The sequence below is a fragment of the Streptomyces echinatus genome (assembly GCF_014203595.1).
GTDB lineage: Bacteria > Actinomycetota > Actinomycetes > Streptomycetales > Streptomycetaceae > Streptomyces > Streptomyces echinatus.
In genome coordinates this window covers 1-53,432 of record NZ_JACHJK010000028.1, presented here as the reverse complement: position 1 = coordinate 53,432, position 53,432 = coordinate 1, and the positions used below count along the sequence as shown (strand labels likewise).

The 53,432-nt window shown below is 68.2% G+C and carries 51 protein-coding genes and 2 pseudogenes; 25 read left to right on the top strand and 28 right to left on the bottom strand.

Annotated features, from left to right (window positions below; all coding sequences use genetic code 11):
- Positions 1–228: 228 nt before the first annotated feature.
- A complete protein-coding gene (locus FHS34_RS40000; RefSeq protein WP_184975248.1) occupies positions 229–453 on the bottom strand; it encodes a hypothetical protein in 225 nt (74 codons plus the stop codon).
- Between the two features lie 1,189 nt (positions 454–1,642).
- On the opposite strand from FHS34_RS40000, the gene FHS34_RS39995 reads away from it, so the two are divergent.
- The gene (locus FHS34_RS39995) at positions 1,643–1,885 is read left to right on the top strand and encodes a hypothetical protein (protein ID WP_225818045.1); all 243 of its coding nucleotides are present in this window, start codon (positions 1,643–1,645) and stop codon (positions 1,883–1,885) included.
- 5 nt (positions 1,886–1,890) lie between these two features.
- On the opposite strand, the gene FHS34_RS39990 is transcribed toward FHS34_RS39995, so the two are convergent.
- Both FHS34_RS39990 and FHS34_RS39985 read right to left on the bottom strand, forming a co-directional pair.
- A complete protein-coding gene (locus FHS34_RS39990) occupies positions 1,891–2,091 on the bottom strand; it encodes a hypothetical protein (protein WP_184975245.1) in 201 nt (66 codons plus the stop codon).
- A gap of 76 nt (positions 2,092–2,167) precedes the next feature.
- Positions 2,168–2,305: pseudogene (locus FHS34_RS39985) on the bottom strand (LexA family protein); the annotation flags it as partial.
- 99 nt (positions 2,306–2,404) lie between these two features.
- Between FHS34_RS39985 and FHS34_RS39980 the strand changes: the two are divergent.
- Positions 2,405–2,749, top strand: a complete 345-nt coding sequence (locus FHS34_RS39980; RefSeq protein WP_225818046.1) for a DUF6233 domain-containing protein — start codon at positions 2,405–2,407, stop codon at positions 2,747–2,749.
- Between the two features lie 72 nt (positions 2,750–2,821).
- Here the strand turns inward: FHS34_RS39980 and ku are convergent, their stop codons facing one another.
- Positions 2,822–3,730, bottom strand: a complete 909-nt coding sequence (ku, locus tag FHS34_RS39975; RefSeq protein ID WP_184975242.1) for a non-homologous end joining protein Ku — start codon at positions 3,728–3,730, stop codon at positions 2,822–2,824.
- Between the two features lie 411 nt (positions 3,731–4,141).
- On the bottom strand, positions 4,142–4,375 hold the full coding sequence (locus FHS34_RS43175) for a hypothetical protein (protein WP_225817941.1): 234 nt from the start codon (positions 4,373–4,375) through the stop codon (positions 4,142–4,144).
- A gap of 716 nt (positions 4,376–5,091) precedes the next feature.
- Between FHS34_RS43175 and FHS34_RS39965 the strand changes: the two genes are divergently transcribed.
- The 4 genes from FHS34_RS39965 to FHS34_RS39950 all read left to right on the top strand — a co-directional run bounded on the left by FHS34_RS39965 (position 5,092) and on the right by FHS34_RS39950 (position 8,495).
- Positions 5,092–5,517 carry an RICIN domain-containing protein gene (locus FHS34_RS39965; RefSeq protein WP_184975239.1) on the top strand — a complete coding sequence of 142 codons (426 nt, stop codon included), beginning with the start codon at positions 5,092–5,094 and terminating at the stop codon, positions 5,515–5,517.
- Positions 5,518–5,812: 295 nt separating this feature from the next.
- A complete protein-coding gene (locus FHS34_RS39960; RefSeq protein WP_443732469.1) occupies positions 5,813–6,862 on the top strand; it encodes a ParA family protein in 1,050 nt (349 codons plus the stop codon).
- The gene (locus tag FHS34_RS39955; RefSeq protein ID WP_184975234.1) at positions 6,859–8,013 is read left to right on the top strand and encodes a ParB/RepB/Spo0J family partition protein; all 1,155 of its coding nucleotides are present in this window, start codon (positions 6,859–6,861) and stop codon (positions 8,011–8,013) included. Before FHS34_RS39960 ends, FHS34_RS39955 begins: the two co-directional genes overlap by 4 nt.
- Before the next feature lie 212 nt (positions 8,014–8,225).
- A complete protein-coding gene (locus tag FHS34_RS39950) occupies positions 8,226–8,495 on the top strand; it encodes a site-specific integrase (protein WP_221510049.1) in 270 nt (89 codons plus the stop codon).
- Positions 8,496–8,511: 16 nt separating this feature from the next.
- Here the strand turns inward: FHS34_RS39950 and FHS34_RS39945 are convergent, their stop codons facing one another.
- Positions 8,512–9,273, bottom strand: a complete 762-nt coding sequence (locus FHS34_RS39945) for a hypothetical protein (RefSeq protein ID WP_184975230.1) — start codon at positions 9,271–9,273, stop codon at positions 8,512–8,514.
- Positions 9,274–10,538: 1,265 nt separating this feature from the next.
- On the opposite strand from FHS34_RS39945, the gene FHS34_RS39940 reads away from it, so the two are divergent.
- From FHS34_RS39940 to FHS34_RS39915, 7 genes are all read left to right on the top strand, one after another.
- Complete coding sequence (locus FHS34_RS39940) at positions 10,539–10,868, top strand: hypothetical protein (protein WP_308288345.1); 330 nt, start codon at positions 10,539–10,541, stop codon at positions 10,866–10,868.
- Positions 10,869–10,873: 5 nt separating this feature from the next.
- Entirely contained in the window at positions 10,874–13,831 is a 2,958-nt protein-coding gene (locus tag FHS34_RS39935; RefSeq protein ID WP_184975227.1) for a tetratricopeptide repeat protein, read from the top strand.
- Positions 13,832–14,734: 903 nt separating this feature from the next.
- Positions 14,735–14,917: a DUF6233 domain-containing protein gene (locus FHS34_RS42110; protein ID WP_221510048.1), complete on the top strand. Its 183-nt coding sequence runs from the start codon at positions 14,735–14,737 to the stop codon at positions 14,915–14,917.
- A 127-nt stretch (positions 14,918–15,044) separates the two neighbouring features.
- The gene (locus FHS34_RS39930) at positions 15,045–17,120 is read left to right on the top strand and encodes an ATP-binding protein (protein ID WP_221510047.1); all 2,076 of its coding nucleotides are present in this window, start codon (positions 15,045–15,047) and stop codon (positions 17,118–17,120) included.
- 1,300 nt (positions 17,121–18,420) lie between these two features.
- On the top strand, positions 18,421–18,642 hold the full coding sequence (locus FHS34_RS39925; protein WP_184975224.1) for a hypothetical protein: 222 nt from the start codon (positions 18,421–18,423) through the stop codon (positions 18,640–18,642).
- Positions 18,639–18,950: a hypothetical protein gene (locus tag FHS34_RS39920; protein WP_184975221.1), complete on the top strand. Its 312-nt coding sequence runs from the start codon at positions 18,639–18,641 to the stop codon at positions 18,948–18,950. The genes FHS34_RS39925 and FHS34_RS39920 overlap by 4 nt, the downstream gene beginning before the upstream one ends.
- 1,866 nt (positions 18,951–20,816) lie before the next feature.
- Positions 20,817–21,056, top strand: a complete 240-nt coding sequence (locus FHS34_RS39915; protein ID WP_184975218.1) for a hypothetical protein — start codon at positions 20,817–20,819, stop codon at positions 21,054–21,056.
- Between the two features lie 36 nt (positions 21,057–21,092).
- On the opposite strand, the gene FHS34_RS39910 is transcribed toward FHS34_RS39915, so the two are convergent.
- The 3 genes from FHS34_RS39910 to FHS34_RS39900 form a co-directional block, all read right to left on the bottom strand.
- Positions 21,093–21,938 carry a hypothetical protein gene (locus FHS34_RS39910; protein WP_184975215.1) on the bottom strand — a complete coding sequence of 282 codons (846 nt, stop codon included), beginning with the start codon at positions 21,936–21,938 and terminating at the stop codon, positions 21,093–21,095.
- A 284-nt stretch (positions 21,939–22,222) separates the two neighbouring features.
- Positions 22,223–23,212 carry a hypothetical protein gene (locus tag FHS34_RS39905; RefSeq protein ID WP_184975212.1) on the bottom strand — a complete coding sequence of 330 codons (990 nt, stop codon included), beginning with the start codon at positions 23,210–23,212 and terminating at the stop codon, positions 22,223–22,225.
- 208 nt (positions 23,213–23,420) lie between these two features.
- On the bottom strand, positions 23,421–23,966 hold the full coding sequence (locus FHS34_RS39900; RefSeq protein WP_184975209.1) for a DUF6197 family protein: 546 nt from the start codon (positions 23,964–23,966) through the stop codon (positions 23,421–23,423).
- A gap of 152 nt (positions 23,967–24,118) precedes the next feature.
- Between FHS34_RS39900 and FHS34_RS39895 the strand changes: the two genes are divergently transcribed.
- Positions 24,119–24,280, top strand: a complete 162-nt coding sequence (locus FHS34_RS39895) for a hypothetical protein (RefSeq protein WP_184975205.1) — start codon at positions 24,119–24,121, stop codon at positions 24,278–24,280.
- On the opposite strand, the gene FHS34_RS39890 is transcribed toward FHS34_RS39895, so the two are convergent.
- The 13 genes and pseudogenes from FHS34_RS39890 to FHS34_RS39835 all read right to left on the bottom strand — a co-directional run bounded on the left by FHS34_RS39890 (position 24,281) and on the right by FHS34_RS39835 (position 34,498).
- Positions 24,281–24,469, bottom strand: a complete 189-nt coding sequence (locus tag FHS34_RS39890) for a hypothetical protein (RefSeq protein ID WP_184975203.1) — start codon at positions 24,467–24,469, stop codon at positions 24,281–24,283.
- Positions 24,470–24,548: 79 nt separating this feature from the next.
- Positions 24,549–26,696 carry a chromosome segregation protein ParM gene (locus FHS34_RS39885; protein WP_184975199.1) on the bottom strand — a complete coding sequence of 716 codons (2,148 nt, stop codon included), beginning with the start codon at positions 26,694–26,696 and terminating at the stop codon, positions 24,549–24,551.
- A gap of 79 nt (positions 26,697–26,775) precedes the next feature.
- Positions 26,776–27,195 (bottom strand): conjugal transfer protein TraB, encoded by a 420-nt coding sequence (locus FHS34_RS39880; protein WP_184975196.1) that lies wholly within the window; start codon positions 27,193–27,195, stop codon positions 26,776–26,778.
- 20 nt (positions 27,196–27,215) lie between these two features.
- Positions 27,216–28,958 carry an ATP/GTP-binding protein gene (locus tag FHS34_RS39875; RefSeq protein WP_184975257.1) on the bottom strand — a complete coding sequence of 581 codons (1,743 nt, stop codon included), beginning with the start codon at positions 28,956–28,958 and terminating at the stop codon, positions 27,216–27,218.
- A 550-nt stretch (positions 28,959–29,508) separates the two neighbouring features.
- Positions 29,509–29,817 carry a hypothetical protein gene (locus FHS34_RS39870; protein ID WP_184975193.1) on the bottom strand — a complete coding sequence of 103 codons (309 nt, stop codon included), beginning with the start codon at positions 29,815–29,817 and terminating at the stop codon, positions 29,509–29,511.
- Positions 29,814–30,287: a hypothetical protein gene (locus FHS34_RS39865; protein WP_184975190.1), complete on the bottom strand. Its 474-nt coding sequence runs from the start codon at positions 30,285–30,287 to the stop codon at positions 29,814–29,816. Before FHS34_RS39865 ends, FHS34_RS39870 begins: the two co-directional genes overlap by 4 nt.
- Positions 30,288–30,402: 115 nt before the next feature.
- Entirely contained in the window at positions 30,403–32,124 is a 1,722-nt protein-coding gene (locus FHS34_RS39860; RefSeq protein WP_184975188.1) for a DUF2637 domain-containing protein, read from the bottom strand.
- A 103-nt stretch (positions 32,125–32,227) separates the two neighbouring features.
- Positions 32,228–32,417 (bottom strand): annotated as a pseudogene (locus FHS34_RS42105) (DUF5999 family protein).
- Between the two features lie 357 nt (positions 32,418–32,774).
- Positions 32,775–33,272: a hypothetical protein gene (locus FHS34_RS39855; RefSeq protein ID WP_184975185.1), complete on the bottom strand. Its 498-nt coding sequence runs from the start codon at positions 33,270–33,272 to the stop codon at positions 32,775–32,777.
- Between the two features lie 25 nt (positions 33,273–33,297).
- Positions 33,298–33,483, bottom strand: a complete 186-nt coding sequence (locus FHS34_RS39850; protein WP_184975182.1) for a hypothetical protein — start codon at positions 33,481–33,483, stop codon at positions 33,298–33,300.
- Complete coding sequence (locus FHS34_RS39845) at positions 33,476–33,682, bottom strand: hypothetical protein (RefSeq protein WP_184975179.1); 207 nt, start codon at positions 33,680–33,682, stop codon at positions 33,476–33,478. The genes FHS34_RS39850 and FHS34_RS39845 overlap by 8 nt, the downstream gene beginning before the upstream one ends.
- Before the next feature lie 73 nt (positions 33,683–33,755).
- Complete coding sequence (locus FHS34_RS39840) at positions 33,756–34,088, bottom strand: hypothetical protein (protein ID WP_184975176.1); 333 nt, start codon at positions 34,086–34,088, stop codon at positions 33,756–33,758.
- Between the two features lie 158 nt (positions 34,089–34,246).
- The gene (locus tag FHS34_RS39835) at positions 34,247–34,498 is read right to left on the bottom strand and encodes a hypothetical protein (protein ID WP_225817937.1); all 252 of its coding nucleotides are present in this window, start codon (positions 34,496–34,498) and stop codon (positions 34,247–34,249) included.
- A gap of 683 nt (positions 34,499–35,181) precedes the next feature.
- Here FHS34_RS39835 and FHS34_RS39830 point away from each other — a divergent pair.
- The 3 genes from FHS34_RS39830 (at position 35,182) to FHS34_RS39820 (ending at position 37,293) form a co-directional block, all read left to right on the top strand.
- The gene (locus tag FHS34_RS39830) at positions 35,182–35,511 is read left to right on the top strand and encodes a GntR family transcriptional regulator (RefSeq protein ID WP_184975173.1); all 330 of its coding nucleotides are present in this window, start codon (positions 35,182–35,184) and stop codon (positions 35,509–35,511) included.
- A gap of 178 nt (positions 35,512–35,689) precedes the next feature.
- Positions 35,690–36,727, top strand: coding sequence for a P-loop nucleotide/nucleoside kinase family protein (locus tag FHS34_RS39825; RefSeq protein WP_184975170.1), 1,038 nt, complete (start codon positions 35,690–35,692; stop codon positions 36,725–36,727).
- Positions 36,724–37,293, top strand: a complete 570-nt coding sequence (locus tag FHS34_RS39820; protein WP_184975167.1) for a phosphotransferase-like protein — start codon at positions 36,724–36,726, stop codon at positions 37,291–37,293. Before FHS34_RS39825 ends, FHS34_RS39820 begins: the two co-directional genes overlap by 4 nt.
- A gap of 7 nt (positions 37,294–37,300) precedes the next feature.
- On the opposite strand, the gene FHS34_RS39815 is transcribed toward FHS34_RS39820, so the two are convergent.
- Together FHS34_RS39815 and FHS34_RS39810 are read right to left on the bottom strand one after the other, a co-directional pair.
- Entirely contained in the window at positions 37,301–38,140 is an 840-nt protein-coding gene (locus FHS34_RS39815) for an NAD(P)-dependent oxidoreductase (RefSeq protein ID WP_184975164.1), read from the bottom strand.
- 4 nt (positions 38,141–38,144) lie between these two features.
- The gene (locus FHS34_RS39810; RefSeq protein ID WP_184975159.1) at positions 38,145–38,789 is read right to left on the bottom strand and encodes an HAD family hydrolase; all 645 of its coding nucleotides are present in this window, start codon (positions 38,787–38,789) and stop codon (positions 38,145–38,147) included.
- Between the two features lie 158 nt (positions 38,790–38,947).
- On the opposite strand from FHS34_RS39810, the gene FHS34_RS39805 reads away from it, so the two are divergent.
- From FHS34_RS39805 to tpg, 4 genes are all read left to right on the top strand, one after another.
- A complete protein-coding gene (locus FHS34_RS39805; RefSeq protein WP_184975155.1) occupies positions 38,948–39,226 on the top strand; it encodes a helix-turn-helix domain-containing protein in 279 nt (92 codons plus the stop codon).
- 277 nt (positions 39,227–39,503) lie between these two features.
- Complete coding sequence (locus tag FHS34_RS39800; RefSeq protein ID WP_184975152.1) at positions 39,504–40,562, top strand: hypothetical protein; 1,059 nt, start codon at positions 39,504–39,506, stop codon at positions 40,560–40,562.
- 83 nt (positions 40,563–40,645) lie between these two features.
- On the top strand, positions 40,646–42,040 hold the full coding sequence (locus FHS34_RS39795; RefSeq protein WP_225817935.1) for a DnaB-like helicase C-terminal domain-containing protein: 1,395 nt from the start codon (positions 40,646–40,648) through the stop codon (positions 42,038–42,040).
- A 131-nt stretch (positions 42,041–42,171) separates the two neighbouring features.
- Positions 42,172–42,726: a telomere-protecting terminal protein Tpg gene (gene tpg / locus FHS34_RS39790; protein WP_184975143.1), complete on the top strand. Its 555-nt coding sequence runs from the start codon at positions 42,172–42,174 to the stop codon at positions 42,724–42,726.
- 72 nt (positions 42,727–42,798) lie between these two features.
- On the opposite strand, the gene FHS34_RS39785 is transcribed toward tpg, so the two are convergent.
- Positions 42,799–43,128, bottom strand: coding sequence for an ANTAR domain-containing protein (locus tag FHS34_RS39785; protein WP_184975141.1), 330 nt, complete (start codon positions 43,126–43,128; stop codon positions 42,799–42,801).
- A gap of 216 nt (positions 43,129–43,344) precedes the next feature.
- Here FHS34_RS39785 and FHS34_RS39780 point away from each other — a divergent pair, with 216 nt between their 5' ends.
- Positions 43,345–43,701, top strand: coding sequence for an SH3 domain-containing protein (locus FHS34_RS39780; protein WP_184975133.1), 357 nt, complete (start codon positions 43,345–43,347; stop codon positions 43,699–43,701).
- Between the two features lie 60 nt (positions 43,702–43,761).
- Positions 43,762–44,259: a hypothetical protein gene (locus FHS34_RS39775; RefSeq protein ID WP_184975130.1), complete on the top strand. Its 498-nt coding sequence runs from the start codon at positions 43,762–43,764 to the stop codon at positions 44,257–44,259.
- A 454-nt stretch (positions 44,260–44,713) separates the two neighbouring features.
- Here FHS34_RS39775 and FHS34_RS43960 read toward each other — a convergent pair whose 3' ends face one another.
- The 3 genes from FHS34_RS43960 to FHS34_RS39760 form a co-directional block, all read right to left on the bottom strand.
- Positions 44,714–46,936, bottom strand: coding sequence for a S8 family peptidase (locus tag FHS34_RS43960; RefSeq protein ID WP_184975127.1), 2,223 nt, complete (start codon positions 46,934–46,936; stop codon positions 44,714–44,716).
- 21 nt (positions 46,937–46,957) lie between these two features.
- Positions 46,958–48,064, bottom strand: a complete 1,107-nt coding sequence (locus FHS34_RS39765) for an AAA family ATPase (protein ID WP_225817944.1) — start codon at positions 48,062–48,064, stop codon at positions 46,958–46,960.
- An 889-nt stretch (positions 48,065–48,953) separates the two neighbouring features.
- Positions 48,954–49,781, bottom strand: a complete 828-nt coding sequence (locus FHS34_RS39760) for a DUF3800 domain-containing protein (protein WP_184975121.1) — start codon at positions 49,779–49,781, stop codon at positions 48,954–48,956.
- 1,454 nt (positions 49,782–51,235) lie between these two features.
- On the opposite strand from FHS34_RS39760, the gene FHS34_RS39755 reads away from it, so the two are divergent.
- Positions 51,236–52,126 carry a hypothetical protein gene (locus FHS34_RS39755; RefSeq protein ID WP_184975118.1) on the top strand — a complete coding sequence of 297 codons (891 nt, stop codon included), beginning with the start codon at positions 51,236–51,238 and terminating at the stop codon, positions 52,124–52,126.
- A 180-nt stretch (positions 52,127–52,306) separates the two neighbouring features.
- Complete coding sequence (locus tag FHS34_RS43160; protein ID WP_225817933.1) at positions 52,307–52,891, top strand: DUF7178 family protein; 585 nt, start codon at positions 52,307–52,309, stop codon at positions 52,889–52,891.
- Positions 52,892–53,432 lie beyond the last annotated feature (541 nt).

The following is a 53,432-nucleotide window of genomic DNA, read 5'->3' as shown; positions in this document are numbered from 1 at the left end:
CTACGAACGCAAAGCCGAACACTTCATGGCCTTCACCGCGATCGCTGCCACACTCATCTGCTACCGCAGACTCCCCAAATGAAATGGCCTGTAAGGTGCGGCCGCTGGCGAAGTACGCCTCGCGCATGGGCTCGAGCCATGCGCGGTGGATACTGCCAGCGGATTCGGTGATCGGGCCGAGTTTGCGGCCCGGCCGTCCGGGAGGCGGCTGGGAGGGATCGGGCGGCATCATCGGTTGGCGTCGTCCTCTGCTTCAGGGACGGCTGCCGCGCGGTGACCGGAGGCCGGTGCGTGGGCGCGTACCGCGCGGACGATCTGGACGACAGTCAGCCCGAGAACAGGTGCCAGGGAGGCGATGGCGACCGTCTGGCCCAGCCAGGCCATGACCGCACTCCACGCGAGGACGAGTCCGGTCACGGTCACCGTGATGATCAGTATCTGCTTGAGCGGCATGCATGCTCCTTGGGTAGGCAAGCCTTGGGTGTCGGCCGGTACAGGGAGACCCCTCATCCGGAAAGGAGTCTCGTACGTGCCCAGGAAGGGACGGCGGGTGCCGGCCGCCGTCCATCCGGGCTGCTGGCCAACCAGCATGTGAGCCACGGCAGTTGATACACAATGTGATCAAGGAATCGCGGAACAATGAGATCCACATCGCAGGCGCCGTCACCTGGTGCGCTGCGGGCAAAGGAACCGCACAAATACGGCGCGTCCGGGGGGAAGTTCCCGGTTTTCCTTGCATTCGGCGCGCTCAGCCGCGTCAATGGAAACAAGGCATCCACTGGGTGTCGGCCTTCCATCCGGAAGAGCCCGCCCCCGTGCCGAGATTTTCTGGGGGCGTGCTGACTGCTCTCGCCTGGCCGCAGCTGACGGCCAGGCGAGAGCGGAGCCGCCCGCAAGGGCCTTTCGACGGTAGCCCAGCCCACTGACAACGACCGCCCAGCGTGCGCCGGCCACAGCCGCACCACAGAGGCACCCAGGGGCGCACGGGTGCACGGGCGTCGACCACACACGACAACTCCCTGTACCGCCGGCAGCCCTCGCCCACCCGGGGAGGGGGCTGCCGGAGCGAGGGTCTAGGCCACTTCAGCAGGGTGTCCCGGGGGCGGGCACGTGCCAGAACGCGTGGGCGAGAGCGACCAAGGCATCACAGTTCAGCCCCATCATCTCCAGACTCTGCTCCAACGGAACGGTGGCGAACCTGCCGGTCACCGCGAAGCCGGCGTTGCAGACCACCAGGTGGACCCACCCCGGGTGAACAGGCCGACGACCTGCTGCCGGCCGGCCGCTTGCTCTTGCAGAAAGCGCGCGGTCTCGAACATCCACGCTGCAGCGTCGTGCTGCACGAGTCCTCCCGTGTACCTGTTCCATTTCAGGTGCCGCTCCCGCCCCGCTCCGGTACCAGAGGCGCCAACCGCCTCCACCCCTTCAAGCGCCTCAGCGGCCCGAAGCGTGCACCCGGATCACCGGAAAAAGTTACGGTCAGTATCGGAACGGTTGCGTCAAGGTCAATCGTCGACCAAGGCCACCAGTACTGGCCGACGAAGCAACGCTTCGCGCCCGCTGGGGGGGCCGCGGCTCTACCCGATCAGACGGTAGGTCCGGGACCCCGGTGCGCGGGTTAGGCCGCTTAGGATCTCTGTCCGTGACGGAGGGCCTCGATGAGTTGATCAAGCTGGAACGATCCGCCGAGGAAGAACGATCCAAGCTCGCAGACCTCACCAACGATGAGCACGACGCCCAGTGGCGACGCTGGCGCAAGGCCGCCGAAAGGGCTCAGACGGCCATCACCGCTCACGCCGAGGCCACCCGCGCCAACCGGTACGAGGTGGAACAGGCCGTGAAGAAGGCAGTCCGGCACGCCCAGCAAGACCCCACCGCCGAGTAGCCCGCCTACCGCGGGTCGGGCCAGACGGCCAGCACCTCCACGCTCTCCTCGTCGGTGAGAGTGATGCGGGCACCGGGCATCGAACCGTACTCCCCGACCCAGCGCCGAAATTTGTCCCGCGCGACCTCCAGACTTCCCCACCAGCCGTGCTGCACCGGCCGGCCGCCGGCTTCGAGCAGCAGGTGATAGCGGCTGGGATCGATCATGCGAGGCGGATTCCTCTGGACGGCCGGGATCGCGGACGATCGCGCCTTTCGTCGCCAGCTCGGCGACCTGGTAGTGGACGGAGGCGCGGCTGCGCATGCCGACTTCCTCGCCGATCTGGGCGTAGGTGGGCGCCTCGCCGTGCTCGGTGATGTGCCGGCGGATGCAGCGCAGGACGCGTTCCTGGGTGTCGGTGAGGTAGTCGACGCGGTACATACTCAGATTAGAGCGCTTGTTCGAATTTCTGGGCAAGCTAGACCCAACACAGACGCACACAGCGAGGACAGGAGTGGGATGGTGGCGGATCAGGGGCCTATGTCGCGTCTGGACATGCTGCGCTTCGCCCGCCGCGTCGTCGAGCAGCACACCGCGCGGCAGCTGGATCTCATCGACCGATGGATCGCCGAGGAGGAGCGGCGCCAGGCCGAGCGGCAGCGCGGCGAGCAGGCCCGGCCCCCGGCACCGCAGTGGCTCCTGGAACCGGGCCTCAACAAGGAGTCGCCCTCGGTGTATGTCCACGCCGGTGGCTGCTGGAACGCGGGCAGACGAAGCCGAGGCGTCGACCAGGACGCCGCGCTCCGGACGCTCGCTGAAGGGGTTCCCCCCTGCCCGCACTGCCGGCCGGACAAAGCACTCGGGCACCCGAGCCGTCCCCGCTAGGATCCGGTCCGCGGCAGGCGCGTCATCCACGCCTCTCGGGCGGGTGGGAGATATCCCTACGCCTGCCGCACCTCAGGCACTACTCCTCGGACGGCGTCCAGTCGTCTTCTTCGCCGTGGTCTTCTTGGCCGGCTGCTTCTTCGCGGCCGCCTTCTTCGGCTTCGGCAACTCGTGCACCTCAGCAGGCCCTGCGTCGTCACCCCGGGACGCCCTGGCCTTCGACACCGACTCCTGCAGTGCGGCCATGAGGTCCAGCACCGGGGCCGGCTGCTCCGGCTCCGGCACCTCCGGCAGCGGCTTCTCCTCGCGCTTGGCCTCGATGATCTGCGCGACGGCCTCGGTGTAGCGGTCTCGGAACTCCTCCCCCTCGAGCTGGTCGACGGTCATGGTGTCCATCAGGGCCAGTGCCCCCTCGATCTCGGCCTCGGACACCTCGGCCGGCGGCGGGAGCAGTTCAGCGGGGTCGCGGATCTCGTCGGGCCAGCGCATGGCGTGCAGGACCAGGACGTCGTCGCGGATGCGCAGCAGCCCGAGGCGCTCGCGGCCGGACCATGCGTACTTCGCGACGGCCACCTTGGCCGAACGGCCCAGCGCCTCCACGAGCAGCTTGTAGGGCTTCGCGGCGACCTGGCCGGCGGGCTGGAGGTAGTAGCCCTCGGCGATCCGGATCGGATCGATGCTGGCCAGGGGCACGAACGCGTCGATCTCGATCGCCTTCGCGGTCGGCAGCGGCAGGTTGCTCAGGTCCTCGTCCGTGATCGGGATGACCTGCGTCTTGGTCAGCTCATACCCCTTGCCGATCTCCTCCTGGGAGACCTCGCGGTCCTCCAGTTCGCACACCTTGCGGTAGCGGACCCGGCCGCCGTCTTCCAGGTGGTACTGGTGGAAGTGGATCGAGTGGTCCTCGGTCGCCCCGACCACGTTGATCGGCACCGTGACCAGGCCAAAGGAGATCGCACCGGACCAGATCGTTCGGGGCATGGCACACCCTTTCGCACTCGCCCCGAGCACCACCAGGCTATGAACGCCACAGGCCGCCCGCACCCGCGGCAGCATCCGTGTGCGCCCCGAGCACACCATTGGGGCGAGGCAGGGAGCCGACCGCTTGGTTCGGCATGGCTCGCCGCGGCGGCCGATCTACCCGTTCGGCTGCGCATGCACGTCCAGGTACAGGCGCGCGGTGCGGCGCGTCAGGTGGTTCCCTGGGGTGAGTGGTGCCGCGGCCGATCCCCGAGTCCGCCGCGGCACCACCCCGAACCGACCGAGGTTGCACCATGACGCCCCATGCCCCGTCGTCACGGCTCGGGCGGTGCGCTCAGACACCCGAACGGCGATCAGCGGCAGCAGCTGGCGCAACCCGTCGTACCTCAGCCGGCCGACCCGGTACGAGGCTCAGCCCGCTCTCCTCCAGCGGCATCCCCGGAGCCGGATCACCGTGTTGCCCTGGTCATCGAGGACGCCGTCGTGGTTCATCCAGAGCGACACCCACAGCTTCGAGGTGCTGTGGGCGCGCTGCACCAGGTCCTTGCGCAGCAGAGCGGTGCGGATGTCGAGACTGTTCACGTTGAACTCCCAGGTACGGATGGTGTGGCGCGGTCCGTCCGCGTCGCTGGCCGCACCTTGCAAGACACGAGGGTTAGCCTCGCAACTCTCGCGAAAAACGCAACGCCGCGGACGCCGGTGACGTCCTGCCGCGCGCGACGGTCTCTGCCGCCCTGAGCCGCGACGAGCTTCCCCGCGCCGAACTCCTGGCCGCCTACGTACGGGCGTGCGGCGGTGACGACGACACCGTGGCCGCATGGCTCGACGCCCGACGGCGCCTGTCCATATCGGGTAGCGCGACCCCACTGCCCGCCAGCGAGGAAGCACCACGGACCGTTGCCCAGGAGGACGACGGCGCACCGCAGGAGACGGTGCAGGTCCCGTTGGAATCAGCCGCTGAGAGGCACGGCCCGGACACCGGCCCGGTCAGCGAACCGACCTCTGGCGACGACAACACCCGCCCTGCGAGCGCTCCATCCACGTGGCGGCGACAGGGACCCCTGGTCGCGATCGCCGCGTGCACCGTCCTCGGGATCCTGGTGCTGGCGTTATGGCCGTCCGACGGTGATCCCGACAAGCATGCTGGCAGTGCGCCCACAAGCACCCAGCCCGGCGACACTACGCCCAGCACACATTCCAAGCAGCCGGTGTCGTCGCCCTCCAAGAGCCGGACAGCCGACGCCGGGCCCGCGGCCTTGCCCACTGCCTCGCCGGCCGAACACGACAAGACGGCCGCCCCCCGCTCCAGCCACAGCCCCACGCGCGTCTCCGCTCGGATGCCGGCTGCCGGCTGGACCCACATGCACCCGGCATCCTCTCACTCCCTCTGTCTCACCGAGGGACGCGAACGCAACGGACGCACGGATCGTGAAATCGCCGTCCAGCACTCCTGCGCAGATGCCCCTCTGCCCCGCGTCTACATCGAAAAGCTCAGCGGGTCCATCTACCGCATCCAGTGGCACAACCCCGACCCCGGCAAGGGGCTCGGCCGCCTGGCCGTGGACGGATCCTCCACCTCCCCCGGAGCCCTGCTCGCGCCCCGAGACTGCGCGGACAGCAACAGCCAGAAGTTCCGTCTGGAAGCCTCCGGCGACGGATACCGGCTCCGGCCACTGCACAGCGGCCTGTGCGTGGGATTCCTCCCTCCGGTCACAGACGGCGCCGAAGCCGTGCAGACCGACTGCACCGGATCCTCCAGCCAGGCCTTCACCTTCACCGCGGGTTGAGTCGGCAACAGTCGTTGCGCACCTGATCTGGATGTAGGCACTGAAAGAACGCCCTTGTAAGGGTGCTCTAGCGCGAGGAGCCGCGTCGCAGGGGCCGGGCGGTCGACCAGCCGAGGCCCTGCTCCACCCATCACCACGCGTGAAAGTAGGGAGTGGGAAACCCCAACCGGCGCATGACCTAGTAATGTTCGGTCACATGAGCATCCCTAGTCCCCGGGGGGAGCGAGAGAAGCTAATTACAGCCCTCACTCCCCAGTTGCGCAGGCACTTGAAGATCCGCGCCTTTGAGCACGGAATGGACATCCAGGACGCGGCTGAGCACGCTCTCAAGGCCTGGTACGAAGCTGACGGTCTCCCAGAGGTGAAGACCGACGGCGCCAAGACCTGGGGAACCTTCCTCCCCGTGGGTGAGCCCGACAAGTTCAAGGCGGCTTGCGCGGAACGGGGCGTCACCTATGTGCAGGGGCTGGCCCAGGCGCTCACCTTGTGGCTCGACAACCACCCGTCCCCTTCTGCCCCGCTGGTGTCCCAGCCGGTCGTGCGGGTGATAGTGGCCAACCAGAAGGGCGGCGTCGGCAAGACCTTTCTCTCCTCCGGGATCGCCCAGGCGCTCGCGGAGGCCGGCCATCGCGTGCTCATCGTCGACTACGACCCGCAGGGGCACCTCACGGCAGAGCTCGGTTTCGAGGAGCTCATGTATGAGGACGACGTCGAGACGCTGATGATGCACATGGACGGAACCGCCCGGGGGGACATCCATGAGCTGCTGGTGGCTTTGGACGGCGAGCGGTTCGGCGATCGTCTCCACCTGCTCCCCGCGTCCGACGACGCGTTCCTGCGGGACGTCGCCCTGTCCAAGGTGAGCTTCAGTGAGGCCGCTCTTGAGCGGGCCTTGGAGCCGCTCGAAGCTGACTACGACGTCATCATCATCGACGGTCCGCCCAGCTTGGGCCTGAACATGGACACCGCGCTGTACTACGTCCGCCGCCGCGAGGGCGAGCTCGCTGACCGCTCCGGTGTCATCACGCCGGTTTGGGCCAACAAGGCCTCACACAGGGCGTTCCGTCTCTTGAAGAATCAGATGGACGACCTGTGCAAGAAGGGTCGGATCCAGGTCGACTACCTGGGGCTGATCATCAACGCCTACGACAGCCGGCGCGGCAAGCTCGTGAAGCAGAACAGGGACGAATGGGAGAAGAGCAGTTCCCCGGCGGTCCTTGCCGTGATCGGTGACTTGAAGGAGGGCCGCGAGGCGGCAGACGGTGAGATCCCGCTGCTGGAGTACGCGCCCGACAGTGAACACGCGCAGGTGATGCGCGACCTGGCGAAGGAGCTTGCCGTATGACGCCCTCTCAGGAGCGGATCACCCGTGGGTTCAGCATGGATGAGGAGGCAGGCGGCGAGAGAAAGACCCCGCGCCGCATCCGTACTCGCCAGCAGATCATGAACGGTGAGGGCAAGCGGCCTCCAGCCCAGGTGGAACTCAAGCTGCTCGCCGGCAACCCATTCAACCCCCGCGACGAACTCACCGAGATCGAGGAGACAGCAGAGTCCCTCCGAGCCAAGGGACAGATCCAGCCCGTCACGGTGGCCCGCCGCGCGGCCTTCCTGAACGCCCACCCCGGTCATGAAGGTCAGATCAGCGAAGAAGCCGAGTACGTCGTCATCGACGGCAACCGCCGCTTGGCCGCTGCAGCGCTCGCCGGGCTGGCCGAGCTGCGCATCGACGTCAACGACGATCTTGCCGCCAGCGCTGCGGACATCCTGGAATCCGCCCTTATCGCCAACATCCACCGCGTGGACGTCCCTCCCATGGACCAGGCGAAGGCCATCCAAGAGCTCGTACAGGTCCATGGCTCTCAGGGGCAGGTGGCCAAGCGGTTGGGCAAGACACCGGCCTGGGTGTCCCAGCGCCTGGCACTGCTGGAACTCACGCCGGAGCTTCAGAAGAAGGTCGAAGCGGGCGAGTTGAAGGTGGAGCCCGCCCGCCGGATCGGCCGGCTTCCCAAGACGAAACAGAAGGCCGAGGCGGAGAAGGCTATTAACGCCGTTAAGACCCCGCGTCAGCGGCGCCGCCAGCCCGAGGACGAAGGAGCTGGCGCCGCCACCGTTAACGGCGTTAACACCCCCGCCGGTGCGGCCGGAGCGACCCCCGAAGACTCGCCGACCATTAACGGCGTTAACACCCCAGCGGGTGCGGCCGGAGCGACCCTCGAAGACTCGCCGACCGTTAACGGCGTTAATACCCCAGCCGAAGGTGCGAGTCCGGCAGTGGCCTTCACCGGGGGAGCGCCCGGGCAAGGCGAAGGCGAGCAGCCGAGGCGGCTGCCGTACGACGACGCCCTCTACGTTGTCGGGCACCTTCACGTGAAGATGACCTCCGAGCACTTCTTCCAGGGCGCACGCGTGTGGATGAAGATCCTCCGCGAGCAACACCCCGAGGAGTACCAGGCGCTGCTGCTGGAACTGAGGCAGCAGGAGCAGCAACCGGCCTGATTCCCCAACGCGAAAAGGCCCGTACTCCCGCATGGCGCAGGGAGTACGGGCCTTCGCTGTTCTCAGCGATGCATGTCAGGCTGCCGCGGCAAGACAGCGCTCGTACGCACGCGGACCGCACTCGCCGAGTTCTACCGTTTCCACGCCCGCCGGGATGAGACTGTGCCGGCCCTGCTGGGGTGCTGACCGGGCCACGGCCAATGGGCCAGTACGTGCCGATGCTGGCGCACACCCCACGTCACGGGCCAGCGCCGGATCCCGACAGCCTGATCCGTATCGCCACGGTGACAGCAGGCGAGATTCGGCGCCTGGTCGACGCCTGCATCAGCCGGGGGGACCAGTTCTTGATCGTGCTGCTGTCGGAGACGGGGCTAAGGATCAGGGAGGCCCTCGGGCTACGGCACGAAAGCCTGCGGCTGCGGGCCAGGGAGGTGCGTGTCGTTCCCCGGGAGAGCGACGTCAACGCCGCACGGGTGCAGTGACGCCCAGAAGAACTGCTCAGCCTCGCGGGAAGAAGTAGTCGAGCAGCGCAACGATCGTGGCGATGATGCCCGCGACGCTGGCCAGAACACTGATCACGACAACCCGCTGAGTCGGCCCACTGGCGTTGGGATGGTTACTGCTGCGCTGCACCAAGAACTTCCGGATGCCCTGAGGCTGGTTTACGAGCATGGACCGAGTCAGCTGGTAGTGAGTACGGAAGAGCACGAACGCCATCAGGCCCGCGCCGGCTCCCACCAATCCCGGCGTCCCGGATGGCTCGTAGATCAGGCTGAACAGCGCGATCACCAGGCAGAGTGCTGACAGACGGCCAATCCATTTGGTCAGGCGCCGTCCCAGGAAGCGAGCCTCGTTGAAGACGGCCCCCACTCTGAGCGCCACTCCGTTCTCCCACGCCTCGGATCCGCCTTCGATCCGGGTGACGGCCAGGTGCGGCCAGTCGAGGATCTTGTCGAAGCGATCACCACCGATCTTGAAAATGATCTTCTGAGGACCGGTTGAGGCAGTGCACTCAACTTCAAGATCAGTGATCACTGGTTCGCTGCCCACGTGCGTTTGCAACGAGGCGAGATCGGTCCACTCCCGCTTCTCGGTAGTGCTGACGACCAGGTCGTCCCTGTCCGTGCGAGAAGTTTTTGAGTAGCGGACCGTCATCTGACCGCTGGGCAACGCATCCTCAAAGATGGCCACCAGGTCGTCCAGGTTCTTCCACGAGAACCAGCAGCCGCCCCGCACAACACGTGTCCCCCACTCCACCATGGCAGGAAACTAGCGGCCTGGTGATCAATCTGTCAGCAGGGCCAGCCCCTGTGGGCACCCGACCAAGATCCCTCGCGCTGGCGAGGAAACTCATGGAAACAGTGCGCTCTCAACCACGTGGACAGCCACTTCGCCAGACGGCTAAGGGCTGGTTGCGCGGCGGCAACGACGGAACCAGCTTCCGTGAGGGCGGAACCGTCATCGACATCAAGACAGCAGACCAGGTCCAATGAACCGCCGCTGAGATATTCATAAGCGGCTTGGGGCGGTTGTCGGAAGTCGCTGCCCGCACCAGCAGCGTCGTCACACCGCCGGAGTCGCTGTGACCTGGGCCGTCGGCGGCGCGTCATGCGAGCCGGGAAGCTCCCGTCCCAGGCGTGCCAGCGGGACACCGCCATCACCGCTGGCGACAGAGGCTGGCGCGAAGCCCCCACTCCTCGGCGAGGTATCCGCCGGCCAGAGAACCGAGCGGGGTCAACCCTGTGCCGGCAAGCGTGATGGTCTCGGCCGTACGGCACTGCGTCCCGTCTGGAGTGACGGCCTACGGGGCGGCCATGACCGTGACGTTTACCAACTGGCCGCCGAGCCCGACCACGGAGCCGGCCGCGAGGAGCGCGGGAACCGTCACCGCGGGAGAACCCTGCAGCGCGGGCACACACAGGGACACTCCGTCGCCCGGCTTGGGCGGCGGGGGCATTTTCGGCGTCCGGCCTCGTTCGCGACCGCCGCACAAGCCCTTCCCGGCCTGCGCAGGCATCAGACGGAGCGCTCTGACTCAGAGGCCGCGGGCGTCGGCAAGGCGGGCAGCCTCACCGGCCATACGGAGCGGGGTACGCCCGGACCGTGTGCGTCATTGAAGGCAGGCATGGACGGGACGTCGTCGCCGAAGCGGCGGCGGATGGAGCGCATCGACCGCCGGCGGCTACGGACGACGTTCATCGCGCAGCGTGGTCAGTGGCAGTGGTCGTCGACCTGGAGGGCGTCAGGTGCCCAGCCTGACCTGCACGGCTCGTGACCGCCTCAAGCCTCGGTGGATACCAGGCGGCGTTCGGGGAACTATGGCTTCACGCCAGGCGTCTACTTCTAGTAAGGGAGTGATCGCTGAACGTGTGGGGGTAGCGGTGGACCCGGTTTCTGTGGGACTGCTGGCGGCATTGGTAGGCGGCGTTGGCGGCGAGGCCGGACGGCAGGCATGGGCGTCGCTCACGGCCTTGGTGCGACGCCCATTCCGGGGCGATGGCGATGCCGCGGGGGATGCGCCGCAGGTGAGTGCGGGCTTGGACGAACTGGCCCGCCTGGAGGAGAACCCGGCCGATCCGGCCCGCGCGCAGGCCCTGAGCACGGCGCTGGCGGTACGGGCAGCGCTGGACGCCGACTTCCGCAGGAGCCTGGAAGCCTGGCACGAGCAGGCGAAGCGGGCACACACCGGCGGCGGGACAGTTCACAACGAGGTCAAAGGCGGCAACCAGTACGGGCCGGTGGTCATGGGCCAGAACTTCTCCAACCTGTCCTTCGGCTCTCCGGCCGCCGCACCCGCTCCGCCGCCGACGGCCCAGCAGGACCCCGACCACAGCAATCCGCCACAGCGCGGCTGACCGCCATGCACCCGCCAGGCGACTCCGGCGACACCTTCAACAAGATCAGCGGCGGGATCATCATCGGCCCGGCCATCCTGGGCAAACAGATCAGCCTCACGCTTCCGCCCCAGGTCCCCACCGCGCTGGCCGGGCTGCCGGAAGTCTCCCCGGTGTTCACCGGCCGCGACGCACCGCTGAAGGAGCTGCTCGACGGCCTGGCCCCATGCCACGCCGACGGGCAGCAGCCGGTGCTGGTGCGTTCGGTCGCAGGACTCGCCGGCATCGGCAAGACCGAGCTCGTGGCACAGGCCGCCGCCCATGCACTGACACAAACCGGCTGGTTCCCCGGCGGGATGCTCTTCACTGACCTGTCCGGCTACCACCCCAAACTTCGCGTACCTCCCGAGACCGCCCTGGACGGCTGGCTGCGCGCGCTGGGCATTCCCGGCGAGTACATCCCCGAGGGGCTGACCAACCGGCAGGGCCTGTACCGCAGCGTGCTCGCCGAGTTCGCCCGACAGGGACAGCGCATCCTCGTCATCATCGACAACGCCTCCAGCGCCGACCAGGCCCGCCCCCTGCTGCCCACCGACGGCCTCAACGCCGCACTGGTCACCTCCCGCCACACTCTCGACCTCGGCGCCCGCCTCCTCGACCTCCCCATCCTCGACGAGAGCGCCGCGATCGCCCTGCTCGCTCAGGTCCTGCACCGCGCCCACGGTGACCGTGACACCCGCGTCGCCGATGATCCGCAGGCGGCCCAGGGCATCGCCCGGCTGTGCGCTGGACTGCCGCTGGCCCTGCGCATCATCGCCGCGCTCCTCGCGGACGCCCCCACCCGCCCCCTCGCCGACATCTCCGAGGATCTCCAAGCCGAGCACTCGCGGCTGGACGGGATGGAGCGGGAGGAACGCGCCGTACGTGCCGCCTTCGACCTGTCCTACCAGTTCCTTGATGAGGACCACGCCCGGCTGTTCCGGCTGCTGCCCCTCAACCCCGGCCCCGACGTCTCCACCGACGCCGCAGCCCACCTCGCCGACACCGCCCCCCGCCACGTCAAGAAACTCATCCAGGACTTGGCCCGCGCCCACTTGGTGGAGCCGCGGCAGCCCTGGGGCCGCTGGGGCTTGCACGACCTTGTTCGCCTGTACGCCGACGAACAAGGCCGCACCCACGACACCCCCACCCAGCGCCACGCCGCCCAGGCCCGCCTGTTCACCTATTACCAGATCAGCGCGGCCGCCGCCGACACCCACCTGAACACCCTTCCCGGCACCCGCTCCCCCCGCTTCCAAGACCGCAACGAAGCCCTGCTATGGCTGGACGCCGAACGCACCAGCCTGATCGCCACCGCGACCATTGCCCCCACTCTCGGCTACCCGGACACCGCTCACCTCGCCTTCTCCCTCGCCCAATACCTCGGCTACCGCCGCCAGTTCGACGACTGGATCACCATCACCACCACCGCCGTGACCCTCTTCCGCAACTGCAGTGACCGGCAGAGGGAAGCCGGCGCGTTGAACAACCTCGGCCTCGCCCTGTGGGAGGCGCGGCGGTTCGAGGAAGCCATCGACGCCTACACCCACGCCACCGACCTCTTCCGCGTCCTCGCTGACCAGCACGGCGAAGCCGACGCGTTGAACGGCCTCGGCATCGCCCTGCGGGAGGTGCGGCGGTTCGAGGAAGCCATCGACGCCCACATCCACGCCGGCGATATGCACCGTGGTCTCGGTGACCGGCACGGCGAAGCCGGCGCGTTGAACGGCCTCGGCCTCGCTCTCCAGGAGGTGCGGCGGTTCGAGGAAGCCATCGACGCCCACACCCGCGCCACCACTGCCTTCGGTGGTCTCGGTGACCGGCAGGGCGAAGCCAGCGCGCTGGACTACCTCGGCCTCGCCCTGCAGGAGGTGCGGCGGTTCGAGGAAGCCATCGACGCCCACACCCGCGCCGCCGATATCCACCGTGGTCTCGATGACCGCCACGGCGAAGCCAGGGCGCTGGACCACCTCGGCCTCGCCCTGCGGGAGGTGCGGCGGTTCGAGGAAGCCATCGACGCCCACACTCACGCCACCGACCTTTTCCGCGTCCTCGCTGACCAGCACGGCGAAGCCGGCGCGTTGAACAACCTCGGCATCGCCCTGCAGGAGGTGCGGCGGTTCGAGGAAGCCATCGACGCCCACACCCGCGCCGCCGATATCCACCGTGGTCTCGATGACCGCCACAGTGAAGCCACGGCGTTGAACAACCTCGGTCTCGCCCTGCACCAGGTGCGGCGGTTCGAGGAAGCCATCACCACCCACACCCGCGCCACCACTGTCTTCGGTGGTCTCGGTGACCGGCACGGCGAAGCCAGCGCGTTGAACAACCTCGGCCTCGCCCTGCAGGAGGTGCGGCGGTTCGAGGAAGCCATCGACGCCCACACCCGCGCCGGCGATATGCACCGTGGTCTCGGTGACTGGCACGGCGAAGCTGGCGCGTTGAACAACCTCGGCCTCGACCTACGGCAGGTGCGGCGGTTCGAGGAAGCCATCGACGCCCACGCCCACGCCGCCGACCTCTTCCGCGCCGCCGTTGACCGGCATGGCGAAGCCAACACGTTGGAGAACCTTGGCCGCGCGCTGTACCAGGTGCGACGGCTCGACGAGGCGGCGACCGCGGTGAGCCAGGCAGTAGACATCTACCGCCAGTTCGCAGCGGACGGCCGTTCCGGCCACGGTTCCGAGCTTGCCCTCTCGCTTCTGCTCTTGGCAGTGGTAGGGGTCGATATGGACGAGGGACGTGTTCTACCCGGAACGCTGCCCGCAGCTCAGGAGGCCGCGGAGCTGTTTGGCCAACTGGCCAAAGATCATGCTGCTGAGGTCACCGACCTGCACCGCGCTGCATTGGAGCAACTGGCGGGAGTTCTGGGACTGCTGGGGCGCGTCCAGGAGGCAGAACAGGTACGCCGTCGACTTGCGGACATGGACCCACCGGCGGAGTGATTCGCCGACGAGTTGCCGACCGGTGCCGTGCAGAGGAGGGAAGAGCGCTTCGCATAAGCGGTCCTTTCCCAGAGCAAGATCGGGAGTGGAGGACAGCTCGTCGGCCGGGGCGGTGCCCCAGTCGTAGTCGGGAAGCCCAATTCCGGGCGAGGGTGAGTCATCGCTGGCCCGCTTCCCCGCAGGCGCATCGCGGGTCGCGGACGGTGCTCCGGCCGGGATGTCCGGAACCGCCGCACTCGGTGCACCCGGGGGCGGCGCCCGGGTCCAGGTTCCAGCGGTGGCCGCACCTTGGGTGGACGCAGCGGGTGCAGTCGGCGACGTCATCGGTGTGAGGGATCGGCAGGCCGAACTCTTCAGCACCGGGTGTCTTGCACTGGGGGCAGGTGATGACGACGGTCAGCGCGGTCCGGCACCCGGGGCAGGTGACTGGCAAGAGGTCGCCGTCCTGTACCAGGCGGTCGACGGCGGGCATCGGGGAGGCGGCGCAAGCCAGCGTGAAGTGATCACGGTCGCCCGTGTGCCGGGTTGCATGGCTCGTGCCGTCCGGCTCGACGGCGCGCTGCTGGTGAGATTCGTACGTCGGCTTCATCAGGTTCCCTCCGCTCCAGCCGACCACGCGGCCGGCACGGGTGACGGACGCACCGGCTCGGATGCGCCACACGTTCTGGCAGGCCCGGCGGCCTGTACGGTCCTCGCCCACCACGACGCGGTGGGGCGGGCGAGGGGCAGGCAGAGCGCCCGGCACGAGAGCGGCCCGCGCCGGTGAGGCGCGGGCCGTGGGCGGGCGGTACGGGCTGTGGGTCAGAGGTCGGACGGCAGCCTCTCGCCGGTCTCGGCGTCATACGCGATTTCGGTCGGTGACAGTCGCACCGTTCGCGAGTACGGAGCCATCCCCGGCAGTGGTTGATCCAGTACGGGCTGAACAGGGACAACATCGACGCGGTCCATGCTGGCGACTGCTGGGCAGCGAAGAAGAGCGGCCGCTGCCGGCCCGCGACCCGGCAGCAGGCTCTCGACGCACTGCGTCGCCAGGTCCCGGCGTGCGTGCACTGCAGGGCGGATTCAGCGCTGGGTGCGACGGGTTAGCGCTCGCCGCTCCGGCTGGCGCCGGGCCGGAAATTCGCAGGCCGGGTGTGTGCCGCATGCCGGAGCTGCTGTGTGGGCTGGATAGGTTGATCAGTTCACAGCGGAACTCGCGCACTCAGGAGATATCTTGGGCACTGAGCCCCACGCCCAGAACCGTTCGGCTTTATGGCCGCAGCTGGAGATTGTCCCGCCACGCCCCATCGTCCCGCCCCGGCCGGTGGTACCGCCGCAGGCCTCACCCGAGGCACCGCTGGCGGCCTGGCTCCGGCAGCCGCGCCCGGCCGCTGAGCCGGGCATCTGGCGATGCGGCTATCAGCCCCGCGAGGCAGAGCATCCCGACCGGGTTCCTACCCGTCAGCTGGCCATCGGCGCGGCTGTCTCGGCTGTCGCTGGATGGCTGCTGTGGTCGCTGCTGGACAACGGGTATCTCGGTGACTACTGGCTCTGGCCGTTGGTGATGGCGACCCCGGACGGCTACTTCCAGTCGATGTATTTCGTCATCGCGAGCTGGACGTACTACGCGCTCGTCCTGGCCGTCGTCGTGGTGTTCTTCGGCCGTCTGGGGAACTGGCCCGAAGTCCTGCGGCGGATCAGGAAGACGCTGGCCACCCCAACGGTGGCGGTCGCCGGTACGGCGCCGCTGCTGGTGGCCGATCCACTTTCCGATCCCGCGCAGTGGCCGCAGCTGCGGGCCGACGGCGCGGCGGGGGCGGCCGACCGACTCACCGCGGACCTGCGTGCCGGGCGGATGACAGACGTGGACCAAGCCCGGATCGATCACGCGTGGCGCTCCGGTCGGGCACGTGCGGAGATCACGTCGCAGGTGCTCACGTCGGGTGCGGCGGCATTGGCGGGGCCGGGCGTGCGTGATCTGCCGGGCCGTGTGGGGCAGCACGATCTGAGTGTGCGGCAGGTGCGGATCGGTACGGCGGTCGACGACCACGAGCGCAACCCGCACCCGTACCGGGGCGTGGGGGTGGCGCTGGACCCGGCCGTGCTGGGCACGTCGGCCGTGGTCGTCGGGCCGGATGAGAGCGCGGCGGGGGTGGTGCAGCCGGTGGTCGAGTCGCTCTGTCTCCAGGCGCTGGCCGGTCAGGCGGTGCTCATCACCGTCACGTCGGCCCGCAGCCCGGTACTGCCCGGGTGGTACGACGTCGTGGTGGGCGCCACCACGGAATGGGCCTTGGACCTGTACGGCGGGGTCGACGACGTCGACACGGCGGCCGGGGTCCTCGGCGAGGCTCTGACGGGCGACCTGGTGACCTTCCAACCGGAAGGGGACGGGCAGCGGACTGCCGCCGTGCTCGCGCTGTTGCTCGGCCCGTGGCGGGCGCTGCACGGCCGGTTCCCGGACGTGGTGGAGCTGCGGGACCTGGTTGAGGGTGAGGCCGGGCGCGCGGCACTGCGGGCCGCTGCCGAGGTGCAGGGCGCAGCGGAGGCCATGCGGGACCTGGACGCATACGAGCGGCGCTCAGGCGCCGGTGCGGGCGCTCTGGCCGACCGTCTGATGCTGCTGGACCGGCCCGCCGTGCGCGCCGTGCTCGCCTCGGGTCGGGGGGCCGGCGGGCGGAGAGTGCTGCGCCTGCGGGACCTGGTCCGGCCGGGCCGGGTGCGTATCGAGCTGCCCGAAGGCGGCGGCCACCGGGAAGCGTCCCGGATCCTCGCCCGCCTGGTGCTCGGTCATTTCCTGGCAGGGAGGTCCGCCCGCAAGGATGTCGACGTCTTCGCGGCGCTGGTGGTGGACGACGGCGCCCGGCTCATCACCTCCGAGGCGTTGCGCGGCGTGCAGCAGCTACGCGCGCACAACGCCGGGGTCCTGGTCCACCTGCGCACGCTGGCCGACGTGCCCGATGCGCTGCGCGGTCCGCTGCTCGGCGCGGTCGGGTGCCGGATCGCGTGCGCCGGCATGAGCCCCGCCGATGCCCACGATCTGGCGTCCGCATGGGGCACGGAATGGGTCGAGACTCGTACGGTCACGCACCGGCAGGTGCGTGCCGAGGAACCGTTGGGCAAGGTGCTGCACGCCCTGCGCCACGTGGCGACCGGCAAGCCGGTCACGGCGGAGTCGGTGACCGTGTGCCGCGAGGAACGGCCACGCTGGTCGGCCTCGGCGCTGGCCAACGAACTGCCAGCCGGTCACGCGGTGCTCTCCCTCGCCACGGTCGGGGGCCAGCGCACCCCACCCATCCTGACCAGGCTCTGAAGAGCCGGACACCGGCATGCCCCGAATCAGCTGGCACCTCCTGTGTCATCCGGCGGACCAGGTGCCGTACGATGCAGAGGACTCACCGCAACATGAATAGGCGGCCGTTTGGGATGAACCTCCCGAGGGGCCGCGAGAGGCTCGAAGCCGGCGGCAACCGGCAACGAACCTCCCGCGGTGTGTACTGCAGTCACCGGGCCCGGCCGTCTACGAATCGGCCGGGCTCACTGCTGAGCGGCCATACGGCGGGCATTCGGCTTCTGGTTCAAGACCAGAAGGACCGCAGTACATCGATGGCCATAGCGACCACGGGCACCCAATCAATGAACGCCTGACGCAAAGTCAGGACGCGCTCGTAACAGGCGCAGTGCTCGTGCTGGTCCACCGCTGCCTCCCCTCACTCAGCCCCAAGTGGCCCTTGGGGAAGGGCCCCTGTCCCTAAGGAACAGAGCACGTGAGGGGCTCGTGCGGTGAAGCAATCGCAAGCATAGGACAGTTGGGGGCCAAGTCCGACCGGGGGGACCACAACTTGTGGGCTGCTGTAGCCATCCAACCACTACATGTGGGGATTGGCTCATAGACCGAGGCAGATACGCGTGTCGCGGGGACTGCGCGGCTGGCAACTTCTGTAAAAGCCCAGGTCAGGACGGTTTGTCCCCTCGGTGGTCGAGGTGAGTAGACCTGTTGCGGTGGCTCTGAGGGCCTTCCACGGGGCGGTGCTCCTGTCGGCTCACCACAACATGCTGCGTTTGCGGCCTACGGGAAAAGTGCAACGTTCGTTGCACTGCTCCGGTTGAACGACTCCATGCAGTCGACGTTGTGACCACCACGGCAGGCAGCGCACTCGGACAGAGGAACAGTGCGCTGCCTGCCGCGATCCAACCCTTTGGCGAATACTCGGAGTGGGCGGCCGCGCCGACGAGGCGCCCCACCCCGCCGCCTGAGAGCACCGTCACCAGGCTGCGAATTTCGGCGGCGAACAGTACAAAACTGGACCTCCTCACCCACCGGTCCTCGGACGCCCCTGCCACGCCATCACGTCAGGCGAAGTGAACGTTTTCACTCGAACCGGTGTTTGACGCAGCCTTTCGAAAGCAACTATCGACGTGCAGCGAGGAGATCATCGAGAGGGGCCGACGTGCCCACCCCACCGAATCATTGCCACCATCACTGCCCCAGACTCTCCGAGGGCCGCGCCGGGCAGCAGATGATGAACGAAGCCTCAACTCCAAAGGGGCACAAGCGCTCCCTGCCGGGCTGTCCTGCGGACAGCTTCAGAATCACCAACTGGTGGCATCGCATGATCGAGGTCATCAGCGAGCCCGTACTGCGGGGGAGACACCCCATCGAGGCGCGAAGTCCAAGACGACGACTTCGACCCGCCGGGATCCCGGCCAAGCCCGGCAAAAGGCTCTGCCAGACCCCACTGGCCGAGAGGCTTCGCCTCAACGCCGCCAAGCTCCACGCGCACGCCAAACGGCACCACGACCAGCGCATCACCACCCCGGAGACGACTCCATGACCCCAGCCCTCGACGAGCGCGCACGCGTCCGGGCGGCCATGGACCGCATCCTCGCCGGCAACTGCCAGCACTCCAACGGCGCGCTCACGATCGTCGCCCTGGCCCAAGAGGCCCAGGTGCCACGCAACGCACTCACCCAGCACCATCCCGACCTCAAGAACGACTTCTACGCGAAGGTCAAGGAACGAGGTCAGCCCACAGACTCGGAACGACGGCTGCGCAAGAAGATCACAGGCCACCCAAAACGAAAATGCCCCGCCGCCCATCCGGGCGGCGGGGCATTTTCGTGCGTCCGGCCTCGTTCGTGACCGCCGTGCGAGCCCTGTCCCGGCCTGCGCAGGCATCGCACGGAGCGCCCTGACTCAGAGGCCGCGGTCGTCGACAAGACGGGCAGCCTCACCGGCCATACGGATCGGGGTACGCCCGGCGCGGTGTGCGTCGTGGAAAGCGGGCACGGACGGAACCTCGTCGCCGAAGCGGCGGCGGATGGAGTCCAGAACGACGACGGCGGCGGCTTCAGCTCGATGCGGGGCCGGTCGGCGTACAGCAGAGCGGAGGGCGGGTCAGCGCTGGAGCGGGTGGACGTTGTCGGGTTCGTCGTCCGGATCGTCGTGGTCGGGCGTGGGCTGCGGCGGGAAGTGGAACGCGGGGTAAATGTTGACCTGCGGCGTTGTGGGGGCCGGCTTGTTGATGACCGGGCGCAGGCTCAGGCCGCGCAGGGCGATGACGCTAGCGAGGGGCCCACAGGAGGGCGGCGATGCCGGCGGCGAGAGTGCGGTTGCCGTCGGGCGTGGCGTACTGGTGAAGGGGCAGTGTTCCAACCGTGCGGTATTCGGGATGCCCGCGAGAGCTCTATCCCCCTGATGCGTCTACTACAGCGGTGCCTGCTGCCGCTCCGAGTACCCCGGGGAAGCGCTGTAGTGAGTGCCCATCGGTCCCGCAAGGGCGGTGGCTTCGAGCAAGGAGACCTTGCTACGGACCATGCCAGCGGAAGGCGACGTGAATGCTGTCAGCCGCGATCTGGATCTAGGCTTCCGCGAGGCTGTCCACGGTGTGGGGTATCCGCGTTTGGACTGGCTACATGGGCCAGAAAGCGCATTATGGAAGGGGGAGTCTCACGCGGGAAATCCCATGACCAAGTACTCGCTAACCGAAGAGACGGTAACGATTGACGGACACGTCCTTGCGCGGACCGACGCTGCTTCGGTGGAGCAGTGCCTCACAGTGCGCTTCGCCTGCCCGGGTTGCCTCCCCCCGAGATCGGCGGTTCAGTCGAGTGCGAACTTGTCTGGACTAATTGACTCACGGTCAGAAATGGAAAGCACCCGGAAAGCTTCGCCTCTGTCAGGGCCACTACACGGCACCCCTGTACAGCAGGTCGCTTCCCGCTTAGCTTGAAGAAGCAGGGAGGTGGCCATGTCGGGCGATATTGATGACTTCGAACACTGGAGACGCAACCGGGAAGATACAGTCAGGTATGCCGCAGCCGAAAGGGCCGCTCGAAGGGCGCGCGAAGTCACGGATGCAGAAAGACGTGCAGCTCAGAGCCGTATGGATTCTTTCAGGCGGTACTACAAATGCGCTATCTGTCGAGTTCCCACAGAGGGCCCCATCTACGATTATTTTCCGGCTGGCTCCGGGTGTGGGGAGGATTGCAATGATCCCGGACGGAGCTGGACGGTGTGGTGGCCAAGCGATATGGAACAATGCGTATACTGCGCACGCTTCATACACACAAACAATCACTGCGGTACACCTCAAAATTCACCTTCGATCACTTGCCTCGAATGCGCCAGGCGAATTATGGGAGGTGCGCGGTTGCGCAAAAAGCGGTTCGGCATGAAGTCTCGCCCCGCTCCGGACTTTCACGATTAAGCACTAGGCGACGCGTCGAGACTGCTTGTGGGCACTGAACAAGGGACAACGAAACCGGCGTCGGGACTGGTGGCTCGAATGTTGAGGTTCGCGCATCCCTCGGCAAGGACGGTCCTGGCGTCACCGTGAGTGATCGTCGGCGCGTATCGGCTCCACGTTCCGCCGACTTCGGTGACCAAGCGTGTGGTGGTCTTGTGGTGATAGCCCAGCGCCTTCGCGATGACGGCGGCTAGGGCCTGGAGGACGAGCTGGCGGAGCGGCCTCAGTCGGCGAAGACGCCGGCCTGGGCGGTCTCCTGCTTGGCCTGGTGGGTAGGGGGCGTCCCAGCGGCCCCTACCGGCGAGTGCGACCCGGCCAAGCTCGCCGAGCAGGCCGCCACCGAGCGCGACGCCGCGCTCGCCGAGGCCCGGCAGCTCCGCGTCGAGCTCGCCGCCCATCAGGCCGCGCCCAATGCCGGCGCCGAACCCGCGCGACTGCTCGACTCCCGCACGGCCGACACCGCGCCCGGCTGGGCCCCGCGGAGAACTGGGAACAGTTAAGGCGCGAGCCGCCAATGTCAACCCCAGGGTCGGTAGTCAACGCTCGTCGTCATCGTGGGAGGTGTGATCACTGCCCATGCGTCTAGCAGTGCGAATCTCTTCTGTTTCTCGGAAATGGCTGGCTGCTTCATCGATATACCCCTCAAGTTTCGGGGACTTCACGATGTCGGTGACGACCGATTGCACCAGGATGTCGTTGGCCTGTCGATCAGAGGAGAGTCCACGATAGAAGAGCACGAGCATGGGGCCGCAGAGGATGGCCCACAACGGATGGACCACGACGCCTGCCACGCCGCTTAAAACGTTGCCCGAAATTCCTACATTCACTTTGAGGTCAGCTTCCGCCGCGAGGCGGTCGTAGTCGCCGTACAGGTCCTTGTTTGCTCCGTATAGCCGCGTGTGCAGCTGAGGCAAGTCTTGGAGGAAAAACTTAAACCCTTCAGCTTTCAAGTCAGTGTCATAAGAGATTGAGAGTTTGCCGCGAACCCTTTCCACAATGTAGCGCCCGAGTGCGTTCACCGACGCTGGCGTCAGCTCAGGGGCCAGCCATTTGAGCCCTCTCTCGTCACCCGGTAACAAGCTGTGACGCCGCTTTTTGAATAGCTTGGAGTGTGACCGGATTTTTCGAAAACTTCTGCTGACGGTCGCCGCATGCACCTCCAGTACGCTACCCACGAGATAGGCCACGAAGGTGCTGACAGCAATGGCCGTCGGCTTTCCCAGCCATCCCACTAGGTCGTAGGGCAGCTTCAGTGGACTATCAGCTGCGACGTTCGTCGGGACCTTGTTGCCATATAGGAGAAGCAGCGCCAGAAGATAGATGTAACCAGTCACCAGCGGGGCACGAAGCTCACGGATGCCGGGTAGCAGGGATGCCAACACGTGATCATGGTCGTCTGGCCGGTATGTGAATGAGCCAAGACACGCCGGGCCGAATTTACTGCAGGTGCCTCAACGGCAGGCGACGGTGTTGCGACGTACCGAGAGCATCTTGGCCCGGACGCCCGGCACTGGCGGTCAGCCCCAGACTGGACATCCCGGAGAACTGGCGGAAGTTGGATATGCGAGCCCACCAGTAGACCGACGACAGCTCGGCGCCGTAGACGCTATCGTCTGGCTCGGTAGCTTCAGTCGCCATGGTCATTGCCGTTGCTCATGGTCAGCAATCAGAACTTCTCCAGCCGAGCGGGGAGGCAGTCCTTGCACAGATGAACGTCTTCGTTGGGCGAGGGCACATACATGTCCAAGCACCCGTGGCACTGCGCCAGGTGGTCGAAGGCTTCGCCGCACGCGAAGCACAAGTGTTTGAGCTCGGTCGCGTGTAGGACGCGTGCCCAGTCGACGACTAAAGCCAAGTTGCTGCACGTCGGGCAAGTCTGGAGGGCGGCCTCCGCATCCGGGCTGAACACCTCTGCGTAGGCGGCGGCCGCGAATGTGGCCTCATTCCACGCGGTGTGGCAGAAGCGGCACGACGGGGAGAGAGGCCCCTGGCCGACCACCAGGGCGAATGATCCGCAGAACGGACACTCCACCGTGCGGTTCGTGACGTCCCTCAGCTCGGCGTCCAGGCGCTTCTGCCGCGTGTCGATGAAGGTCTTGATCTGGCGGACCTTCATCCCGATTGCCACCAGGTCCTCTTCGACCGCACTGGCCTTCGCGCCCGGCAGCGCGGGAAGGAGCTCTCCGTGGATGAACTCCAACAGAAAGTCCAGTACTTGGGCTGCGCGGGTCTCGACCGCAGGGGCGGGAGCCTTGAGTCCGTAGTGCTGGAGGGCGTTGCGCCACTTGGAGAGGATGGCGAGGCTCTTGGCGGACTTGTCGTCGACCGTGACGCCGGCGATGTCCTTCAGCCGAGCGATGGCCCCGGTCGTGGTGCAGCTGTCGAAGTCGCCGGCCTCGAACCTGTCTCGCTTGGCGGCGCCGGGGTCCTTGACGACAAGACTCCAGTGTTCCTGCTGCAGGCGGGCCTTGAGGAGGAGTTCGGCGGCGGCCTGGAGATGCAGAACCGCGTACTTCAGGTTGCGCGGGCTCGGCTGCCCGAAGCGAAGGTGGTCGGCGACGCTGTCCAGGTAGTCGACGCCGTTCTCGACCGGGGGGTAGTTCACCTCGCTCGTGGGCTGCGGCGCGGGCTCCTGCTTGGGCATCTTCTCCGGCATGAGAGCAGGTTAGCCATCGACGGCCAGACCCGGAGTTGCTGCATAGCACAGACGATCGCCCTGCGACGCCTCCAGCACACACGGACTGCATGGCGGGGCGTCTCCCACGCTCGGGGTCGTGTGATGGGCGGTGGTGCAGGCCGCACGGCCTGGCCCCCACTCGACCGCGAGGGGTTCGGGTGCGAGGCAGGTGGTCCGAAGGCTGGGGTTAGAGGCCTCGGGCGTCGGCGAGGTGGGCGGCCTGGGCGACCATGCGGATCGGGACGCCGTCCGTGCCGTGCGCGTCATTGAAGGAGGGCACGGAGTCGACGTCGCCGAACTTGCGGCGGATCGCGTCCAGAAGCACGGCGGCTGCGTTGGCTTCCAGGCCGCTGTCGCCGCGAGCCTCGGCTCGGATGGCTCCGAGCATGCAGCGGGCGCCGTCCGCGTCGACCAGGGCGCCGGAGCACCAGCCGCCGGTGAGCAGCCGGTGGTGGGCGCGCTGCAGAAGGGCGGCGACTGGGGTCGGGTAGGACTCCGGCTGCGGCTGGAGCGTCGGGGTCAGCGGGACGGTGACGACGTCGTCCAGGTCCACGGGTTCGGTGGGGATATGCGCGGTATTGACCTCATATGCGACGGCCGCTTCGTCCAAACGCGCGGTCATCGCCGCGTTCACCAGAGTGAGGCGTTCCTCAAGGCTCAGTTCCGCCGACGGCGCGGTCGGGGTGGGCGGGGCGGGGTGGTCTATGGCGGGGGAGAGCGAGGCGCGGGACATCGGGACTCCAGGCAGGGGTCGCCGAAGGGCGCCGCCGGGATGGTTTCCGGCGGCGCCCTTCGGCGTTGTGTAGCGGGGGAGTGGGTGTTTGGGTGTCGGCGCACCCGTGTCCCGGGCATCCTCGGTCCATCGGGCGCGGGGAAGGGGATGGAGTGGAGTTCGTCTTCGAGTGCGGATGGTGCGGCGGGGACAACTACTTCGTGGGCAAGCAGGTCGGCTTCTGGGTCGACAAGTGGGAGATCCCGTCGGAGTGGGACTGCCGTTTCTGCGCCGGGCTCAACTACACCCCTGACCCGCCGTGGACGGAGGCGTAGTCAGAGGCTGGAGATCAGCCCGGCGAGCGAGGCGAGGCCGCTGTTGATGGTCGGGGCCAGGCCGGTCGCCGCGAGGGTGAAGCCGAACAGCGTGCAGGCCAGCGCGGAGCCGACGCGGACGTAGCCGCCCTTGACCAGAACGAAGACGATGATGCCCAGCAGCATGGCGGCGGAGATGGACAGGGCCACGGTGGTGGTGCTCCTTCACAAGGGATCGGGTGGGGCCGGCCGCGCTCGGCAGGCCGGCCCCGGGGATGGGTGGGTGTGATCAGGCATCGGTGAGGCTCTTGATGGCCTCCAGCGCCTGGCGGGGAGAGGCGACCTGCTCGGAGCGGCGGTTGCCGCTCTTGGAGCCGCGCCCGCCTCCGCTCTTGCCGCCGCCTCCGCCGCCGCGCCGGCGGGAGCGGCCCTCGCCGTCGTCGCCGTCCTCGTCGGGCTCGGGCCAGAACTCGCCGGGCCGCACGGGCTCGTCCCAGTCGAACCACAGGCCGCGCTTCTCCAGCTCGCTGATCTCGTAGTCGGTGAGCCGGTTGACCTCGTCGGGGAAGAGCTGGGAGAGGTCGGTGTCGAAGTCGGCGTACAGCGACCGCATGAGCACGGCGCGGCCGTTGTCGAGGACGATGACCGCGACGCCGCCCGTGCTGACGCCGTTCTCCGGGTCGGCCTCGCCGCGCATGGCCCGCTCGATCGCGGAGCCTTCGCTGCGGGAGTAGCGGGCCGGGATGGTCGGCACGTCGTAGGCGTTCTCCATGGTTCCCTCTGCCGCTTTGCGGGTGGCGCCGGGCGAACCCATGTTGAAGATGACCGGGCGGCTGTTCTGCCGCAGGTTGTCCTTCATCTCCGTGGAGAACCCGTTGTGCGCGAACGGCGACTGGCCGGCCGGGTTGAAGCCGATGCCGTACTTCAGGCCGGTGACCGTGAGGTCCTCGCCGTCCTTCTGGATGAACTCGCCGAAGTCCGAGTCCTGGGCGGCGGTCATGAACTCATCCGCGTAGACGTTGAGCTGCCGGTAGGGGCAGCGCGTGTCGCCCGGCTTGTAGTCGTGGGGCTGGCCGTCGTGCGGCCAGGGCATCTCCGCCCTGATCTCGCACAGCGCCTTCGCCGCCCGCAGGGAGCGGGCCATCCACAGGGCGTTCGAGCCCTGCCGGTCGATGTACCGGCCGAGGACGGTGGTCTTCTCGTCCTTGCGGACGGTGGACAGCCACACCACTTGGCCGTCCAGGGACTGGGCGGCCATGTTGATCGCGAAGAACTGGGTCTTGCCCGACCGGCTGACCCCGAGGGTGAGGCCGTGGGCCGGGGCGTTCTTGTCGTGCTGGTAGACCATCGTCTTCACCGGCTGGCCGGTGATGGTGAACCCGCACACGTACATGCCCTTGGCGTCCGGGGTGAGCAGTTCGCGGGTGGCGGGGAAGATCGCGCTGAGCGGCGGGGTGTCGAACGCGCTGATGAGGAACTCAGCTCCGTCGATGAGGACGAACACGCAGGAGTCGTCCTCGGGCAGATCCAGCGCACGGCAGGTCTTGGGCAGGTCGATGCGCGGGGACTCGGTGGAGTCGCTCATCTTCGCCCGGTAGAAGGTCACCCCGCGCTCGTTGTCGCGGGTCTTGTGCACCAGCTCGGAGCCGGGGGCGCCGCCCTTGGGGCTGGCGACCCGGTCGATCCAGCGCTCCTCGTCGGTCGGCTTGGTGCGCCGCCGGGCGTTGGCCTCCGGGGCGATGCGGGCCTCCATCCAGCCGGGTCCGCCCTGGCGGCCAGGCTGGATGGCGACGTCCGCGAGGGTGACGTCGGCCGCGGACACCCCGAACGCGGCTCCGACGATCTCGGGGGAGAGGCCGGTGATCGGCCGCCCGGTCTCCGAGGCGCGCAGCAGCAGGGTGAGGTCGTGACGCATGGCGGTGTGCCGGGTGGCCTTGACGACGTGGGTGCGGGCGGGCATCCCTGCGCGCTCCCACAGCATCCGCGCCTCGCGGGTGAGCTGGTCGGCTCCGTCGTCCGGCTGCGCCACGGTCGGCTCCGCGGCATGGGCGGGCGCCGGCTGCGGGGCCGGGGCGGCGAGCGCGGGACGGTGACGGCGGCGGGTGTGCCGGGAGAACGGCAGCACGAAGGAGCCTGCCGCCGCCCACCCGGCGGCGAGCAGCCCGTCCAGCCAGCACGGGCCGAAGCCGGTGGTGTGCCCGGCGGCGACGTCGACGGCGGCGGCCAGGACCAGCGGGGTCCAGCGCAGGATCTTGCGTCCGGCGCCGGGCTCATCGCTCTTGCCCGCGAGGATCCAGCCGCCGATCCCGGCGGCGCCGGCCAGCTGCACGACGGAGTTGACAGGGCTGTCGGGGTAAAGGTTCGGGGCCACGGCCAGCACGGGCGCGGCGAGGGTGTAGGCGAGGCGCTCAAGCGCGACACTGCGCGGCGTGGTCACCGACTTCTCCTTCGGGAACGGGCACGGGCGGCCCCGCGAAAGCGGCGGGACCGCCCGTGGCAGGGGTGGGGGAGTGGGGTCAGCGGTTGAAGAAGCCCGGCCTGGGCGTCTTCTCGCGCCGGTCGGAGCGGATGTCGTCCAGCGCGCCGTAGAGCTTGGAATGGGTGCGCCGGGTCTCGTGGGTGAGGTCGGCGGCCTCCTGGGCGGTGTCGGACAGCGTCCTCACCTCCCGGGCGGCGCCGTCCAGGGCGATGGCCACGTTGGCGGTGAGGCCGACGAACTTCGGGTCCAGGTCGGCGTTCTCGATGTCGGTGGCGACGCCGTCGGTGTGCTTGGCGTTGGCCTGCATGCTGCGCCGCAGTCCCTCGAGTTCGAGGGTGGCGTCGTCCATGGCCTTGCCGAGCTTGTCCAGCTTGGCCTGGACGGCCTTGTACCGGTTGTCGTCGTCGGCCACGGCGGGCGCCGCGCTGCTGTTGCGGGGTGCGAGATCGCTGCTCATCGCGGGGTTCCCTCCCGTGCTCAGTCGTGGTGGACAGCGGCCGACGCGTGCTTGAGGCCGGCGTCTTCCTTGGCAGCCATGTCCTCGCCGTAGACGCGGGCGACCATCACGGCTGCGAGCTTGGCGGCCTCCTTGGCGATGCCGCACTGCTCGGCACACCGTTCGGCCTGCGCCTTCATACGGGCTGCGGAGTCGGCCAGGTCCGCGATCAGGTCGGTCACCGCGGTGTCGATGTTGTGGTCGCCGACCAGGTCGGCGGCCATCTCCCGCAGCGCGTCGGCGACCTTGCCGAGGGCCTCCATCAGGGCTTCGGCGCGCTCCTGGTCGGAGGCGGCCTTGATGGCGATGTTCGCCATCTCCATCAGGTACTGGTCGAACGTGATGTCCGTGCGGTGCTGGGCGGCGAGGCCACCCGCGCCGGACGGCCTGCTGACCTCCGAACTGCTCACGCTGCTCCCTTCCGTGCTGGTGGGCCGGCTGGTGCCGGGCCGCTTCGTGGGCTTTTCCGGCGCGGGCGGCAGGCCCGCGGCGCCGGTCGTGACGGCCGCGGGCTCGTCGGGGACGATGTCCGCGTCGACGATGTCGTCCTCGGCCTTCGCGGTGTGCTTGGGCGGGCGGGTGTCGTGCTCGGGCCACTCCACCGTCGGGGTGGAGTCCTCCTCACCGAACGGGCTGTCCGCCGGGCGGCCGCGCCGTCCGGTCCGGCCCGTACGACCGCGTCCCGTCCGGCCCGCCCCGGTACGCCGACCACGGAACCGGCGCCGCTTCTCCGAACCGTCAGACGCCCCGTCACCGGCCGTGGGCTTCTTGCCCGGCTCATCGGTCGCCTTGCCGTCCTTCGCGGCGCTGGAGGCCCCGTCTGAGCCTTCCTTGGCGGTCTTCTCGCCCTTGGCGTCGGTGCCCTTGTCCTTGGAGTCCTTGTCCTTGGTCAGGCTCACCTTCTCGGTGCCGGCCTTCGCATCCTTGGCAGTCTTCGCGGCCTTGGCCTCTGCGTTGGCACGGCGCTTGTCCCAGCGGCGCTGGGCTTCCTCACCAACGGCCCGGCTCAATGTGGTGCGGCCCGGCGTGGCCGACGCCGCGGCTTCCCGCTTCGCCTTCCGCGCCGCGTCACGCTCCTGCCGCTTCGCGCGGCGGTCCGCCCACGCCTGCTGCCGCTGGGCGCGGGCTTGCTCGCGGTCCTTGGACCGGTCCGCGACGCCGGCGGCATGGCCGACGCTGCGCCGCTCCTGCCGCCCGGCCTGCCGGACCCCGGCGCGCTCCTGGCGGCCGCGGGCCCGCTCGGCACGAGCCCTGGACGCCGGACCGTTCTGCGTCCGGCCACCGCCGTCCCCCTTCGATCCGCTGCCGCGACCGGAGCCGCCCGAGCCCGTCTGAGAGCCTTTCGAGCCTCCGGGTGATCCGTTGCGCCCGGGACCGGCTGCACGGCCGCCAGAGCCCGTCTGAGAGCCCTTCGCGTCGCGCTTGCCGCCTCCGCCGCCCCCGGTCGATCGGGGCACCGAACGCCCGCCGAGGCCGCCGGAGTTGGATCCGCGCGAGGCTCCGGACCGGTTCGGCCCCGAGCGGGAGTTGTTGCGGGACGGTCCGCTGCCGCCACCGCCGCGCGAGGCCCCGCCCCCGCCGCCGGCCTTCGAGCGGCCCTTGTCCGACCCCAGGCCGGAGGCGGACGACTTCGCGCGGTCGGCGTCCGCCTTCCCGCGTGCCGCCGCCTTGTCGCCCTTCGCTTTCATCATCGCGGCGTGGAGCTTTCCGTTCTGCTCCATCATCGCGACTTCCTGCGCGGTGCGGCCCTCCAGCAGCGCGGCCTTCCGTGCTATTTCGGCCTCACGGAAAGGCACTTCGCCTTCATGGAGCGCCCGCGCCCTTTCCAGCCGGAATTCCAGCCAGTCACCGAGTCGGTCAGCGAGAGAACGAGCCTGCTCGTATTCGCCTTCCTCGTTTTCGTCGTAATCTTCACCGGTTTCCGGAGCCGGAATTCCTTCGGAACGCAAGGCCGTCGACGGGTCCGGGGCAGCCGGAATCGGCGGCAGTTCCATGGTCGTCTCTTCCGGCGATTCCGGGGGAGCCGGGGGAATGTGTTCCGGCGGCGGAATGGTGTCGCCGTAATCCGGGATCGGCGGTGGCACGTACGTGGAATCACCGCTCCAGGGGCCGTGGACCAGGGTCCCGGTGCCGTCCTCATCGGACACGGTGCGCCTCCCTCCTGGGACTTGACAGAGCGTGGGCTCTTGTGTGCACGCGTGTGCACGTGCACGTGTGCACGCTTTACGCGCGGGAGGCCCCGCCGGAGCCCGGCGGGGCCTTCGCTGGTGACGTTCAGTGACGCGGGGGATGCTTCGCCACGACCTGCTCCGCGTATCTCAGCAGGTCGTTCCAGATCCGTCCGTCGCCCTCCACGCGCTGGTCCATCGCCGTGATGAACAGGCGGCAGATCAGTGCGAATCCGGAGTGGACGTCGCCGCGACCGGCTTTAACGTCCTTGGCCATTCGGGATCGTGCCAGGCGGAGCCAGAATTCCATCTGCCCTGCCTCGCCGCGAGATTCGCGGGCTTTCTTCGCCTCTTCCTTCAGCCAGTTCTGGCGCCGCTCTGCGGAGCGTTCCGCGCTGCTGAGGGGGCGGTTCAAGCCGACTCCCGACCCATGTCGTAAATCGACGTAGGACCACCATAACCGAGATTATGGCCCTGTGCACCCTGCTGCGGCGGATTTACAGCCTGGAGCGGCTGCGGGTTCTTCTTACGCTTCCTTTCCAGCTCCTTTTCCTTTCGTTTTCCGGGGAGGTTCTTGACCTCGTCGGCAAAGGAATTCCGCTTGTAGGCGGTCTTTTCCAGGCCCTCGGTCAGGCCATTGACGTGCCTGAGGACGTCCTTGAGGGCCTTTTCGACGGGCAGGGCCCGCAGCCGGGCGTGGTACCAGCGGTCGCCGTCCACGTGCGCGCCCCGGCAGTGCACGCGGGTCTCGATCGCGAGGGTCTCCAGGTTCCTGCCGATGTCCAGCAGGACCCGCTGCACGTCGGCCAGGTACCGGGCGGTTGCCTCCGGGCTCTGCGCGACGTCGCGCAGCGGGGAGTGATTCGGGTCGTTGGTGCTGTTCACGGCGGGGATTCCCTCCTGGTGTACTGGTGGGGCTGCTGACTGCTTCCGGCAGTCGACAGCGAAGGGCCAGCCCGATTGCCGCGGGCTGGCCCTCACTGTTGATGCCGGACGGTGATCAGGACCGGTAGCCGCCGGCGAGCAGGGCGGCGGCTTCCTGCCGGTACTCGGACGCGGTGGCGGGACTGACCTGCAGGGCGTCCTGGATGGCCGCCAGCGGCACGCAGCGGGCCACTTCCCGCTGCAGGGCGTCCGCCTCGCCGATCGGGATGAAGTGGTTGGCGAGAGCCAGCCGCGCGACCTTGCGCACCGCACGCTCGCGGGGGCTCAGCCGCGCCTGGTCCTCAGCTTCGACCGCGCGCCGCTCGGTTTCGGCGGCGGCGAGCCTCGTTTCGGCAGCGGCGAGTTCGGTGTCGGCCTCGTGCTTGCGGGCGTCCTGGATTCGGGCGGCGGCGAGCGCCTGGCGCTCGGCCTCCTCCGTGGCGAGCCGGTCCGCTTCGGCCGCGCGGCGCCGCGTTTCGGCAGCGGCCTGCTCCATTTCGGCGGCGGCCTGGTCGGCTTCGGCGGCGCGCCTGCGGGCTTCGGCGATGGTGGCTGTCTCGATCGCGCGGTCTTCCGCTGCGGCAGCCTGGTCGGCTTCGGCCGCCTCCTTCCGCTTGCGTGCGGCCAGGCTCTCCAGTTCGGCCGCGCGCGCTTCGGCGGCGGCCTGCGCCTGGCGTTCCTGGGCCGTCTTGCGCTGGGCCTCGGCCTCGCGGGCGCGGGCCTCGGCGATGACGGCCGTCTCCAGCGCTGCCTCCTCTAGTTCTGCCGCTCGCTCGGCGGCGCTGGCCTGGGCCCGGGCGTGGGCGCGGGCCTGGGCCGTCTCGCCCTCCACGCGGGCGCGGACGGCTTCCAGTTCGCCGTCGGCCTCCAGCCGGTCGGCCTCGGCCTTCTTGTGCGCGCGCTCCCGGCGCGTGGCCGCGTCGAGCCGGCGGCGCTCGGCTTCCTCCGCCCTGGCCTCGGCCTCGCGGGTCTGCTTCTCGGGCAGCGCGAGCGCCTCGGCGACGGTGTAGCCGTGGGCGGCCATCGTCATCGGCAGCTTCTCGTCGTCGCTCGCCTTGCTCAGGTCGCCGCGGTGCTTGCGCTTGAGCCACTGTTCGTAGGCGGTGAGGTCCTGCTGGCGGCGGATCATCTCCGGGTAGGAGCGGATCCCGTGCAGGCGCATCCGGCGATAGAAGCGGGGGGTGTCGATGGGGGCGAGGACCCAGCGGTGCAGCGGGATGCGGTCGGTGGCCGTACCGGCTTCGAGCTGCGCTTTCTGGATGATCAGGCGGCGGGCGGCCTCCACGCCGATCACGAAGAGGACCGGCATGACGCCGTGGCTGGCAGCCCGGACCGGGTCGGCCACGATCTCGCCCTGTGAGCTGGCGTTGAACCACACGGTTGCACCGGTCATGGCGTGTGCCGCCAGGCGCAGCAGCGGCCACGGCGTGCACTTGCGGATGAGGTACAGGTCGAGCGCGAGGAACGCGATGATCGAGGCGTCCACGCCGACCGGGAACCAGGGTGCCAGCCTGGCGCTGAATCCCCAGGCCAGGGCCACCGCGGACAGGGTGCTGTAGGACATTGCGAACCCGATGACTCCCACGAGCATCCCGCCGCCAGCCGCGACTGCCGACAGGGCCGTCATCAGGCGGTCGCGGCCGGTGGGGGCCGGGGGTGTGATCGGGTTCCGCTTCGGTGCTCCCGAAGCGGTGTCGGGTGCCGCCGAAGCGGGGGCCGCTGGTCCCGAAACGGGGGCGGGCGGGGCCGAAGTGGGGGTCCCGTACGCGGCGGGTCGCGGCAGGTCGGTGATGCTCACCGGAGATCTCCTCAGGGGGTGGTCGGTGTGGGCCCGAAACGGCGGGGGCTGCTCCCGAAACGCGAGCGGCTGCGCCCGAAACAGCGGCGAGTGGGGATGAAGCTCAGTCCGCGACGGCCGGTCGGTGCGAGGCGATGACCTGTCCGTCGGGCCGCAAGTTCACCGGTGTCCTCGAAGACGAGGACCCCGTTGCAGAGCAGGCTCCAGTCCTGCTCCGGGTGGCCGGTCACCACGCGGGCGGCCTCGGCGTCCGCGCTCTGCGCGGTCGGGCAGGGCGGGGTGTGCAGGCACAAGGAGCGGGGCTGACGGGTCGGCCCGGTGGGCTGCAGCAGGGCCGGGTGCGCATGAATGCCTCCAAGGGGCACAGGGGTGTGGGCGGTGCCTTTGCTGGACTTCCGCTGACCGTTCGCCTGGCCGCCGCAAGCTGCGCTGGCCAGGCGAACGGTGGTCGGGCTACTTGGGCTCGCGTTCACCGAGGTTGATGCGGACGCGGGACTTCTTCTCTGGCTGTTTGTCGGACATGGCGTTGGTCCTTCCGGTCTGCTCACTGGCGGGCCGCTGTTTGGCTCCCCTGGACCGCGTCCGGCCCCGCCGCGTCGAGACGAGCGGCGGGGCCGGGCGGGTCGGCAGCCAACAGACGTTGGCGGTGCTCACTGGGAACTGAGAGGGAGCCGTTGTACGCGCCACAGGACTTCACAGGCCGGAGGAGCTGTGTCGGGGGCGAGGACCGTCCATCCCGAGCGGGGTGCTCCCTCAGCCTCGGCAGCGGACTCCGCCGCGTCCAAGGTGGTGTGCACGCTGTGCAGGTCACCGCTGCGAAAGAGGGCGTAGACGCGGTCGGTCTGTGTCTGCCTCCGGGTCATGCGCAGCAGTGTCCGCAGCGCCTGCCGGTCCTCGGTGTCCAGGAAAGACTGGGCGCGTAGGGCCGCCAGCTCGCCCTCCGCCCTGGCGGCGTCGGCGATCGTACGGGCGAGCGAGGCGCGCAATTCCTCCAGCGCGGTCTCCGCGCGAATCGCGGAATCCGTGGCGCGCTCGGCTTCCTGCCGGGACCGTTCGGCCTCGGCCAGGGCGGCGTCGGCCATCTCCTCGGCCTCACGCGTGCTCTCGCGTAACCCGCGAAGCGTGCGGGCACTGACGACAGCGATCATTTGGAAACTCCTCCAGAGCGGGTGGTCAGCGTGTACGGCGCTGCTTGAGTCGGGTGAGGTAGGCGTCTTGCAGCCGGGCGAACGACGCGAACAGGCCATGACCGGCCCGGCATTGCGGGGTGTCGCGTGTGCAGGCGGCGTCGCAGGAGTCGGCGTGCGATTCATACGCGCGGTGCGCTGCCTGGTAGCGCTGGTACAGGTCGTCAGGCACGGGCCGGTCTTTCTCGGTGGTGCCGGCGGGCGGGGTGGAGGTCGGTGACGCGATGCCCGGCGTCCCACGCCGTGACGGCCGCCAGGCCGGCAGCCGTCAGCAGCAGACGTGCCAGGGGATGCGCGGGACCGACTGCGGAGGCGGCGCGGGCGGCGCGTTGCTGCGCCACCCGGGCCGCGTCTATGAGGGGTTGCCTCATTTCGGGCGTTTCTCCGACTCGTCGTTGCGGTCCTTCACCTTGCGGGACAGCTCGGCGCGTTCCTCGTCGGTCATCAGGCCACCGCCGTTCCTGTCATCTGGGCGCGTCCCTGGGCACAGCGGCACTGCCAGTAGCCGCACAGCCCGCACGCGTCCTGCTCGTCCTCGGTCAGCGCGGTGAGGCGGGCGCGCATCTCGGCGACCGTGCGCGGGGCGCGGCGGTCGGCCGGGATCGCGGCGTCCTGGGCGCGGACGACGGCCAGAAGATGGGCGCCGAGCGCGGGACCGGGCTCGACTGCGCGTGCCCGGCGGGCCGGGCGGGGGGTGCGGTGGGAGTTGACCGCGTCCAGGACCCGGACGAACCTGTCGTCGGACTGTGGCGCCTGGCGCTCCGGGCGTGTGATCATCGTCGTCGTGTTCAAGAGAGGTTCTCGCTTTCTTGATCACAGACGGCCCCGGAGCTCTCACCTTCCGGGGCCGTCACCGTGACTGGCCGGGCGGCCAGCCACGGCCCGTCTCCCGCCCTGTTCTGCTCTGGTGGGCGGGAGACGGACCGTGGCGGGTCTCAGGCAGCAGGTGCGTAGGTGTCTTTCGCGGGGCGGATCAGGTAGTCGCTGTCCGTCCAGACGCTGCCGACTGCGTACGGCTGGGCGTCGGGACGGAGGGTGTCCCGGACGATGACCGCCCACCGGGCGGCGTCCCGGCGCAGCAACTGCGCGGCATCGGCCGGGTCCGTGATCAACGCGAGGACCTCGAAGCGGCCGTCGACGTTCTGGTAGATGGCTCCAGGGCGACGGGGCCCGATCTCGTGGTCCACGCTCGGATGAAGTCGGGGCAATGCGATGCTGTGCACGTGGTCTGTCCTCTCTCGGACGGGAGACCGCGAACAGAGCCCCCAGGGCTGCATCCCTGGGGGCTCGTCGCGTGCGGACCCCGCACCGCGGCGGGGCAGTGCGTCCTGCGCACTCCACCGACCACCGAACCCTCCAGGCGCGGTCGACGGCGGGCAGCACAGGGCCGCAAGGCGGCGCGGCGCCCAGGAAGGGCGCCGGATCTCAGATAGACGCGGACCGCTCACCGCCCGGGAGATCCGTCCGGGCGAGTCGTCGCAATCGAAGGTGTGCCGCGTCGTTCTTTAGCGTCGTGGGGGTGTCGGCCCTCCGCGCTCCCCGTCAGTAATGAACGCTTGGCGGGTCTTACCCCTCCAAGCCGCCAAGTTGGGCGCCCGACGGATCTACGCGTGCCGGCTGCCACCACCAGAGGTGATAGCGCCTCACGACGGATCTCCACTCACCCCAGCTGGTGTGGTCACAGCCGTCGTAGGTGTGGTGGATCACGCTGTGGAGTTCTCAAGGAACGCACCCTTCGAACCGATTGATCCGACGGGCACCACCTAATCGACTTAGCTAGGTTCCATGACACAGTGCAGCATGAATCCGACTGTGTCAACTAAGCTAGTGAAGCTGCCTAGACCGAAGGGGTGGTTCTACGATGTGGCTCATGACGGCCGAGGACCTGCAGCCATACCAACGCATCGTGCAAGACGTGAAGGACGAGGTCCGGCTTGGCCGCCTGGCAAGCAACGACAAACTGCCGAGCACACGGGAGTTGGCAGACCGCTATAACGTCGCCCCCGGGACCGTTCAGCGAGCGCTCGCTGAACTCCGCGCTGGCGGCATCATCTACTCCCACCAGGGCCGAGGCTCCTACATTCGCGAGTCGGCGATCGAGTCGGTGGCAGACTCGAGCAGCCTCGCAATTCAGCGCTTGGAGGAGAAGGTGGCCGACCTGACGCGCCGCCTCGAACGGCTTGAAGCCGACAAAGACTGACCAAGTCAACGTGGCCTCCCTTCATTCACCACCTGACGAACTGTCGAGGCCATCACATCGGCAGTACGCAGAAAGCAACATCACAGAGCCATGTCGAGGCCTGTCCACGCACCCCTTCACGGGTTTTCAACATCCACGTACACATGGGATTTGAGGCACGCGGCCTAGGGTCAGGCCCATGACGCCGAGGGAGGAGAGCCGGGTGGGGAAGAACCGCGCGGGTTGGAGGCCGGACAAGCTGCGAGGACAGCGTGAAGCACATGGACTGACCCTGGAGGCGGCGGGCGAGCGGCTCCGCGACGTTGCGGAGCGAGCCAAATTGAAGGGCATCCCTGCTGCGAACCCACAAACTCTGTGGCAGCACGAGCAAGGCGAGGTCTATCCAGGCCCCCATTACCGGCGCGCCTACTGTCTTCTCTACCGGGCCACCGAGCCCGACCTAGGCTTTCGCAGTCCGCTTCCTGGGGAAGAGACGTCTTTCGCGCTCACGCCGATGGACGACCGCCTCAATGGTTCCCACGTTTTGGCCGTTGAGCGGGCGATTCATCGCATCGCACCGGGCTCAAGCGACGCGGACCACTTCGACTTGCAGCAGCGAATCATCGACGCGTGGAAACGTCGGCACACGGGCGGCGACCCCCACCGCCCTGTGCTCATCCTGGTTGGTGGCTTCGCCGGCAGCGGAAAGACCGAGCTGGCCCGATTCTTCGTTCAGCTCACTGGCTGGCCGTTGCTCGACAAGGACCCGCTCACCCGCCCGCTGGTAGAGCGTCTCCTGGTCGCACTGGGCGGCGACGCGAACGACCGGCACACCGATCTCTACCGGCAAATGGTCCGGCCGGTGGAGTACGACTGCCTGATGCAGTCGGCCATGGCCAATATCAAGTGCGGCATCTCCACAGTCTTGACCGCCCCGTTCATCGCTGAGATGACCGACCCGGCCTGGATGCAGCGCCTGACCAATCGCGCGAGCTCGATGGGAGTCGATGTCTTCCCAGTGTGGGTCCGTTGTGATGAAGAGTCGATGCGCGAGTACATCGGATTCCGTTCCGCGGCCCGGGACGCATGGAAGCTGCAGCGGTGGGACGAGTACATGGCCACGATCGACCTGGATGCGCGTCCGGCGGTGCCGCACCTGGTCGTCGACAACCGGCTGGGCACTGCGGTGACGCTCGCTGACCAGGCCCGGCAGGCGGTAGGGGCGATGTACGCATGACCGAGAAGCAAGGCGTGGTCCTCTACGGCCCGCCGGCGTCGGGCAAGGACACTGTCACAACTGCGCTCGCCGATCTGGACTCGAAGTACGCGCAGTTCGCGCGGCTCAAGGTCGGGACGGGCAAGTCGGCTGGCTACCGGATGGGCACAGTGGAGCAGCTGGACGAGCTGGAGGCCGCAGGCGATGTCGTATACGCGAACACGCGGTATGGCAACACGTACGTGCTGGACAGGCCAGGGCTGAACTCGGCGTTCGCGGCCGGGGTGCCGGTGGTGCACCTCGGGCAGGTCGACGGCATCCGAGCCCTGGTCGAGGGCTATCCAGCGAGTTGGTTCGTGGTGCTGCTGTGGTGCCCTCGGGAGACAACCGCAAAGCGATCAGTTGGCCGGGGCGATAGCGACACTACGGCGCGACTGGCGGCGTGGGACGCGACTCGCGAGGACCTGGCCACCCACCCAGGCGCGGTCTGGAACCTGACCGTGGACACCGCGGCGGCGTCGCCGCAGGACGCCGCGCAGCTCATCGACCAGCTGCTGGCGCAGCGAGCAGGCGCAGCGACGGCATGAGTGCGGGCTACGGCTGGGCGAGTCGGTCCAGGGCGTCGGTGAGCGTGAGTTCGCCGTCGTCCTTGACGTCGTTCCACCGTGCCAGTGTGGACGCGGCCGCGCGCAGCATCTCCGCTGGGAGATCGGCGGCCGCGAGGGTGTCGGCGGCTTCCTCCAGCTCCGGGCCCCAGCGCCAGGCACGCGCGGCGGTCTTGGCGACGTACTGCGGCTCGGAGAGGTACGAGTCGGTACGCCGGGAGGCGACCTGGATGAGCTCCTGGTCGACGCCATGCTCGCGCGCCATGCCGATCGCGAGCGCCACCAGCACTCGGCTGGTCTTCTGGAACGAGGCGTACGACAGCTTCAGCGCCGATGCCTTCCCTACCTCCGTGCCCAGTCTCGCTGTCCGGACGGCAGTGTCCGCGAACAGCGCCTCAATGTGCTCGGTTGCGTCGTGCGGGCCGGACAGATACAGGGTCGGCGTCTTGCCGCCGGTCGGCGGGGAGCCGACGACGCCGCCGTCCACGACGGTCGCGTCCGGTGCGAGCAGCGCGGCGATCCGCTGCACCCGCGAGGGATTGATGGCGTTCGCCTCCACATACAACCCGGCGAAGCGGTGCGCGGCGACGTCGCGGGCCAGATCTTCGGCAGCAGCCGGCGGGCAGAGACTGATGACGATGTCGCTGCGGTCCAGCAGCTCGCCAAGCTCGGCTACGGGCGTCAGGCCGAACCGGGTGGCGCGCTCTACAGAGGCGGAGCTGCGCCCGGCTGCACACCACAGGACGTCGGCCGCGTTGGTCGCGGCGCAGGCTGCGACGGCGGCACCCATGCTGCCGGGGTGGAGGATGCCGACGGTCGACTGGTCCACGTTGCTACTCCGTCTCGTTGAGCAGGATGGTGATGGCGTCGGTGACGTCGTCAACGACGTGGTGTGCAGCGGGAAGTTCGTCGGGCCAGGGTCGGCCGCGCAGCCAAATAGTGCGCAGGCCAGCCTGGTGACCGCCGCCGATGTCCCCGGCAGGGTTATCGCCGACCATCCAGCCGCCATCCGCGAGGCTGACGCCGCAACGAGTGGCCCCGAGTTCGAAGAGGCGCCGATCCGGCTTGCGGATCTCGAAGTCACCCGAGACCGCAACGCCATCGGCCAGAGCGGCAAGGCCGGTCGCGGCCAGCTTGGCGCGCTGGATGTCGCCGGCCCCGTTGGTGACAACGCCGATCGTCCACGCGGCCGCGCGCAGACGGGCCAGTCCCTCGAGGACCTCGGGACGGCAGGTGACGGCACACGCCATAAGGCCGACGTACTCCTGCCACAGGTCCGCGGCCGACGCCTCCAGGCCAAAGGCTTCCCGCAGCCGCGCGAAGTCACCGACGGTCGCCCGGTCGACCAGCTCAGTGCGCAGCCACTGTTCGACGTCTGGTGGAAGGGCGTGCGCACAGCACAGGGTGCTCACGGCATCGTCAAGCGCCGACTGGCGGTCAACAAGCGTGCCGTCCAAGTCGAAGAGGGCGAGGGGCATGCAGGCGACTCTACCTATGGCTACAGCTGTGCAGATGCTTGCAGCAGCACCGCCCTTACAGATGGCAGTCCAGAACCAAGCGCAGCCGACATGCCCTCAAATGCTCTAGCGGGAGCTGCTTTCTATGTACAGTTTGAGATCACAAGGAAGGGGGAGTGATGAATGATCTGAACGAGGCTGTAGACGCGCTGCTCAGTCGGCCTGTGGACGTCCTTCCTTCTCCTGAGGTCCGGGCCAGGCTCCGCAAAGCCTCTGGGCTCACTCAGGAAGAGGTCGCTCAAGCCTTCGGCGTACACCGGATGGCGTTTCTACGCTGGGAGAACGGCCAGTCCATGCCGCGTCGGCGGCATCGCGACGCATACCTCCGCTTGCTCAGGGGGTGGGCCGACAAGCACCCCGAGGCAGCCCTCGGCTCCGACCTTGCGAAAGCAGGCTGAGGTGCACGGCGTCGACTGGCCCCCCTAGGAAACGCCGAAGCGGCCCTGTCGCCACAACAGGACCGCTTCCTAGCAAATCGACTCACCAGCCCGCGAAAGCTTTGAGTCGTGAGCAGCGAGGTGACCTCGTCTGCCGGGTGATGCCCGTGAGCCCTAGAGCCCGCGTGGTCACCTATACCCAGAGTATGCGCACCAGATTGCGCAACGCCACTACTCCGGGATCCTTGTAGGTCACATTCGCTGGTCGCGGCTCCCCTACCTGGGGAGATGTACCCCGTTGCACCACACGAAGAACGATGACGACTTCGGCTCAGGCCGCTTTGAGAGAGGCTGGGAGCCGCCGGAGGAGGTCATCCTGCGGCGTGAACTCATCCGCACGCCGGGCCTCCAGCCCGAAGACCTAGGTGTCCTGGCGGAGCTGCTGCTCCGGGACCCGCGCCTGCCGTCGACCATGGAGGCGATTCGCGCCGACCTCCAGGCGCAGGGCTGGAAGATGGGCAAGGACCGCTACAACGGGATCGCGAAACGGCTGACGGCCGCCGGCCACCTTGCCCGCGTCAGCGTGTTCGACGAGTCCACTCAGCGCCCCACCTGGGTCACCCGGGTGTACCGCAACCCTGCGAACAACGCTCAGTACGTCGACCTCGGCATCGCCGCAACACAGCAGGTCAGGCCCGAAGTGCGGGAAACCCGCGATCCCCAGGACCCCGGATCGCTGGAAACCCGCGTTTCGCCAGGTCAGAGCCGGAATGCGGAAAACCCGCAGTCCGGACCCGGATCGCGGAAAACCCGCGATCCGGAAACCCGCGTTTCGCCAGGTCAGAGCCGGAATGCGGAAAACCCGCGATCCGTCTCTCCCCCCCCACACCCCCCGGAGGAGGAGGATTCCTCCTCCCCCAACCCCCTCACCGACCCCACGCGGTCGCTGCCGTCACAGCGGGAGCGGCAGGGCGACGTTGCTCCCGACTTCGGTCCGGCGGAGCTGTCTGAGGCAGCGGCGTTCCTTCAGCACATGAAGCGGTGGCAGGCGGGGGCGGCGACTGCCCGCAGGTGTGCGCCGCGGTTGCTGCGGGCGATGCGGGAGCAGGGCTGGCCGGCACTGACCGGGTTGGACGATGAGCACCGGGTGCTGCTGGAGACGGAGATCCTGAAGAACACCCGTGGCGCGGTGTCGTGGACGAAGTGCCTGCCGGGCTGGGTGGATGACCTGCGCCTCTACGACAGGGTCCGGCCGCGTCTGGCGGGCGGGGCCGGCGGCCGTGAGCGGTGCCCGGATCATCCGGCCCGCTACCGGGCCGGATGCGTGGAGTGCGCGATGACCGTGCCTGCCACCTGACTCATCTGGTGCGGGCCGCTCCCGTGCAGGGGAGCGGCCCGTGGATTCCCCTGAACGCCCTTGACCGAATCAGGAGACCCCCAGTGTCCACCAGCGTTCCTGCCCAGCACCACGACACCCCTGGCGATGCCCGCGAACCGGACGGCGGCCGGACGGCTGCCGCGTTCACCCGCGTGCCGCCGCAGGACCTCGAGGCCGAACAGTCGGTCCTGGGTGCGCTGCTGCTGTCCGGCAGTCCGGGCAGCAGCTTGCACCGGTTCTTCGCCGAGATCCTGGAGACGGGCATCGTCGCCGGGGAGTACTACCGGCCCGCGCATCAGGTGATTCACCGCGCGATCCTGGAGGTGCGCGGGGCCGGCGAGCCGGTGGACCCGGTCACGGTCGCCGATGCGCTGACCCGCAGCGGCGAGCTGGCCCGTGTCGGCGGCCGGGCCTACCTGCATACCTGCGTCCAGGCCGTGCCCACGCCCGCCAACGGCCAGCAGTACGCCGAGATCGTGCGGGCCAAGGCGTACCGGCGGGCGGTCATCGAGTCGGCGCAGGCCATCCTGGAGTACGCCTACAGCGAGGCCGGGGACGAGGACGAGGTGCGCGACCTGGTCGAGCAGCAGCTCACCGGGATCATCGCGGGCACCCCGGGCCTCTCCCAGGCGCCGCCCACGGTCGATGACCTGTACTGGCAGTTCGTCGCGGACACTGAGGATATCCAGGACGGCAAGAAGATCGGTCTGACGTACGGGTTCGCCGATCTCGACACGCTCACCTCGGGGATGCAGCCGGGCAACATCACCGTCGTGGCCGCGCAGTCCGGCGTCGGCAAGAGCACGCTGGCGCTCAACGCGGCCGTGGCCGCCGCCAAGACGGGCGCGAAGGTGATGTTCTCCTCGCTGGAGATGAGCGGCACCGAACTCATGCAGAAGATCACCGCTGCCGAAGGGGCGATCCCCCTGCACCACCTGACGCATCAGGGCGGCCTCACCCCGGAAGGCTGGGAGACCGTCCGGCGCCTGGGCCCCGAGCTGTTCAAGACACTGCCGCTGCGGGTCTACCGGCCCGACGGCGCGTCACTCGGCGACATCGCCTCGGCCGCCAGGGCCTGCGCCCGCGCCGACGGCCTGGACCTGCTCGTCGTGGACTACCTGCAACTCGTCGAGGTCGCTCACTCCCGCAACACCACCCGTGAACAGGCCGTCGCGTCGGTGTCGAGGGGCCTGAAGAACCTCTCCGTCCAGCTCGGCTGCCACGTCATCGCCCTGTCCCAGCTCAACGACGACGGTTTCATGCGCGAATCCCGGGCGATCAAGAACGACGCGTCCGTCGTGATCAAGGTCGAACGGCCCGATGCGGACGACAAGGAATCGGCGCGGGCCGGGGAAGTCGACCTCGTCGTGGAGAAGAACCGGCTCGGGCCCACCGCCTGCGTCACCGTGGCCGCGCAGCTGCACTACTCCCGGTTCGTGGACATGGCCTACACCTGACAGGAGACCTCGCAAGCGCCGTCAGTGCCCCTCTCCCGGCCGATCACCTGCCCCGGCGTCAATTCCCCCGCCGGACCCGGCGTTCGGCCCTCACGGGCCCGTACAGCCGATCTTGAAAGGAAGTCCCTCCCATGGGTCTGGTCTCCGATGGCCTGGACCGCGCAACGCAAAGAGCGTTCACCCGCCCGATCCCGAAGTCCGCGGGCGCACAGATGCGTTATCTGGTGAAGCAGCTCAAGGGCACCCGGCCGGTGGCCGCACTGCTCGGCGTCTCCCAACGCACCGTGGAGCGCTACGTGAAGGACCAGATCCGCCGGCCCCGCGCCGATCTCGCCCAGCGCCTGGCCGACGCCGTCCGCGCACGCTGGCAGCCCCGCGTCCGTGAGCAGGCCCGGCGTCAGGCCGCCACCAGCACGGGGCTCGTCATCGAGACCCGCGCCCGGTTCGGGTTCACCGCCGCACCCGGAACCTCCGATGATGCCCGCGTGCGGCATCTGACGATCGCCCTGCCGCCCGCTTATGCGGCCCGCCTCTTCGATGCCCAGCAGGCAGGCGCGAGTGAGCAGCAGCTGCGCGAGATCACCGCCGAAGGCCTCGGGGAGATGTACTTCCGCGACGCAGGGCGCCGCGCCCCCGGCCTGGCGGTGGAGTTCACCGACGTCGAGCACGTCGACTTCGACCTGTAGAGCGGGACGACACCGCCCGCGGCGGCGGCCGTCCTCGTTGCGGGGTGGGGGTGGCGCCCGCCGCGCCTCGCCTCAAGAGCTGCTGGCCGGGGGTGGCTCTTCGGTGCGGTCGCGGGATGTGCGGCGTTGAAGTGCTGCGTCCAAGGCAGTGCGGATCTCGGGTGGTAGCCAGGCGCACATCGGCCACTGCACCAGGTGGGTCGCGACCTCGCGGAGTTTGGTGTTGGTGTGCTGCGAGACCTCGATGAGGACCTCGCGGGCCTGCCGGGAGGGCAGGCGGCCGTGGGCCACGACGACGCCGATCGCCTGGTCGATGACGGCACGCGATTCGAGCGCTGCCTTCAGCTGCTCGATCTCCTCCTGCAGAGCGGCCTCACGGCCGTCGTCGTCGCGCTCACCCATGCTGGATCCGCTTCTGTCCGAACGGCACGCTTCCACCGTGCACTCCTGCCCAGCCGGCCCGCACGTACAGCACTCCGCCCAGCGAACCGAAACACTCCGCAGGACCGGCGCCGCGGCGACGCCGGCGGCGCGCCGTGCCCGCGCCGCCCGGCACTCGCGTGGGTGACGTTGCCGTGGTACCCGTGACGGCGGACGCCGGATTGGGGGTTGCCCGGCATGATCCGACGACTCATCCTTACGACGGCTGCCATCGTCCTTGCCTCCGCCGCCTGCCTGCCGCAGGCCTCCGCCACAGTCACGGCCGGGCCGCACTTCAACTCCTGCGGCTACCAGGTGACCGGCGACGGCGTGCGGCTGCGCACAGGCCCAGGCAACGGCACCGTCCGCGGCCTGCTCCACCGGGGTGACACGGTGTACGCCGACAAGGCACACGGGGACTGGTGGCGGGTGCGCCTGGCCTACGACAGCGGCAGCGCATCCGGCACCCGCAAGACGACCGGTCTGCGCGCCGGCACCGCCGGGTGGATGGCCAAGCGGTACGCCCGGGCCCACACCTGTATGCAGACCGACTGACGCAACCGCTCCCGTATATCTGCGGGTAGGAAGCCGTGGATACCTGCGATCATCCCCGGCATGTCACAGACGCCGCCCCCGGGCATAGCCGCACAAGCCACCGCCTCCCGCCGTTTCCATCCCGCGCTAGCCGCCGCGCTCGGAGCCGTTGCCGGTGCGGCGATCACCGGCACGGTGTGGTGGGCGACCTCGGCCAGTGACGCCGACGTTCCCTCCGGGCCTGCGTTCACGGCGACCGGCAAGGTCACGGTGTTCGGTTCCTGGGTGAACGGCCAGGATGGTGAAGGATGCGTCGGCACAGACGACTTCGCCGACCTGCGCGGCGGCACAGCCGTGACCGTGTCCGACCTGGACGGGCACAAGCTGGCGCAGGGCACGCTCGTCGATGGCATAGCGGGGGAAGTCGTCGGGGACAGCTGCACCTGGCCTCTGTCCGTCAGTGGCGTCCCCAGTGGAACTACTCAGTACCGCGTTCAGATCGGCGACAGGGCCCCTGTGATCAAGGGCCGCGAACAGTTGCAGGCGGGAGTCAAAGTCTCCTACGGCGTGCAGCAGTGAACCGCCCGGCGCTATCGCACTGAGAACACGAGGCGCGGGACTCTACCGGCGGCGGGCCGGCACAGCCCCGCCCGCGCATGCTAGCGGCTCGACCGTAGGGGAGAGGGCATCTGGCCGTCCGGCCGGTCCCGGCGGGCTGGGTACGCCACCAGCGCCCGGGCGACGGCTGTGCATACCGGCCAGCTAGCGGAAGCTGCCCCTACGCTCTCCCTTCCCTCGCCCGCGCCCCGACCGTCGACCCTGCGGTAAATCGGCGACTGCTGCGCTGAACCGACACCCCGGTTCTGGGCGCTGGAGCATCGAGTCAGAGCTCGGGTCTGGCATAGCTGGCTGAGGGCCTCCCAGCTATGCCAGACCCCAACTGCATGGGGCTCCCTCTGGTGGGCGGTCTTTTCGGCGCGTGAGTAGCTGGCCCTCTGTGTCGCCTGGACCGGGGCTCTCTGCCCAGATGCTGTTACGGCCGCACTGCGATGGGGATTTCCACGAGAGGCTGGAGGATTTCGAGGCGGGCCGAGTAGGTGCGAACGACTTGGTCGTAGAGGTCCGGAACCGAGGGAGCCTTGAGGGTGACGATGAGCGCGTAGGACACCTCGGGGCTGGTTTCCGGCGGGAGGTCGTCCAGGCGGAAGACGTGGCGCACGTCGAAAGCTGGGCGCTTGAGGCGGTCGGCCTTGAAGGTGGCGGTCTTGTGTTTGACGGTTTCCCACTTATGGGCGTCGGAGCGCAGTTCCTGCTCGCTCATGTAGTCGCGGGCTTGGAAGAACGGTTCAGACTTGGGGACGTTGCCTGAGGCGCTGAGCCGTTCCATGTTCGGGCGGAAGGTGGGTTCGAACGCGCTGGTGGTGTAGTTGCGGGGAGCCCTGGGGTCGGTGGGGCAGGCGATGCAGTAGGTCGCTGTGATCTGCAGATCGCCGGTGGCGACCGTTTCCGGTAGGGGCAGGAACATGCGGACGGTCTGCTTGGGTGCGAGTTTGCCCTGGTAGACGACACGGGCGGTGTAGGGCGGGCAGATGACGTAGTCCTCCAGCGCACCCGGTAGTCGGCCCCAGCCTCGCTCGGAGGTGTCCTGCTCGTTGTCTTCTGCGCAGTGGACGAGCAGTGCCTTGAGGGCGAGTGGTGTGAGCAGGGAGCCGAAGTGTGCCCGGATGCCGGCGGCCATGCGCAGAGCACTGGGGGCGGCGAAGCTTGTGCCGAGTGACATCGGGGGCGCGTCCTGGCCGTACGGGGCAGCGAAGAAGAAGGGTTCCTTCTGATCGCCACCGAAACTGAGCACATCGGGCTTGACCATGCCGGGGCAGCGTCCCGGGCCTAGCGCGCTGTAGGAGGCCCGGCGCCATGAGGGCCGGGTGGAGTCTGCCGCTCCTACCGACAGAGCGTTGACGCAGTCGGATGGAACCTGCACTCGTGCATTGCCGGATGGGCGGTCCAGCGTGCCGTTGTTGCCGGCTGCGATGGTGAGCAGGCGCTTGCCGTCGGACAGCCAAGAGTCGAGCAAGGCCGTCCAGGGGTGGATCTCGTCGTCTTCGATCGGGAGGTCGGGGCCGAGGCTGAGGTTGACGAGCTCGTGTGGGTTCTCCTGCAGCACGGTGTCGATGCGGTCCAGGGTGCGGTAGAGAGCGAGATCGTCTTCGGGGTCCTGATCGACGACGCGGAAGTGGTCGACGGTTCCGAAGGGCCGCGGGGCTGACTGGCCAGGGACCAGCGGTCCGAAGAGGGCGGCTGAGGTGACGTTGTGGCCGTGTTGGAGGTAGTCGCTCGTGGCGTCACCGACGTGGGGGGCCTCGTGGGAACGTGCCCAAGGCGCCATGGGACCGTCCTCTTCGAGTCCGCCGTCCAGGATCGCTATCTTCACGGCAGGGTCGACAGCGCCCACCGCTGGTAGCGACGACGCTTTCAGTCCGTGTGCTGTTGCGGCGCGCTCGACTGGGTGGAAGGCCCTGAGCCTGGGCATGGGCCGGACGACGCGCATGAAGGCGAACTGGGACAGTCTGTCGACTGCTTCGGGCGCCACCCGCACGGGGACGAAGCCGATTCCCGGCATCTGCAAGGCGTGAGTGATCTCCGCGGTACCACCAAGGGATTCCACATACCTTTTGAAACTCGCGAGGATCTTCTCCCTGATGCGCGCAGGCAGATGGAGACCCACTTCGATGAGGGGCGTCCCCGGAGCCAGGCGTTGCATGTTGCGCTGCCGCTCGACGGCGGTCGGGGCCCGGAAGGCCTCGACCTTCTGCAGCTGGTCGCCTCCAGGCAGCGGGCCAACCGCCATGCGCTTGGCCCACAGGCCGAAGGCCGCGCGTCGTCCGGAGATGAACAGTTCGGCAGTTTCCGCCGGGGCCGGCCGACGATCTGGGTTGGTCCACTTCTCCGGTTGCACCAAAGCGTTGCGCGCGCCGACATACGAGAGGCCGAGATCGTCCAGCAACTGCTGCGGGTGGTAGCTCTTCGCGATGAACTGCGGATGCATCGTCAGGACGCCGACGACCTGCCCGTCGGGACAGGCTTCGTCGGCGAGCTGGGCGAAGCGTTGAACCGCTGCCCTCACCTGAGGGCGCAGGCGTGAGCGTGCCTCTTCTTCGGTGTAGGGCAGCGTCGTCGGCCCTCCACCACTGGGCAGCGTGACTGCCTCAACGAGCCTTTCGCCATGGCCGAGCAGAAAATTGTACGGTCCGGGCACTGGCCGCTCCCCCCACGAGAATTACCCCTGAGACTCCTCGCGTCGCATACGGCTTCGAATCGTGTCCCGGCTGACCCCTGACAGCTCGTGCACGCGTCGTTGCGACATGTGATCAGATTGCACCAGATCCAGCGCCAACCGCACCCTCTCTGCAAAAGGCAACTGCTTGACCTGCTCGCCACACATGCTCAGCAGCGTCTCTCCGAGAGGCTGTTCAGCGAGAGCAGCACGTCGTCGTGCCGCTGTCACCAGGCGGTGTGCATCTGAGAAGGAAGAGCCCTGAACGCTCAATGCCCTCGCGATGGCGGTGAGCACGTCATCGGGCGCCTGGCCCTCGCAGTACTGGTCAAGCGCCTTGCGGAGCTGCACTGCCTCGGGGAGAGGAAAGTCGACCACTACCTCGAAGCGGCGCCACACGGCGGGATCAAGGAGGGCCCCATGATTGGTGGCCGCGAGCAGCAGAGAACTGGACGGCCAGTCGTCAATCTCCTGCAGGAGGACAGTCACAAGCCGCTTCAGCTCTCCCACCTCGGCGCCGTCGTCTCGTCTCTTGGCGACCGTGTCGAGCTCGTCCAGCAGCAGGATGGAAGGGCTGGCCTTCGCGTAGTCCAAGACCTTCCGGATGTTCCCGCCTGTACGTCCGAGGTAGCTGCTCATGACTGATGACAGGTCAAGTACGAGTAGCGGCAGATTGAGACGGCTCGCGATCCAGCGTGCGGCCAGGGTCTTCCCGACTCCTGGGGGCCCGACAAAGAGGGCGCTGCTGCTGGGCGTCAGACCAGCCTGCAAGAGTCGATCGCTCCTAAGACGCTCCTCGCAGATCTGATCGACCGCACTGCGAACGCTGGTCGAAAGAACCGGAGTGACTGCAGGTGCTAGATGGTCTGGGCGAATGAGAGGGACCCGACTGTCCACGTCGAGCGGAACCGGGGCGGCGTTGCCCAGACCGCGCAAGGGCGCATCGGTGCTGGGCGCCTCGCGGAGGAGGGCCTGGAGCGCTTTGCTGGTTGCTTCGTTGGTTCGGCTATAGCGCCTTGCCAGGCGCTGCAAGAGAGTCTGCACGTCCTGACCGCGTCCAGCGAGCGCCATTCGCGCAAGGTGGACCAAATCTTGCTCAAGTGCTGTCATCTCGTCCACGCGTCGACTGTCCAAGGTCCTGGTCATGTCGACCACCATAATGACTAGTGGGCGGGATACATGCCTCCAACGGCTTCCTCGTCCATATCGATACTCGATGCCCCTCCACGCGGCGGTGCCGGCCCAGCACGCCGTCCAAGCTGGGGAGAGAGGGGAACGGCGACCGGCCTTCGCGCGGCCGCCCTACGGCCGCCCTACTGGTCGTTGGAGAAGGGAGGCGGCCTCTGTCCCGTCCTCGGAGCTGGCGGGCCGACACGGAAAGGCCAGCCTCCTTCAAGTGAGGAAGGTGGATCTACCGTGCTCTGGTAGGGGGTAGCGCGGCTAGAACCGCTACCGCCGCAGCGACGTCCTCGATGCCACGCAGCTGCGCGGCATCCGACCGCCCGCCGACTTCTACGAGCAGGGCGCTCTGCCGGACGGGCCATCAGAAGACCAGCAGCCGGCCCGTGTCCCGGCTGCGCTAAGCGCGACGCCGAGCTGACGAAGGCATCCGCTCGCATGGAGAAGTTGGAGTCGCAGGCGGCGAAGTTCCGGGAGATTGCCAGGCTGGCGATGAGTGCGGTCTGAGTCCGCCGACACCCCTGAGGCCGACTGTGACGGCGTGCTCAGCGAGGCGCGACAGCCTGGAGGAGTGGCGTGGCTGACAGTCGCAGAGACCTCACCTGTAGGCACGCTGACCTGCTGTTTCTTTGTCGCGCAGGCTCTGCTGCAGGCCCCTCAAGCAGGTGTATTTAGTGCAATAGCTGGTACACTTTCTATGAAGAACGTTGCAGGAGCCCCTTGGTGGGCTGCCGGGGTTAAGGCCGGAACCAGGGAACTGGATCCCTCCACCCATTGAGGTGGTTGTGGCCCCCGGGAGTCCCCCAGGGGGCTTTTTGCTTCAGCGTGTCTTCCAGTCCGGCCACCAGACTCGGCTCGTGATGAAGCTGGGATCGCCGATGACCTTGACCCCGTAGCCAAGCAGCGCACCATTCCAGGCTCGCCGCAGTTGGTGGCTGACGAGGAGGAGGTTCTCCGCGCAGGCCCGATCTTGCGGATCGCCGCTGAGGGCGCAGTTGAGGATGCCGGCGTGGATGTCAGCGAGTTGGATGCCGTCGCGCTGGGTGTTCTCCCACGTAGGCGGCCAGGAGATGTAGTTCCAGGGGATGGGGTAGCTGGTAAGGCCAGCCCCCTGGCGCACGTAGTCGAAGTAGGCAGCCGAGGCCGCATGGTCCATGTGCTTGACGCGGCCAAGTCGCACGATTGCCAGACGCGGTCCCCCGGGCCACTCCCTCGCGGCGAGCGCGACCCGCTCCAGGAGCAGCCTCGTGGTGTAGTTGTAGAAGACCTCTTTGTCCTTCGCCATTCCGGCGTCGGCCTTCACCGTGTCCTTGTGAGCGATGACATGGACCACCATTGCGCTCGGTATAAGAGCCAGTGCCTGGGCAGCCTGGCGCCGACGGGTTTTGTGCTTAGGCCGGAAGTGCTCGACCCAGTGGATCGGCTTCAAGATCTCTTGGGGCTGCGCGCCATGCACCAGGGCGCGGAGGCCGCCCGCGGTGAGCTTGACGTGCCACTCGTCCTCTTGAGGAACGAGCAGGGCGGTCATGGCGAAGAACGGGGACTTGGCCCGGCTCGCCTCGCTGAACCCGCGGTCTCCAGTCTCGTCCACGTAGACGTGAAGCTTGGGCAGTTGACCGAAGTGCGCAGGTATAGCGAGCGCGCTCATCCGGTCGCCTCGGCCAGCGCCGCGGAGGAGCGCATCGTCGCGCTGCGGTGGGGAAGCACCACTGGAGGTCCGAACTCCTCTGGTCCTCGCCCCCGGCGATGACGGCCTCCGGGGACCTTCTGCTGTTTCTCGTTACCGTCCGGTTAACTCCAGTCACGCGTCCGGTTAGACGACGTTACACCGAATGGGCACTTCGTCACTCCTGAGATCAGCGTGACCTCGCGCGTCACGCCACCGCCTCTTCGTACTCGCTCTGCCCGTACTCGTCCTCGCAGCCGCTGTGCGAAAGGTGTTGGGTTCGTGGGGTGGGTGATGGCGCCTGGCTGGGGTTTTGAGCTGGGGGTTTGGGGGTGCCCGCGTACCCGACACTGCATCAACTTTGGTGCACTCTCATCCGTACGGAGTGGTGCACGATCATGGCTTTGGCAAGGCCCGGAGAGCTCACCGCGACGGTCAGCATCGGCCCCGGCAGCGACCACCTCATCGGCCAGCACCGCCCGATCGCCGGGCGGTCAACCGGTCAGCGGCAAATCCTGGCCACAACAGCCCTTCCACCCCGTCCGCCGACTACGCCAGCCATTCACCTGCTGTGGCGGGGGCGGTGGTCGACGGGCACAGCCTGAACGGCGCCGTAACGTCTCCGCCCCCGTCGAAAGCGACGTAGTGGGCAGGCTACCGCCGCGCTCCCGTGATCACCGCCGAGGGACGGCACACGTTGTGGCCGGCGTGCCAGACGAAAGGCCCTTCGCCCGACGGCATCAGGGCACCCGCCGGCGGTCACCGGCACTCGCGCACTGAGCGACTGTCCCGTTTGCCGTCCTCAGGAGACCGGCCGGGACCCGCACTCGCAGATACCATCCGAGCTCGCTCCGCCCATACCGCCCTGGGCGGGGCCAGGGACAGCACAAAACGGCCGACGCCCTCAGTCCGCCAAGGCGGGTGGCACGGGCGTCGGCCAACCAGAAATCTTCCGAAGAAGAATCCGCTGTCAGTCTACCGGCTCACCCTCTCGCTGCGACGCCCCCAACGGCCGGCCTGCACGGGCATACGAGCGCCTCAGCGAGCCTCACCGGGCGTGCCATCGGGAGGTTGCGCAGCAGGCGCGCAAGGGCGCAGCACAGCCCTACAAGCCTTTTCGGGGCGGGTGGGGCGTGGCGCGCCCCCGGCGGCCGCCCCACGGGGCAGGGGCCCCGGGCGTCCGCTGCGCTCCCGCCCTCGCTGCGCGGTCCCTGCCCCGTGCTGCGGGTGACGGGACACCGGAGTCCGCTGCGCTCCCTCCTCGCTGCGCGGTCACGCCCCCTTGCCGACGCCGCTGCGCTTCGTCGTTGGCGACCACCGGCGGCGCGCCGTGCCCCACCCGCCCCGAAAAGGCAAGTAATTCAGCTGCCCAAATTCCCTATTCCGGTATTTGATTCCCCGGCCCTAATTCGATATATTTCTCTTGCTGGAAGGGAGTGGCACCCGACCAGCAAACCAGAAATCTGGCACCGGGTAAATGCGTTGCCCGGAAAGCGGAAAGGAGAAGAACCATGGAATGCGCAGAGCGTTTCGAAATCGGTAAGCGACTGGCAACGGGGCATTACCCCGTCACCGTCGACGGCCGACCGGCCGGATTCATCTACCGCCGTCACGGCGGCTGGTGGGCCGAGATGCCCGGCATGACCCACCACACTCGACGCCCCGACCGCGAAACCGCCGCCGCCGAACTGGTCCGCATTTTCGACCTCGGACACAAGCCCTCCGCCTACGCCCGGCCCGTCCCCGCCCCCATCTCCAGCGTGACACTCCACATCCCCGAGCTGCGCCTCACCCTGCCCAACCTGGTCCGGGCGGCCGAGGCCACGGCCCGACTCGCTGAACTGGGCTGGGAACCGCTCCACGGCTACCCCGGTGCGGACAACCCCTGGCACATGCGCTGCCGCCTGTGCGGATGGAAGGGACGCAGGTTCTGGTCCCACCTGCGAGGCAGGAACGGCGACGGCATCCCCCGCCCCGCAAACCGGCATACCAGCTGCATTCCCACGTACCTGCACGCCGAAAAGCTGCGCCAGTTCCAGGCCCAGCAGAAGTCAACGTGCACATGTGCCGACCGGCACCCCACCACCGTAGACGAGTGCCGACAGGTACTCACAGAAATCCTGGCCGCCGGTAAGGACTACTCGCGGGGACTCATGATGCAGAAAGCCCGCGTCATTCTCGAACGCTGCTCCGCGTCGAGTGTCCGCGCCGTGGCACTCCGGACCGCGTTGGACAAGCTCACGGCGGACGGAGAAAGGACCAGTGCACGGGGAGCGCACGACCGACCCTCCCGCGCACGGCGCTCCCTGGGCCAGCCGGTCACCTGACCCCACCGGATCACCAACGGCGGGAGACCTGAAAGGGTCTCCCGCTCTCAACCGGGCAGGGGCTCACCACCCCTGCCCGGCCCCCCTTCCCGCGCCATGCCGGCCGCGTGAGTTGAGCCGCCCATCGGGCCCGCTCCTCACCACCCCTCCGCGCGCGCTCACCACAAACAGAGGGCACCCGTGATCCCGGTCAAAAGCACCGAAGAACAGCGCACCGCCTACACCCAAGCCATCATCGAAAAGTGGACCACCGCCACCCCCGACCAAAGGCGACGCGGACGCGAGTGGTACATCAGGGCCCACAACTTCGCCGCTCACATCGCAGCAGGAGAAATCGGAAAAGGCGCAGGCGTCCTCGCCGCACTATCCGCGAACAAGAGTTGGACGGAAAATTGCAGACTGGCCCGTAAAGCCTTCGCCGACGGAAAAGCAAGCGGACACGTCCGCGACGCCCTCACCAAAGCAAACCGAATCCTGGCCGGAACGGACCCAAGCCAAGTTCTCCCCATGCACATCAAGACAGGTTGCTTCTACATGTGCATTGCCGACCCAGCGAACACAGAAGCCGTAGTGATCGACCGCCACGCGCACGATATCGCGGTACGAGAGATCTACGGTCAGCGGGACCGAGGATTGGGAGCAGCTGGCCGCTACAACGTGCTCGCCGACTGCTACCGCGCCGCCGCACAGCAAATCGGAGAGGTACCCAGCACCGTCCAGGCCGTGACGTGGGTGGCTCATATCGAGCGCAACCGAGGGCGATAGGGGGGTACTGCTAGTTCGTGAACCTACCCGGTGCATCACTGATAGGGACCGAGTCCAGTCTTCATCTATGCTTCGTTTTGAAGCACCGATGATCGTGTGGTTTGATTCAGGTCATAGGGGCGTGCTGCATCCGGGATGCGCCGCTGGCATGTTGGGAAGATTCAGACTCAACAGGCCACGGTATCCGGAGGTTCGAGAGGGCCCGGTCAGTGCAAGGAAGGGGTGTCGGGCGGGGCCCGGCCCGGCCCTCCGGGAGTGGTTGCACTCGGTTCGGGATCCTCCTGGCAGCAGAGTTGATGCACCCTCACTCTCCCTGCTGCTGCCCGGCGTAGCCGGTAGGGCGGGAGCGCAGCGGACGCCCCCGCCCGGGAAGCGCAGCGGACCGGGCCGGATTGGAGCGCAGCGGAAATCCGAATTCCCGCAACGCGGGAATTCCTAAACACGCGGAGCGGGTTTATTGGAAAACGCGCAGCGTTTTCCCAGAATGCGCGCAGCGCATTCACGTCCTCCTCGCGAAGCGAGGAGGGACCCGCTCCGCGGG

What these genes read in the sequence shown, in the direction of transcription:
- FHS34_RS39955 (WP_184975234.1), top strand. Translation starts at nt 6,859, where the DNA reads ATGACGCCCTCTCAGGAGCGGATCACCCGTGGGTTCAGCATGGATGAG.
- FHS34_RS39775 (WP_184975130.1), top strand. Translation starts at nt 43,762, where the DNA reads ATGTCACAGACGCCGCCCCCGGGCATAGCCGCACAAGCCACCGCCTCC.
- FHS34_RS39875 (WP_184975257.1), bottom strand. Translation starts at nt 28,958, where the DNA reads ATGATGGAGCAGAACGGAAAGCTCCACGCCGCGATGATGAAAGCGAAG.
- FHS34_RS39840 (WP_184975176.1), bottom strand. Translation starts at nt 34,088, where the DNA reads ATGATCACACGCCCGGAGCGCCAGGCGCCACAGTCCGACGACAGGTTC.
- FHS34_RS39825 (WP_184975170.1), top strand. Translation starts at nt 35,690, where the DNA reads ATGACGCCGAGGGAGGAGAGCCGGGTGGGGAAGAACCGCGCGGGTTGG.
- FHS34_RS39810 (WP_184975159.1), bottom strand. Translation starts at nt 38,789, where the DNA reads ATGCCCCTCGCCCTCTTCGACTTGGACGGCACGCTTGTTGACCGCCAG.
- FHS34_RS39820 (WP_184975167.1), top strand. Translation starts at nt 36,724, where the DNA reads ATGACCGAGAAGCAAGGCGTGGTCCTCTACGGCCCGCCGGCGTCGGGC.
- FHS34_RS39880 (WP_184975196.1), bottom strand. Translation starts at nt 27,195, where the DNA reads ATGAGCAGCGATCTCGCACCCCGCAACAGCAGCGCGGCGCCCGCCGTG.
- FHS34_RS39980 (WP_225818046.1), top strand. Translation starts at nt 2,405, where the DNA reads ATGTCGCGTCTGGACATGCTGCGCTTCGCCCGCCGCGTCGTCGAGCAG.
- ku (WP_184975242.1), bottom strand. Translation starts at nt 3,730, where the DNA reads ATGCCCCGAACGATCTGGTCCGGTGCGATCTCCTTTGGCCTGGTCACG.
- FHS34_RS39960 (WP_443732469.1), top strand. Translation starts at nt 5,813, where the DNA reads ATGGACATCCAGGACGCGGCTGAGCACGCTCTCAAGGCCTGGTACGAA.
- FHS34_RS39925 (WP_184975224.1), top strand. Translation starts at nt 18,421, where the DNA reads ATGATCGAGGTCATCAGCGAGCCCGTACTGCGGGGGAGACACCCCATC.
- FHS34_RS39990 (WP_184975245.1), bottom strand. Translation starts at nt 2,091, where the DNA reads ATGATCGATCCCAGCCGCTATCACCTGCTGCTCGAAGCCGGCGGCCGG.
- tpg (WP_184975143.1), top strand. Translation starts at nt 42,172, where the DNA reads ATGGGTCTGGTCTCCGATGGCCTGGACCGCGCAACGCAAAGAGCGTTC.
- FHS34_RS39855 (WP_184975185.1), bottom strand. Translation starts at nt 33,272, where the DNA reads ATGATCGCTGTCGTCAGTGCCCGCACGCTTCGCGGGTTACGCGAGAGC.
- FHS34_RS39780 (WP_184975133.1), top strand. Translation starts at nt 43,345, where the DNA reads ATGATCCGACGACTCATCCTTACGACGGCTGCCATCGTCCTTGCCTCC.
- FHS34_RS39935 (WP_184975227.1), top strand. Translation starts at nt 10,874, where the DNA reads ATGCACCCGCCAGGCGACTCCGGCGACACCTTCAACAAGATCAGCGGC.
- FHS34_RS39905 (WP_184975212.1), bottom strand. Translation starts at nt 23,212, where the DNA reads ATGCCGGAGAAGATGCCCAAGCAGGAGCCCGCGCCGCAGCCCACGAGC.
- FHS34_RS39900 (WP_184975209.1), bottom strand. Translation starts at nt 23,966, where the DNA reads ATGTCCCGCGCCTCGCTCTCCCCCGCCATAGACCACCCCGCCCCGCCC.
- FHS34_RS39845 (WP_184975179.1), bottom strand. Translation starts at nt 33,682, where the DNA reads ATGAGGCAACCCCTCATAGACGCGGCCCGGGTGGCGCAGCAACGCGCC.
- FHS34_RS39945 (WP_184975230.1), bottom strand. Translation starts at nt 9,273, where the DNA reads ATGGTGGAGTGGGGGACACGTGTTGTGCGGGGCGGCTGCTGGTTCTCG.
- FHS34_RS39830 (WP_184975173.1), top strand. Translation starts at nt 35,182, where the DNA reads ATGACGGCCGAGGACCTGCAGCCATACCAACGCATCGTGCAAGACGTG.
- FHS34_RS39765 (WP_225817944.1), bottom strand. Translation starts at nt 48,064, where the DNA reads ATGACAGCACTTGAGCAAGATTTGGTCCACCTTGCGCGAATGGCGCTC.
- FHS34_RS40000 (WP_184975248.1), bottom strand. Translation starts at nt 453, where the DNA reads ATGCCGCTCAAGCAGATACTGATCATCACGGTGACCGTGACCGGACTC.
- FHS34_RS39785 (WP_184975141.1), bottom strand. Translation starts at nt 43,128, where the DNA reads ATGGGTGAGCGCGACGACGACGGCCGTGAGGCCGCTCTGCAGGAGGAG.
- FHS34_RS39965 (WP_184975239.1), top strand. Translation starts at nt 5,092, where the DNA reads ATGCACCCGGCATCCTCTCACTCCCTCTGTCTCACCGAGGGACGCGAA.
- FHS34_RS39760 (WP_184975121.1), bottom strand. Translation starts at nt 49,781, where the DNA reads ATGAGCGCGCTCGCTATACCTGCGCACTTCGGTCAACTGCCCAAGCTT.
- FHS34_RS39805 (WP_184975155.1), top strand. Translation starts at nt 38,948, where the DNA reads ATGAATGATCTGAACGAGGCTGTAGACGCGCTGCTCAGTCGGCCTGTG.
- FHS34_RS39920 (WP_184975221.1), top strand. Translation starts at nt 18,639, where the DNA reads ATGACCCCAGCCCTCGACGAGCGCGCACGCGTCCGGGCGGCCATGGAC.